Origin of the sequence: Flavobacterium sp. CAU 1735 (assembly GCF_039888695.1) — a bacterium.
In the GTDB taxonomy this organism is placed as follows: Bacteria; Bacteroidota; Bacteroidia; order Flavobacteriales; family Flavobacteriaceae; genus Flavobacterium.
This window is the reverse complement of the sequence record NZ_JBDQQQ010000008.1, coordinates 115,344-173,014: the sequence shown is the minus strand read 5'-3', so window position 1 is coordinate 173,014 and position 57,671 is coordinate 115,344. Positions and strand designations below refer to the sequence as shown.

Below are 57,671 nucleotides of genomic sequence, written 5' to 3'. Positions count from 1 at the left end.
TTGTAATGCCGGGAACGTTGCGATATCTTCACCTGCTTCCAACGCTTCGATAATCGGTTGCGCCAGACTTTTATATTTTTCGGAATTCTTCGCCCAGTGTTCCGGGGCTTCATCCATATATATTCCTAATTTCCACAATTCCGGAAACTCCTGATGTTGTAAATCCACCTGAAAAGAAGCATCCAAAATGGCCTCCGGACCTTCTGAAGCACCAGCTCCGTAGCTCACAGTAACTTCCCACGGCACCGGTACAATTATAATCTCACTTTCTTCGGCAGTAAAGGGTAATCCAAATACACTTGCATCGGCCAATCCCGGTTGTGACGGATCAAAACTTTCTATTTTTTGCTGTTTGTTCATTTTACTTTTTATAATGGTACGTTTACAACTAATGTGTACAAAGATAGTAGCATTAGCAGAATTCAGAAAAAATATTCCCAAAAAAAAAGACCGGAAATTTCCGGTCTTTTTAGATTTTATAACTATTTGCTTTTATTCAAAATTCCTTCGCGTAAAATCTGTCCGAATTCATACATATCTTCAAACGAACAATAGAACGGTACCGGAGCCAAACGGATCACATTAGGTTCCCGCCAGTCGGTAATAACACCATTTTTCATCAGATAATCAAAAAGCGCTCTTCCTTCGCCGTGTAAAAACACCGACAACTGACACGCTCTTTGCGTCGGATCAGAAGGTGTGATTACTTCGAATTCACTATCCACTTCTTTATCCACTTCCTGAAGAACAAACTCCAGATAAGCGGTTAACAAATCTCTTTTTTCGATTAGCTTGTCCATTCCCACTTCGGCAAACATTTCTACAGAAGCCAGATAAGGCGCCAGTGACAACACCGGTAAATTACTGATTTGCCATCCATCGGCACCGCGAACCGGGTCGAATTGCGGTTCCATTTTAAAACGACGCTCTTTATTATGTCCCCACCATCCGGCAAAACGTGGCAAGCTGGTATCGTTATGATGCATTTCGTGGATAAAACAACCGGAAGCATTTCCCGGTCCGGAGTTCATATATTTATAACTACACCAAGCCGCAAAATCGACATTCCAATCGTGTAACTGTAATTTAATATTTCCGGCTGCATGCGCCAGATCCCAACCTACATAAGCGCCATATTTATGACCGGCTTCGGTTATCGTTTTCATATCAAAAACCTGTCCGGTATAATAATTCACTCCGCCAATCAACACTAAAGCCAACTCGTCGCCTACCTCATTGATCTTAGCCAACACATCTTCCAAACGGATATTGTGTTCGCCTTCTCTACGTTTGATTTCTACGATAGTATCTTTCGGATCCAGGCCATGAAAATGCACCTGACTTTGGAACATATATTGATCACTTGGAAACGCTTTTTCTTCACAAATGATTTTATATTTTTTGGCTGTTGGTCGGTAAAACGTAACCATCAGCAAATGTAAATTCACCGTTAGGGTATTCATTACCGTTACCTCACTTGGTTTTGCTCCCACCACCGTACTTAAAGGCGCGGCAAAACGCTCGTGGTAATCCCACCAAGGTTTGTCTGCATAAAAATGACCTTCTACCGCCAGATTTCCCCAATCGTTCATGATTTCATCCACATAGGCTTTGGTTCTTTTGGGTTGTAATCCCAAAGAATTACCGGTAAAATAGATTACCTGTTTTCCATTTACCTTTGGAAAAATAAATTCGCTTCGATACTTTGCCAACACATCTTTTTCATCCAGCTGTCTCGCAAATTCACGTGTATTTTGAAATGTCATTGTTTGTTGTTTTGGTTTTGCGTAAAAATAAGAAAAAATAAATTTTTGCGTTTGTTAATACAATACCGATATTTCATACATTTATAACAATTAAATATTTTTTAGTGATGAAAAACAATGTTAATTCTCTTATCATAGGAGTAGCCGTTGTTCTGGCAGCTTTCCTATTTTCCAACGCCTTTAAAAACAGAAACCAAAGCAACGACACGATTAGTGTAACCGGGCTTGGTAAGAAAGATTTTGTATCGGATCTGATTGTATGGAGCAGTTCTTTTTCCAAAAAGAATATGAACCTAAAAGAGGCTTATGCGGCACTCGACAAAGATCGCGAGATCATTAAATCGTATCTGATTTCGAAAGGAATTCCGGAAAATAATATTGTTTTTTCGGCAGTTAACATCAATAAGGATTTCGAATATACTTATGATGGCAACGGCAATACGCGCCAACAGATTTTTACCGGTTTTTCACTTTCCCAAAATGTACAAATCGAAAGTAAGGAAGTGGATAAGGTAGAGGGAATTTCCCGCGAGGTGACCGAATTGATTAATTCCGGGGTGGAATTGTATTCCAATCCACCGGAATATTATTATACCAAACTGGCGGAACTAAAACTGGAAATGATTGCCGAAGCGACCAAAGACGCCAATGCCCGCGCACAGAAGATTGCCGAAAATGCCGATGCCAAACTGGGCAATCTGAAAAAATCGGATATGGGTGTTTTCCAAATCATCGCGCAAAACTCATCGGAAGAATATTCCTGGGGTGGTTCGTTTAATACGGCTTCCAAAAAGAAAACCGCTAACATCACCATGAAATTGGTATATCAGGTTCGATAGTTCCTATAAAGTCATAAAAAAAGCGTTCCGAGGAACGCTTTTTTTATTGTATCACTTACAGGATTAACATCGCATCACCGTAAGAATAGAATTTGTATTTTTCTTTAACCGCCTCTTCGTAGGCTTTTTTCATTAAATCGTGACCACAGAAAGCTGAGATCATCATCAATAATGTTGATTTTGGCGTATGGAAATTGGTGATCATACAATCGGCTACGCTAAAGTCGTAAGGTGGGAAAATAAATTTATTTGTCCATCCTTCGTACGGGTTTAGTGTTTTGGCAGACGAAACCGAACTTTCCATCGCACGCATAGTCGTTGTTCCGACAGCACATACTTTTCTCTTGTTCTGTTTTGCTTTATTTACAATATCACAAGCTTCTTCGGTAATACGCAATTCTTCCGAATCCATTTTGTGTTTGGATAAATCTTCCACCTCAACCGGGTTAAATGTTCCCAAACCTACGTGTAACGTAATTTCAGCAAAATTGATCCCTTTGATTTCCAAACGCTTCATCAAGTGTTTGGAGAAGTGTAATCCGGCAGTTGGCGCTGCTACGGCACCTTCTTCTTTGGCATAGATGGTTTGATAACGCTCCGCATCTTCCGGCGTTACGGCACGGTTGATGTATTTCGGAATCGGCGTTTCACCCAATTCCAACAATTTTGCTCTGAATTCCTCGTAAGAACCGTCGTAAAGAAAACGAAGTGTTCTTCCTCTGGAAGTTGTATTATCGATAACTTCCGCTACTAACGAATCGTCATCACCGAAATATAATTTATTACCAATACGGATTTTACGAGCCGGATCTACCAATACATCCCACAAACGTTGTTCCGCATTTAATTCTCGTAACAAAAACACCTCAATTCTCGCTCCCGTCTTTTCTTTATTTCCATATAGACGAGCCGGAAAAACCTTGGTATTATTCAGCACCATTACATCACCTTCTTCAAAATAATCCAAGATATCTTTAAAAAGTTTATGTTCGATGGTTTGCGTTTTTCTGTTGACAACCATCAAACGCGCTTCGTCTCTGTTTTCGGCAGGAAACTCTGCAAGCAATTCAGCCGGCAAATTGAAATTAAAATGAGATAACTTCATTGTACAAATTTTAAATTGAGTGCAAATATACTATCGCGAAACAGGGGTTGTCAAGTGTTTTAAGTTTTATTTTTTAAAACCCTTATTTTACAGCACTTGTTCCGCTATCCGGAAACCGATTTTGCGAAGATCGTCCCAAAAACCGGGATAGGATTTGGAAACCACTTCGGCTTCATTAATGATCAATGATGTCTTTATTGCCAGTGGTGCAAAAGCCATAGCCATCCGATGATCCTGATAGGTTTGTATTGCTACATCCGACTTTATTACTTCGGAGGCTTCCAAGGTCAGGCTATCGTCGGTTATCGTTATAATGGCTCCGAGTTTGGTCAATTCGTTTTGCAACGCCACAAGACGGTCGGTTTCTTTTATTTTAAGGGTATGCAATCCGGTAAGATGACAGGCTTTATGTAGTCCGAAACAACTCACCGCTATGGTTTGTGCGATATCCGGAGTATTCTTCAAATCGAACGTGACCTGTTCCTGATTGGTTATTGCTATTTTTCGCAGGGTAACGTTATCCTCTTTAAAAATGGATTCCACACCAAAATGGCGGTAAATTGCCACTAAATCACTATCACCCTGAAAACTGTTTTCTTTATAACTGGATAAAGTAATTTCCGTTCCAACCGGCGCCATCGCTACTATGGAATAATAATAGGATGCCGAACTCCAATCGCTTTCCACTGTAATACTTTTTGATTCCATTACAGATTTTGGCCGAACCGTGATACGATTGCCTTCGAAAGTTGTTTCGACTCCAATTTCCTGCAACAATGATAACGTCATTTGGATATACGGAATGGAGGTTAGTTCTCCTTCGAGAATAAGTTCCAAACCATTTTCAAGACGTGGTGCTATTAAAAGTAAGGCCGAAATATACTGACTGCTTACATTGGCTTGCAAGCTTACTTTCGATTCCGTGAGTTTTTTTCCGGAAATCCGAATCGGCGGATATCCTTCATTTTTTTCATATTCAATCACAGCGCCCAATTGCCGTAATGCATCCACCAAAATGGAAATGGGTCTTTCCTGCATACGCGAGGATCCGGTGAGTACGATTTCACGTCCTTCCTGAGTTGCGAAAAAGGCGGTCAGGAAGCGCATAGCGGTACCAGCATGATGAATATCAATCACTGATTCCTCCGACTGTAGCGCTTTTGTCATCATCAAACTGTCATCTGAATTGGACACATTGTTCAATTTCAGATTCGGATACAGTGCCTGAAGCAATAACAAACGATTTGTTTCGCTTTTGGACCCTGTAATAGCAATTTGGGATTTGAGGTTTACGTCAGATAGTTGGAGTTGTAGATCCATAATTTTATAGCGCGCTATAAGGCGTTGTATTTATTTTAATTTTTCGTTGTTGTGATGGCGGTCGTGATCCCTTTTGGTTTTTAGATCCATTTTCTTATCGAACGCCGCTTGCAAATCCACGCCCGTTTGGTTGGCTAGACATAAAACCACAAAAACCACATCGGCCAGTTCTTCGCCCAGGTCTTTGTTTTTATCGCTTTCCTTTTCGGATTGCTCGCCATAACGACGTGCTATAATTCGTGCCACTTCGCCTACTTCTTCGGTTAACTGTGCCATATTGGTCAGTTCGTTAAAATAGCGAACCCCGTGGTTTTTAATCCAGTTATCTACGTCCAGCTGTGCGTTTTTTAAGTCCATTTTTATGCTTTTTTAAGTATTCTTTTCTCTTTATTCTTTATTCTTCGTATCAATAACAATCGTCACCGGTCCGTCATTAAGCAATCGCACTTTCATATCGGCTCCGAATTGACCGGTTTGAACCGGTTTCCCTAATTCCGTTTCCATTTGTTTTACGAATGTTTCGTATAAGGGTATCGCAATATCCGGTTTGGACGCTTTGATATAAGAAGGACGGTTTCCCTTTTTGGTTTGGGCGTGCAGTGTAAACTGACTTACCACGATCATATCACCATTGGTATCTTTTAGCGAAAGGTTCATCACCTCGTTTTCATCGCCAAATATGCGAAGATTGGCAATTTTGGCGGTTAGCCAGTCAATGTCTTCTTTGGTATCGGCATCTTCGATTCCAATCAGAACCAACAGCCCTTTTTCGATTTCGGCTACTATTATTCCGTCAATGGTAACAGACGCTTCCGTTACCCGTTGTATTACTGCTTTCATTCGGTATCCTGTGCTTTTCCTTCACCGTAGATATCGGTTCGGTAATGTTCGTCATCCCCTTCTAAAATCTGGATATAACTTTTATACCGCGACCAGGCGATTTCATCGTTATCCAATGCTTCCTTAACGGCGCAATGCGGTTCTTCTTTATGAAGACAATTATTAAATTTACACTGGTCTTTCAGGGCGAAAAACTCCGGAAAATAATCCCCGATTTCCTGTTTTTCCATATCGACAATTCCAAAACCGCGGATTCCCGGCGTATCGATAATTCGGGCGCCAAACGAAAGATTAAACATCTCGGCAAACGTCGTGGTATGTTGTCCTTGTTGGTGCTGATCGGATATTGCTTTTGTTTTAAGATTTAACGAAGGTTCCAGCGCATTGACCAAGGTCGATTTCCCAACTCCGGAATGTCCCGAAAACATGGATACCTTGTCTTTCATCATAGCCTTTAACTCCTCGATTCCCTTTCCTTCGGCAGCCGAAACGCGCAGGCATTTATATCCGATATTGGAATAAACATACTGCAGATACAACTGTTCGTCCAGTGTCGCTTCATCGTAGGTATCAATTTTATTAAAAATCAGAACCGCTTCAATACCATAGGCTTCGGCCGTAACCAGGAAACGATCGATAAAACTCGTTGTGGTTGGCGGATTGTTAATCGTAACCAAAAGGAATACGATATCGATATTGGAAGCGATAATATGGGTTTGTTTGGACAAATTCACCGATTTGCGAACAATATAGTTTTTACGGTCGTGGATGTTATGAATAATCCCTGCCACTTCGTCTGTGGATTGATCCAATTCAAAATCGACCACATCACCAACGGCAATAGGATTGGTACTCTTAATGCCTTTCATTCGGAATTTTCCTTTTATACGGCATTCAAAAACCTGATTGTCTTCGGTTTTAACACTGTACCAACTTCCTGTAGATTTATAAACGATTCCTGTCATACCGCAAAGATAACTATCTTATTATTACAAAAAAAGGTTGCTTTTTGAGGGCAACCTTTTCTGATTTTAATTATTGTAAAACCATTCGACCTAATTTGTCTTGCGATTTTCGAGACGCATAGATCAGGAATTCCTTTTCATTTTTTCTGTAAAAAATCCCCGGACGGATTACCAATTCGTTTTTGATGGCTTCTTCCGGATCTTTTCGGGTGATCACGCCGCTATCGCTAAATACAAAGATGGTCGGAACCGCATTATTGTAGTTGCCCAACGCTTTAATTTCTTCGATATCGGTTATTCCTTTATTCTTTTTATTATCGTTAAAAAGGATGCTCAACTGACCGTCTTTATAAATCGGAATGGCGCTTAGGTATTCCGGTCCTTTCCCCATAACTCCTAACGGAAATGACAATCCAAGAGCCACGTTAAAGTTTCCGGAACCTCCCAGTCCCGCAAAAATATTAAGCGACGCCACGGTAACGGTTGCCGCTTGTTCTTTTGCTACAACATTACACCAATCCAACGATCCGTCCGGTTTTAGAGCCATCACGATCATCTCGTTTGTGGTGTAGGTAATTGGTTGTACACCTAACGGGCCAATTCCTTGTCGCTGACCTACATAAATAAAACGGTACTCTGAAATAACAATAAGTCCGCCGTCATTTTTCTCGATAATCGAATGAATCATATACAACGGCTTTAAGTCTTTTCCTTTTTTCGCACGACGTTCACCCAATAATTTTACTTTGGTCGCATAGTCGAACTCATTAAATTTAAGGTTTTCGTTAGTATTGTTATTCAGATTAATCGTAGCATTATAAACTCCTTTAAGCTCTTTATTCGCTTTTCCATTATCTCTTACACTCGAATAAAATCCGACCAATTGCACCGTGTTTTTACTGGTAGAAATCATTTTACAGTTAATAATTTCTTTTCCGGTAAAGTTAATATCCACCACTTCTTTTTTATAACCGTTTTGGTTTTTAAACGCGAATACCTGGAATTTCTCTACTTTTTCCTTTTTCTTTTTATCGCGGTAACTTTCGTTGATCACTAAAAACACATCATCTTTTGTATTGATGTCGAAATCGGAAATTGTAAACTCATAATCTTTTTGATCGTCGTTATAGCTTACCTTTTCAATATTCGAGAAAACCGTTTTTAAATTCGGATCAAACATTTTTAGTTCGTATTTCAAAGCATCTTCCTTTTCGTAAAGTGCCGTGTGCATCGCCAACAACATATGCTCGTCTGGTGATACTTTAAAATAGAACCCTCCTCTGTCGGAACTTCTTGCCACTTCAGCTTCGAACATGGTTGTCATGTTCTTACTTAATTTCCCGTCTTCGGAATATTCAATTCCCACCAAAGTAAAGATTTTATCTTTTCTGTGGTATACGCTTCCAATAACATACAACTTACCGTTTAGGATAACGATTTCTTCAAAATCGATATCCTTGTCTTTTAATTCCGGCAACACAATTGGTTTGTTGGAAAGCAGTTTCATTCCGCTTGCATCGAAAATCTTCAGGAAATAATCGCTTTTTCCTTTTAATCCCAATGCATAAATTTTGTTATTGGTTTCGCCAATAATTTTAATAATCTTCCCTTTCTCTTCGGTAATTTCTTCACCATAGGTAATGGAGACATTTTCCATTTTGTATTGTGAAAAAGCCGAAAAAGTTGTCATTAAGGTTACTACAAATAGTAATAGTTTTTTCATATAAGGCTTGTTAAAAAATTTCGCGATATTACGAAATTTTACTAATTAAGCCGTTAACTATTTATTATTTTCTCCTGATGCGCAATACTCTCCTGGTGGATGGCTTTAAACATTTTTAAAATAAACTCTTCACTTAGGCCGCGTTCTTCACCTTCCAGTACCATTTTTCCAAGAATTTCATTCCAACGTTTGTTTTGCAATACCGCTACGTTCCGTTCTTTTTTTAACGCACCGATGCTGTCGGCAATCTTCATACGCTTGTCAAGAATATTTAAAAGTTTGCTGTCGATTTCGTCAATCTGCGTACGCAATCCTTCCAATCGCTGGTTGTAATCGTCGGCTTCATCCGTTATTTTACGGATTCTTAAATCTTTAAAAATCTGTTTTAAGGCCGATGGCGTTACTTGTTGTGCGGCATCGCTCCACGCATTATCCGGATCGATATGCGTTTCAATGATCAGTCCGTCATAATTCAGATCGAGTGCTTGTTGTGACACTTCCAGTATCATATCGCGTTTTCCGGTGATATGCGACGGGTCACAAATTAGCGGCAAATCCGGAAATTTGCTTTGCAACTCGATTGGCAATTGCCACTCCGGATTGTTTCTGTATTTTGTTTTTTCGTAGGTCGAAAATCCTCTGTGGATTACGCCCAATTTTTTAATATTGGCATTGTACAAACGTTCCACTCCTCCAAGCCATAAGGACAAATCGGGATTTACCGGATTTTTAACCAGTACGATTTTATCGGTATCTTTTAAAGCATCGGCAATTTCCTGAACGGCAAACGGATTTACAGTCGTTCGGGCACCAATCCACAATACGTCCACGTCGTGTTCTAAGGCCAATTGCACATGATTCGCATTGGCAACCTCAACGGCCAGTAACAAACCGGTTTCCGCTTTGGCGCGTTGTAACCATTTTAATCCGATGGCTCCTACTCCTTCGAAACCACCCGGACGGGTACGCGGTTTCCAGATACCCGCTCTGAAAACACTTACATCCGAATCTTTTAATTCGTGTGCTATTTTTAATACTTGTTCTTCTGTTTCGGCACTACATGGCCCGGCGATCACCAACGGATGACTTAAATTGAAAGCGTCCAACCATGTTCTCATTGCAGCATTATTCTCCATAACTCAATTCTTTTTTTAAATGTATTCCTTTTAAGATTTCTTTTATCGCATTTGTTTGTTCCATTTCGGAATAAACCGAATCATAATCGCCGGTTTCCAGCAAGGTTTTAAAATGATTCAGGTTTTCAATATATTCGGATAATGATTTCAGTACCATTTCCCGGTTTTGTTTAAAAATGGGCGTCCACATGGCCGGAGAACTTTTCGCTAACCGTACCGTGCTTTCGAATCCACTTCCTGCCATATCAAAAATATCGCGTTCGTTTTGCTCTTCTGCAATCACCGTTTTCCCCAACATAAAGGAACTGATGTGCGACAGATGCGAAACATAAGCAATGTGTTTATCGTGTGCTTTTGGGTCCATATAGCGGATTCGCATCTTTATTTTTTTAAACAATTGCAGGGCTTTTTCCTGAATTCCAAAAGCGGTTTTCTCAATTTCGCAAATGATATTGGTCTTTCCGGCAAACAGTCCTTCGAAGGCTGCCGACGGTCCCGAAAACTCTGTTCCCGCTATCGGATGCGTCGCTATAAAATTACGCCTTTTCGAATGGTTTTCAACAGCTTTACAGATTTGTTCTTTTGTTGATCCTACATCGAGTACGACCGTATTTTCTTGTATCCGATCCAGTACTTCCGGCAAAACAGCAACTGCCTTGTCAACCGGTATCGCCAACACCACCCAATCGGCCTCCGACAATTGTTCCCAGTCGGCCTGGCGATCGATGATGCCGCGTTCCAGCGCTTCTTTAACATGGCTTTCATTGGTTTCGATCCCAAAGAAAACCGCCCGTTCGTTCTCTTTCCGAAAATCGAGTGCAAAGGAGCCACCAATCAGACCAAGTCCAATTATAAAAACTTTTTCTTCTCCCTTCATTTAGTCAAATCGTTTTAGAATTTCTTTAATTTTTTCTTCCGGAATACATAACGAAAATCGAATGTATCCTTCGCCATTACTTCCGAAAATCGTTCCGGGCGCAATAAACAGGTTTTTATCGTATAACAATTTGTCGACAAAGGCTTCCGCCGATTTTTCTTCCGGTGGTAATTTCGCCCAGACAAACAAGCCGACGCTATTGGTATCGAACGTGCAGTTTAATTTCCGCACCAGTTCAAAAACAAGATTTCGTCTGTTTTGATATATTTCGTTTTGTTTTGCAAACCAGGTCGAATCGCTTTTTAAAGCGGCGATGGCTCCTTTTTGGATACCATAAAACATCCCGCTGTCCATATTACTTTTTACTTTTAGCACCGCCTGAATCAGTTCTCTTTTCCCCATCACCATTCCTACACGCCAACCGGCCATATTAAAGGTTTTACTCAGCGAATTCAGTTCCATCGCCACCTCCATCGCTCCGGGAATACTCAAAATGGATTCCGGATTGTCGTTTAGTATAAAACTATACGGATTGTCATTTACAATCAGTATCCGGTGTTTTTTTGCAAAGGCTATCAGTTTTTCAAACAACGATCGGTTTCCTGTAGCTCCGGTTGGCATATGCGGATAGCTTACCCACATCAGTTTTACCCGTGAAAGGTCTTGTTTTTCCAAAGCTTCAAAATCCGGCTCCCAGTTTCGCTCGGCTGATAAATCATAAAAAATACTTTCAGCACCCACCAGATTGGCAACCGACGCATAGGTTGGGTAACCCGGATTCGGGATCAACACACCATCTCCTTCATTTAGAAAAGCCATAGCAATGTGCAGGATTCCTTCTTTCGATCCCATTAACGGCAATATTTCCGAATCCGGGTTTAGGGCTACTTCAAAATGAGTGGCATAAAAATCGGCCATCGCCTGACGGAGTTCGGGAAGTCCCTGATAACTCTGATATTGGTGTGCGGACGGTTGCGACATGGCTTCGCGTACCGCATCCATAACGGTTGTGGCCGGTGCCAGATCCGGGCTCCCAATTCCCATATTGATAACAGGTTTCCCTTCGGCCTGCAATTCCCGTACTTCCCGCAGTTTTTGCGAAAAGTAGTATTCCTGAACCTGATCTAATCGTTTTGCTGTTGTTATCATACTACTCCTTTTTTATATTCTCCTAAAACCTTAAATTCTTTCGTCATTTCTTCCAGAGTTGCCTTTGCTTTCTCATAATCTTCATACTGTTCAAATGTGATATCGACAAAGAAGGAATATTGCCAGGGCTTTTCGATAATCGGCATTGACTGAATCTTGGTGAGGTTCAATTTGTAATCGTTCATAATATTCAGAATCGTAGCCAGACTTCCCTGCATATCTTCCAACTCAAACTTTAGCGAAACCTTATCAATATCCTGTTTCGGGATAACCGAATTCTGTGCTTTTACGATCACAAAACGAGTTTTATTACTCGTTATCGTATGAATATTTTCGGCCAATACGGGAAGTTCATACATTTCGGAAGCGACCTTACTGGCTACGGCTCCAATTCCGGAGAGCTCTTTTTCTCGGATTCTTCGTGCGGTTTCGGCCGTATCGGCATCTTCTATCAATCGGATATGCGGATAGCGGCTAAAAAACTTTTTACATTGCAATAACGCCATCGGATGGGAATGCACTTCCCGGATATCTTCGATCGTTTGTCCCGGTAAGGCCATCAGATTCATCCGGATATCCAGATAGTGCTCCCCGATGATGTGCAGTTTATTAAAATCAATAAGTGCATAATTCGGTATAATCGACCCGGCGATTGAATTTTCCAAGGCCATAATTCCGAGGTTCCGATCGTCTTCCAGTACACTTTTTACTAATTCATCGAATGACATACATTCGATAAGGGCTTTACTTTCATTGAAGTATTCTTTCGCCACCTGATGATGGAACGACCCTTTGATTCCCTGTATTGCAATTTTCCTTTCCATATGCCAAAAAAAAATCCCGATGGAAAACATCGGGATTGTGTATTATAGTGTTATAATTCTTTCGTATACTTCGATCAAATAACCATATGACAATCCCTTTCTTCTTTCCAGAAAAAATAAAAGAAATTGTTATAATAAAAAGTGTTACTTGAATTCATTGGTTTTTCGCCATTGTATTTGAGTGACAAAATTAGAAAAAAAATATTTCCATCGGTTAATATTTTAAAAAATTTATGATTTTAAAAATAATCAGCATCATTTTCTTCTTATTTTTGCTCCAAATCAGGTATTAGTATGTCTATTGAAGTTTTAAATATATCCAAGAATTACGGGGAGCAAAAAGCGTTGGATTCGGTTACATTTTCGATAAAAAAAGGTGAGATTGTCGGTTTTCTAGGTCCAAATGGTGCCGGAAAATCTACCTTAATGAAAATACTAACCACTTTTCTGGATGCCGATCAGGGTACTGCCAGCGTTAACGGACATGATGTTATAACTTCGGCTAAAGCAGTGCAGCAATCTGTAGGCTACTTACCGGAACATAATCCGCTATACCTTGATTTGTATGTACGCGAATACCTGGCGTTTAATGCCGATGTATACAAAGTCGCCAAATCCCGTATTGACGAAGTAATTGCACTTACCGGCTTAACTCCGGAAAGTCATAAGAAAATCGGAGCGCTTTCCAAAGGATACCGTCAGCGTGTTGGCTTGGCGACGGCTTTATTGCACGATCCGGAAGTATTGATTCTCGACGAACCGACCACAGGACTTGACCCAAACCAGTTGGTTGAGATCCGTGAGTTGATCAAAAATATCGGAAAAAACAAAACCGTATTCCTTTCCACGCATATTATGCAGGAAGTAGAAGCGATTTGTGACCGTGTGATCATCATTAACAATGGTAAAATTGTAACCGATAAAAAACTGGATAGCCTGATGAGCGAAGATAACGAACAGGTTATTGAAGTAGAATTCGACTATCAGATTGAAGCCCAATTAATCGCTAAAATCCCTAACCTGCAATCGCACCGAAATGTTCACGATACGATTTGGGAACTTACTTTTACAACGGAGAAAGACATGCGACCGGTCGTTTTTGATTTTGCTCAGGAAAATGGTTTAAAAACCTTACAGCTAAATCTGAAAAACAAAAATCTGGAAGCCGTATTCCGCGAAATGACGCAGAAAAAATAATTTAATTATAGACCACATGCCCGGTATAATGCTGGGCTATTTCCACTAAAGACGGGTTGTTTTTTAGCACCACATTCCCCGTACTGTAAATATCCCCTTTTATCTCCTGTTGCGGATTTACAATGATATCATTTGTACTTCGCTGAAAAACCCACACCTGTTGCGCCATCAGGTTTTGACCTTCAAAACGTTCGGCTCCGGAATAAAAGGCAATACTCAGATTGGTCACTTTTCCGGAAATACGGTATAACGAAGCCTGATTATCTTCGACAACAAGATTGGTACATTCCAGTTGCAAATCGAATATTCCCGAAGCCGTATCGGAATACATACCCGATCGGATGGCAAAATCCTCAAAATGCAGCACCCCATTTGAGGAGATATTAAATTGGGAAGCCGAATAAATCCCTTTTAAATCCGGTACGGTGACATATACTTTTGTGATGTTTTTATCGCGAAACCAACTGCATCCGTTACCGTTCCGCAAAAACAATTTATCATCCGAAACCGAAACCGAAATACCCTGTAAAAGATTCGCACCGGTTTCTACAAGTATTTTTGTTTCACTTCCTTGTTTTACAATCATTTCAATGCCTTCTCCTACGTCGATCCAGCTAAAATCAGGAGTCGTAATTTCATTGGTAACAATACTCCCGGAAGCCATAAAACAGTCCGGTGCTTTTTCGGAATTACAGGAGAACAACACAAAAAGGATGATCAATAAACAAGAATAATATTTTGTCATTTGTTTCATTTTTACAATCGGATTCCAAGACTACATTCGAGCGCTTCGGCTTTCGCGGCATGTGTTTTTAAACTTATTCCGCCGAAAACGTTACGGGTCACATAAAATTTGAGTCCTAAGCGCTGGTAAAAGGACGCACTTATTTTTGCGGGATCATATACATAATAGCCCAGTTGTGTTTCGAAAGTAAAGCGGTTAACAAAAAGTTCATGACCGATAAAAATTCCGGCTCTTTTATAATCGACATTTGGATCGCTGTTTTTTTCGTAATAAGCAATGGCCATATAGCGGATGTATTCTTTCAGATATAGTGACCAGAAGAAATCGCCTCCGAACTGAATCGCACTTTTTTTACTGATCCGTTTATCGACATATCCTGAAAGCACATAAAACGGATACTGTCCGCTTCCGATAACATCACTTTCATTAACACCACTACGGAAAGCAACAGTATAACGAAGTGGTTCGGCATAACGGGTTGTATCTTTTTCGAAAGTATATTCCGGTTCCTTTTCGCTAAAATTATAATTAAGTCCAACAGTAAAAGCCATCGTATTGGTACTGGTATTTGGCGCTTTGATATTGGCATTCGAATGATGTACCAACAGCAATCCGGTTTGTACTCCAAGGCCTTTCCAGATACGTTGCTTATTATAATTGATCATAAAATATGTAGACGGCATCAGTCGGGTACTATAGGCAAAATTTCTGAAATTACTTTCTTTATCGTATGGATTCGTACTATAAGCAACTCCCTGTCCTACCCTAAACTGAAGGTTACGTTTTAGAAAATAAAAATTATAATGTCCGTATAAACCATATAGGTCGCCTAATGTTTCATTTTTATTTCCCTGGTATTGAAACGACAATCCGTAGTCCGGGAAATTATATTCCGATTGCCAGGCTTCATCGCCATAGGTTTTACGGTTCACACTTAAAAGTATTCCTTCCGGATGTGTGGTAATAAGATGCTTAATCGTATTATTATGTGGCAGGATATTGCCGTAAAAATAATTAGCGTCTACAAAATACTCTTTTCCCTTGCTCTTTTGGGAAAATGCATAACAGGAAAAAAATAGTACTACTAAAAAAAAACAATGTCTCATTTCGTCTTTGGCAAACAGACAAATATAGACAAATATGAATATACTTATCGTCTACCTTAAACTATTCTTATTTTTGTCAGGAAACACCGTTGCAAACCTCTCCTACAAACCACAAAAACACATCCAACCTTACCCGTTATGATCTTATATCCAAATAAGATGATGCTTTGTATTAATTAAAAATTTTGGAAGATGAAAAATTTTTTACTCTGTTTCTTTATTAGTTATTGTTCTTATGCCCAACAACATATTGATATCCATTACTCTCCCACTCGAACATTCATAAGTACATTTGCCGGTCCAATCGAAAGTGGTACGACAGTAACAATAAATTATTACGATTTCCCACCACAGGATTCTTCTTGGTTTTGGTTCGTTGTTTTACCCTATGATAAAAGCAACATCTATAATCCCCGGGCAGGATATGGTCGTCTGGATTATTCCGGTTACATTTATAAAAATGGCAGTTGGTCGACAACTTTTAACAGTGAAGGAAAATATGTGATCCTTATAGTAAAGAATCCATTTAATATTGAATTATTTGCAAAAATTACACTTACGGTAACTAAAAAAAAATTAGCATTGGCTGACATTTCAGAAGTAAAAGAAGCAATCACAATTTTCCCAAATCCAACTAATGGTGTTTTCAAAACAGAAACAGTAGAAACCATTTCCGAAATACAAATTCACGATCAGACGGGAAGATGTATTCTAAAAACCGCTTCCCATTCCGTTGATATTACCGCACAACCCAACGGAATTTATTTTGCAACGATTCAGGATAGCAATGGTGCTGTTTGGAAACGAAAAATCATTAAAAAGTAAAAACACCTGACAGGTTTTGGAAACCTGTAAGGTGTGTTATAAACTATTAAAATACCATTTCGGCAATTTTCCGGATGTTTTCGGAACGTCCCATCGAATAATAGTGTAGTACTGGAATTCCGGCTTGTATTAATTCGCGGCTTTGCGCAATACACCATTCGATTCCGATTTCTTTTACGACATCATTATCGGCTGCTTTAACGATTTCTTTCACCAGTTCGTCAGGTAAATCCACTTTAAAACGATGCGGAATCTGATTGAGCTGTTTTTTCGTAGAAATCGGTTTTAATCCCGGAATAATCGGAACTTCAATTCCTTCTTTTCTGCATTTGGCTACAAAATCGAAAAACTTTTGATTGTCAAAAAACATCTGCGTGATAATATAATCGGCTCCGTTTTTGATTTTTTGTTTCAGAAAATGAATATCGCTATCCAGGCTCGGTGCTTCCATATGCTTTTCCGGATAACCGGCTACACCGATACAAAAGTTGGTTTTATTTGTATTTTGCAAATCCGCATCCAGATAAATTCCATTATTCAGATTGCTGATTTGTGTTACGAGTTCGCTTGCATAATGATTACCTTCTTTTTCCGGTTTAAAGTAGATTTCGCTTTTTACCGCGTCACCGCGTAATGCCACAACGTTATCAATTCCGAGAAAATCCATATCGATCAGGAAATTTTCGGTATCTTCTTTGGTAAAACCGCCGCATAAAATATGCGGAATAGCATCTACCAGATATTTATTCTGGATTGCCGAGCAGATTCCAACCGTACCCGGTCTTTTTTTAACGATCTTTTTTTCGAGCAATCCGTTAGGCAACTCTTTATATTCGTACTCTTCCCGGTGATAGGTTACATCGATAAACGGAGGTTTAAATTCCATCAGCGGTTCGATATTGTCAAATATGCATTGGATATTCTGTCCTTTCAGCGGTGGTAATATTTCGAAAGAGAACAGCGATTTCCCTTTTGCATCAGCTATATGTTGTGTTACTTTCATTTGGATACTATAATTTCGTTTTGTTAATCGGCTATATTCGGATTCAGCCATTTTTCGGCGTATTCATACGGTACCTTACGACGTTGGGCATAATTTCGAACCTGGTCTTCTTTTATTTTTCCCAATCCAAAATATTTACTTTCCGGATTTCCGAAATAATAACCCGATACTGAAGATGCCGGCCACATGGCCAGACTTTCCGTCAGTTTTACTCCGATTTTGTTTTCTACATCGAGTAATGTCCAGATTGTATTTTTTTCGAGATGATCCGGGCAAGCCGGATAACCCGGTGCCGGGCGGATTCCTTTGTACTTTTCGGAAATCAGTTCATCATTGCTCAGAATCTCATCAGAAGCATATCCCCAAATTTCTTTTCGTACTTTTTCGTGTAGGTATTCAGCAAACGCTTCTGCAAATCGATCGCCCAATGCCTTGATCATTATAGCGTTATAATCGTCGTGAGCCGCTTCAAATTCAGCCGCTTTTTCATCCACTCCAAAACCGGTTGTCACACAAAAAGCGCCTATATAATCCTGTTTCTCACTTTCTTTTGGCGCTATAAAATCGGACAAAGCAATATTAGGCGCTCCTTTTGTTTTTTGTGATTGTTGTCGCAGCGTTAAAAACGTCTCCAATACGTTCCCCTTTTCATCATATACTTCGATATCGTCGTCGTTTACCTGATTTGCCGGGAAAACGCCATAAATTCCTTTGGCTTCCAACCAGTTTTCGGTTATCAGCTGGTGCAACATTTTTTGCGCATCCTGAAACAATAGTACCGCCTGTTCTCCTACCACTTCATCTTCTAAAATGTTTGGGTATTTCCCATGTAAGTCCCAGGTTCTGAAAAATGGGGTCCAATCGATATAATCGACCAGCTCTTCCAATCGAACTGTAATTGTATGTACTCCTGTTTTACGCGGCTTTTGAGGTGTAAACTGACCCCAGTCGAGCGTCAGTTTATTGGCGCGTGCTTCGGCTAATGTCAGGAAGTTTTTATCGCGCGAACGGTTTAAAAAACCTTCCCGTAATTCGTCGTATTCCGAACGAATGGCTTTGGCATAATCACTTTTTACATTTTGATTGATCAGATTTCCTGCGACGGTAACCGCACGGGAAGCATCATTCACATGTACTACGGTTTCGGAATATTCCGGTGCGATCTTTACGGCCGTATGCGCACGGGAAGTTGTCGCTCCACCAATCATTAGCGGAATTTTTATATTGAGTTTATCCATCTCTTTGGCCAAATACACCATTTCGTCCAGCGATGGTGTGATCAATCCACTCAGACCGATAATATCTACCTGTTCTTTAATTGCGATTTCGATAATTTTTTCCGGTGGAACCATCACCCCTAAATCGATGATTTCAAAATTATTACACCCCAAAACTACCGAGACAATATTTTTACCGATATCGTGTACATCGCCTTTTACGGTTGCCATCAGTATTTTCCCAGCCGAACGGGACGCTCCGTCTTTGCCCGCTTCGATAAACGGCAACAAATAGGCCACCGCTTTTTTCATCACTCGTGCCGATTTGACCACCTGCGGCAGGAACATTTTTCCACTTCCAAACAAATCACCTACAACGTTCATTCCGGCCATCAGGTTTATTTCGATCACTTCAATCGGTTTCTGTGCCAATTGGCGTGCTTCTTCCACATCGAGTTCTACAAACTCATCGATCCCTTTTACCAATGCATGCGTGAGTCGTTCCTGTACGGTTCCGTTACGCCATTCCTGGTTTTGTTTTTCGATCGTTTTTGCATCACCTTTTACATTTTCGGCAAATGCCAACAGTCGCTCTGTTGCGTCATCCCTACGATCCAGCAATACGTCTTCTACATGTTCCAGTAAATCTTTTGGAATTTCATCGTATACTTCCAGCATTTCCGGATTAACAATTCCCATCGACATTCCGTGCTGAATGGCATGATACAGGAAAGCCGAATGCATCGCTTCGCGCACCCGGTCGTTTCCTCGGAAGGAAAATGACACATTACTCACACCACCACTCACATTAGCATAGGGCAGGTTTTCCCGAATCCATTTTGTAGCGTGGAAAAAGTCAAGTGCATTGCGACGGTGTTCTTCCATTCCGGTTGCTACGGGAAAGATATTGGGGTCAAAAATGATGTCTTCCGCCGGGAATCCCACCTGATCAACCAAAATATCGTAGGAACGCTTACAGATTTCAATCCGGCGTTCGTATGTATCTGCTTGTCCCGCTTCATCAAAAGCCATCACAATCACAGCCGCACCATATCGTTTTATCAGTTTGGCATGATGGATAAATGTCGCTTCGCCTTCTTTTAAACTGATGGAATTCACGACACATTTTCCCTGAACCACTTTTAAACCGGCCTCGATAATTTCCCATTTGGAACTATCAATCATAACCGGCACACGGGAGATATCGGGTTCGGAAGCGACAAGATTCAGGAATCGGGTCATTGCGGCTACACCATCGAGCATTCCTTCATCCATGTTAATATCCACGATTTGCGCGCCACCTTCTACCTGAGCGCGGGCAATATCGAGTGCTTCTTCATATTTTTCTTCTTTTATCAGGCGCAAAAATTTCCGTGATCCGGTCACGTTGGTGCGCTCTCCTACATTCACGAAAATACTTTCCGGAGTGATAATCAACGGTTCTAATCCTGATAATCGCAAGTATTTTTTACAATCTGCTTCAGCCATGCTATCTATTCTAAAATTCTGGGTTGGTATGCTTTCGCCACTTCGGCAATCAGGCGGATATGCTCCGGAGTGGTTCCGCAACAGCCGCCAATAATATTGATCAAATTATCATCGAGATATTCTTTTATCAAGACCTGCATTTCTTCCGGTGTCTGATCGTATTGTCCGAAAGCATTAGGCAATCCGGCATTTGGATGTGCCGATATATTAAAAGAAGTATTGTGTGCCAATCGTTTTAAATATGGTTTTAGCTGATCGGCTCCCAAAGCGCAGTTAAATCCGACACTTAGCAACGGAATATGTGAAATCGAAATCAAAAAAGCCTCAACAGTTTGTCCGGACAATGTCCTACCGGAAGCATCCGTAATTGTACCACTTACCATTACCGGGATATCGAGATTGCGCTCTTCTTTTACCTCATCGATGGCAAACAAAGCGGCTTTGGCATTCAGTGTATCAAAAATGGTTTCCACCAGTAATATATCGCTTCCACCATCAATAAGTGCTTCGACCTGTTGTTTATAGGCGATGCGCAAATCATCGAAAGTAACGGCGCGATACCCGGGATCGTTCACATCGGGTGACATACTGGCCGTACGGTTGGTTGGTCCTATCGAACCGGCGACAAACCTTGGTTTTTCGGGATTTTGAGCCGTAAATGTATCGGCTACTTCCCGGGCAATTTTAGCCGATTCGTAATTGAGTTCGTATACCAGATCTTCCAGGTGATAATCGGCCATACCGATAGTCGTTCCCGAAAACGTATTGGTTTCGACGATATCGGCACCCGCGTCAAAATACTGCGCGTGGATTTCGCGAATCGCCTGTGGTTGTGTAATGGAAAGGAGATCGTTGTTTCCTTTTAGCGGATGCGGAAAATCTTTAAATCGTTCTCCTCTAAAGTCTTCTTCCGAAAAGTTGTATCGCTGTAACATCGTTCCCATTGCTCCGTCGAGAATCAGGATTCTGTTTTGCAGCGCTTCATTAATCTTTGACATTTTTTAGTTTTTTTTAGTTTTGGCCAAAGTCAATACGAAAACAGCGCAGATAGCACTATACCCCTATTGCCTTAGCTTTTTGCCGTTCTGAAAATCAGCGTAAAAAATGTCATCCGTAAAGAGAGAAGGAATACCAGAAAAGTATTCTTTGTTATCTATCCTGAAAACCAATTTGCATTGTTTTCGGGTAGAATGTAGCACCTTCTTTAAAGTGTAAAGGGTTGCTAAGGCTTCATCGGGTCTATTCCCTCTGCCTTTCGTGATAACATTTCAGTCTGTATAAGAACAGTGCAAAATAACGCAATTGTTTTATACCAACCAAATTTCCGTGCTTAAATTGCTATATGAGTGCTTGTTCGAGATCGGCAATGATGTCGTTTACACTTTCCAAACCGGCCGAAATCCGTACTAATCCATCGGTAATACTCACCGCGAGGCGTTCCTGTTCCGTGAGTTTACTATGTGTGGTAGAAGCCGGATGCGTAACGATCGTACGGGTATCGCCTAAATTTGCCGACAACGAACACAGTTTGATTTTGTCCAGAAACTGTCGTCCGGCAGCAATCCCTCCTTTGATTTCGAAGGCAACGATGTTTCCGCCCAATCGCATTTGTTTTTTTGCGATCTCATATTGCGGATGTGACTTTAAAAAAGGATATTTTACGGTTTGTACATTGGGATGCTTCTCTAAAAAGTGAGCGATTTTCCCGGCATTTTCACAATGTTTTTCCACCCGAACCGGTAGTGTTTCCAAACTTTTTGACAAAATCCAGGCGTTAAATGGTGACAATGCCGGCCCGGTATTTCGCGAAAACAGATAAATCTCCCGGATCAGTTCTTCTTTTCCAACCGTCACGCCGCCCAAAACCCGACCTTGTCCGTCGATTAATTTGGTTGCCGAATGGATCACCAAATCGGCTCCAAAGGCAATTGGATTCTGAAGATACGGTGTCGCAAAACAGTTATCTACAATCAGAATCAGGTTGTATTTTTTAGCAATTTTTCCCAGATATTCCAGATCGAGAATGTCCACAGCGGGATTGGTTGGCGATTCGGCAAACAGAATACGAGTGTTCGGTTGGATATAACTTTCGATCGTTTCCGGTTCGGTAATGTTAAAGTAGCTGGTTGTAATATTCCATTTTGGAAAATACTTTGTAAAAAGCGTATGGGTCGATCCGAATACACTACTGGCCGACACGATATGATCACCGGCATTTAACAGCGCCGCAAAGGTCGAATACACTGCCGCCATTCCGGTAGCAAAGGCATAACCCGACTCGGCACCTTCCATTTTGCAGATTTTTTCAACAAATTCACTGGTGTTTGGGTTGGAAAACCGACTGTAAATATTCCGGTCTTTTTCTTCGGCAAAAGAAGCCCGCATGTCTTCGGCATCTTCAAAAATAAAACTGGACGTAAGGTACAACGGTACCGAATGTTCCAAATACTGACTGCGTTCTGTCTGGGTTCGAATGGCCTGCGTTTCGAATCCCAATGCTGAGTTGTTCATGGTTTTGTTTGTTTTAGGATAATTATTTCTTTTCCGATAATCTTAAAATGTCTCCAAAGACACCTCTTGCGGTTACCGAAGCACCGGCACCGGCACCTTGAATTATGATTGGCTGATCACCGTACGAATCGGTATAGATTTCAAAAATCGAATCGGAACCTTTTAATTGTCCCAACGCGGAATTCCCCGGAACGGAGACTAATTTCACATCGAGATTACCTTTATCCTGTTGTAAGTCGCCCGACAATTCGCCGATATAGCGCAATACATATCCCGGTTGCTGCTTTTCTTTTACCGACTGATAAAGTGTGTCCAGTTCGGAAATCCGGTTTAAAAACTCCGAAGCGCTACCTTGCTGTAATTTTTCAGGGATCAGGTTTTCTATTTTAATTTCTTCAAATTCATTTTGCAGGTCGAGTTCCCGAGCGAGGATCAATAATTTACGCGCCACATCGTTTCCACTTAGATCTTCACGCGGATCGGGTTCGGTAAAACCTTTATCAACCGCTTCCTGTAACACCTGACTAAACGGTCTGTTTTCGACTGAAAAATGATTAAATAAATAACTTAATGTCCCGGAAAACACCCCTTTTATTTTGGTGATATTTTCTCCGGAAAGGTGTAATAATTTAATCGTATCAATAAGCGGCAAACCCGCGCCTACGTTGGTTTCGTATAAATAATTTTTCTGATTATCGGCCAGCGTTTTACGGAGTTTTTGATAGAACGCATATCCCACGGTATTGGCTATTTTATTGGACGAAATCAGATCAAAACTTTTTTCGGCCAGCGGAATATAATTTTCGATAAAATCGGCACTGGCGGTATTATCAATGGCAATCAGGTTTTCCAGATGGTGTTCCTCGGCATAATCGATCACGTCATCCACACTGTATAATTTTCCGTTTTGCTGAATTTCTTCCCGCCAATCGGCTGTAATTCCGCCTTTATTTAATAGCACTTTTCTGGAATTTCCAATGGCAAAAATGTTGAGTTTGATTCCCTTTACCTTTTCAATATTCTCTGCGGAAGCCAAAACCTGATCAATTAGCGTTCCGCCAACCAATCCATGTCCGAAAACAGCTATATTGATTTTTTTGGCCACTCCAAAGATCTCTCCGTGAATCACATTCAGCGCCTTATGGGTTTGCGCTTTTTGAACAACCAAACTCACATTTTTACCGGTTACGGTATTATTAAACAATACCGGTACAATTTTATTTCGGATTAAAGCCGTATAGGGTTTGTGGAACGTACTCAGATCCTGACCAATAATTGAAATCACTGCCACATCATCGTTCGCCGTAATTTTACTTACATCCTTATTATAAAAATCATTTTCAAACTCACGTTCCAAACCTACGATTGCTTTGGTCACTTTATCGGCCGCCACTATAATTCCGATTCCCCTTTCGGATGATCCCTGTGAAATAATACTCACACTAATCTCATTATCGGCCATTACACGGAAAATACGGGCATCGATTCCGGTTTTTCCCAAAAGGCCTCTCCCTTCCAGGTTGATCAATGCTACATTGTCCATTACCGAAAGTGTTTTAATTCCTTCGTTATCGGATATAGCCGTGATCAGTGTTCCTTTATTAAGATGATTAAAAGTATTCAGTACCCGTAGCGGGATATTTTTTTCGATAAGCGGGACGATGGTTTTTGCGTGTAGTATTGTCGCTCCGAAGTTGGCCAGCTCGTTGGCTTCGTTAAACGAAAGCCGATCTATTTTTTTAGCGTCTTTTACCAGATCGGGATTGGCGGTATAGATGCCATCCACATGGGTATAATTTTGTAGTTCTTCTGCTTCGAGATAATTGGCAATTAAAGAGGCGGTATAATTGCTACCGTTACGGCCCAAGGTGGTGGTTTCGTCATTGACATTCGATCCGATAAACCCGGTGATGACATTGATCGTGGTGCCGTTATGTTGTTTGAAGTGATTGAGGATGTTCTTTCGTGAAGTCTGTTCCAGCGGTTGTGCATTTCCGAATTTGGTATCGGTCTTGATCAATAAACGCGTATCGGAAAAATGGGCATTCAATCCTTTTTGTTGTAAGGCATCGGTGACTACCTTTGCCGCGATGACTTCGCCCTGAGCCAGTACGTTATCTTTAATTTTCAGACTATAATCACCTAAAAGTGCCACGCCCTCGAACAACTTATCCAGAAGGGAAAACTCATCGGAAAGATCGACGGCCGAGTTCCCTTGTTGCTCCTTTTTAAACGTTTCCAATTGTTCGATATAGGATTTGTTTTTCGAAGCGGCTTCCAGTATTTGTTCCAGTTCGTTGGTCGCATTTCCAATAGCCGAAACCACTACTGCAATCTTTTCCTTATTTTCTACTTTTTCCTGAATAATGCGGAGTACCTTATCAAAGCCGCCATTATAGGCCAGTGACTTCCCTCCAAATTTTAATATCTTCATTGTGCTTTTTGTTTTGTTTTTATAAATATGTTGCGGAGTATTGTATTTAATTGTTCGAACTCAATCAGGAAGGCATCGTGCCCGTGTATGGATTGTATTTCGTGATAGTAAACGTTGGTATTGACTCGTTTCAGAATTTCATAGGTTTCCCGGTTTTGATCGGCTGTAAAGAAATAATCGCTATCAACAGCCACTAAGTGAATGTTGGCATTTGTTTCTTTTCCAAACTGTAAAAAATTGCCGCAATGGGTATCTTCGCCTATGGTTTTTAGTAAGTGATTCATCAGTTTATAGGATGCCAGTTGAAACCTGCTTTTTAATTTTTCACCGTGGTGTAATAACCAGCTTTCCACCTGATACTGTTGTCTTATTCCCTGTTGTTCCCGGTTAAATTTTTTGTTTAACGACAGAGGCGTACGGTACAATAACATGGCATGCAGTCGGGCATCGTGAATCGGGTTTTCGGAATTATTCAGAATTTTATCCTGAACCATTACGTTGGCAATTAGCCAATCGGTCGCCTTCCAATCGGTCGCAACGGGTATCAGGTTTTCGATCTGCTGTGGTTTTAGGAAGGCCATTTCCCATGCAATTCCGCCACCAAGACTTCCACCGATTACCGCAAACAATTTTTGAATTCCGAGGTATTCCAACCCTTCCCAAAAAATTCGGGCAATATCCTTAGTTGTAAAGTCCGTGTAGCTATGAATCAGATTTTCCGTATTTCCGTCATATCCATTACCGGGTATGTTAAAGGCTATTACGGTATAATAATCCGTATCGATAACCGCATCGGGACCAATAAGGCTTTGCCACCATCCGTTTTCTCCGGTTACCTGCGAGTTGCCGGTTAAGGCATGGTTCACCAAAACCACCGGAGCCGTTCCTACGGGTTGTCCGAAATACTGATAATACAATGGAATCCACCTTTTGACAACGCCATTCTCCAATGCAAAATCAAACAGATCTATTTTATATACGCTATTCATTTTCTACTTTTTTTGAAACTGCCTCTAACTTTTGCAGACGTGTTAGAGGCAGTAAAAACAAACAAAACAACTTAATTTTCTTTCCGGTTTCGGGATCGTTATTTAGATTACTTCCGACTGGTTGTATTCTTTTACCAGTGTTAGCAATACTGCAGATGTATTTAACAGACTGTCTCTTAACGGGCATCTTTCTTTTACGATGTCAATCCATTGTTTCAGTACTACCAGGGAAGCATCGGTAGTTGGTTTTACCACTACTTCTATGCATTTCAGTCCTGGTCTGCTATTGGTTTCGATCCCTGCTATTTTACTGGTTTCCAGTTCTCCTGATATTTCTACCTGAAGGGCTTTGAGCTCCAGTTTAAGCTCTCTGGCAACAATGTGTCCTACGGCGTTTATACTTCCGGCTAGTCCTGCCAGTAAAAATTCAACCGGGCTGGGACCATTCTGGTCACCCAGAACTACATTATTACTTATTCTTACTTTGAAATTCTGTGTTTTAACAACAAACTGGTCGCTGTTTTCAACAAATCCTAATACGTTTACTATTTTGTTACTCATGACGTTACTTCTCTTTTTAATTTAACTTTTTCAAATGCTTGTTTTAAGTCGGCTTTCAGGTCTTCCAAATCTTCCAGACCTACCGACAAGCGGACCAAATCTCTGGTCACTCCGGTCGTCAGCTGTTGCGCTTCTGTCAATTGCTGATGGGTTGTACTTGTTGGATGAATAATCAGTGATTTGGAATCTCCGATATTGGCCAACAGTGAAAACAATTCGGTTGCATCGGCCACTTGCCGCGCGGCATCAAATCCGCCTTTTAATCCGAAGGTTACTACTCCGTTTTGTCCTTTTGGCAGGTATTGCTGTGCCAGTTCGTAATAACGACTGGAGGATAATCCCGGATAGTTTACCCAGGCTACCTCATCCTGTTGTTCCAGCCATTGTGCCAATGCCAATGCATTCTCACTGTGTTTTTTCACCCGAATATCCAGTGTTTCCAATCCCTGAATAATCTGAAAAGCATTAAACGGACTTAAAGCAGCACCAAAATCCCGTAGCCCTTCGATTCTCACTTTGGCGATAAAGGCCGCATTTCCTAAAGCTTCGTGGTAAACCAATCCGTGGTAACCTGCAGATGGCTCGGTAAATTCCGGGAATTTCCCGTTGCTCCAGTCAAAAGTTCCGGCATCGATAATCGCTCCTCCTAAAGACGTTCCGTTTCCGGAAATATATTTTGTCAGGGAATGAATTACGATATTGGCACCGTGCTCAATCGGGTTAAGTAAATACGGTGTGGCTACGGTATTGTCTACAATAAACGGCACCTTAAATTGTTGAGCCTGCTTGGAAATAGCCTTGAGATCCAGTACATCCAGTTTTGGATTTCCGAGGCTTTCCGCAAAAAAGGCCCGCGTATTTTCCTGAGCCGCTTTTGTAAAATTCTCCGGATCCGAAGGATCTACAAATGTGGTTGTGATTCCCAATCGCGCTAAGGTTACATTCAATAAGTTATACGTTCCGCCATACAGGCTGTTGGACGCTACAATATGATCTCCCGATCGCAGCAAGACTAGCAAAGTCGTAGCGATAGCTGCTGTTCCCGATGCTGTTACCACCGCTCCGATACCACCTTCCAAAGCCGCCAGGCGTTGTTCCAGTATATCATTCGTCGGGTTATTTAATCGGGTATAGATATATCCTGCTTCGGTTAATCCGAATAGATTAGCAGCGTGTTCGGCATTATTAAAAACATAGGATGTTGTCTGATAAATCGGTACGGCACGTGTTCCTGCGTTATTTTTTACGTTATGTCCAGCGTGCAATGCGTTTGTTGAAAATTTCTGAGTGCTCATGTTTTTATTGATTTTAAAGTTAGATTTTGATTAAAAAAAAAAGTCCTTTTGGCGCTTTACCAAAAGGACTTTACAGTTTGAACTATATAAACTAGACTAAGTCATTCGCTTTTGGCAATAGCAATGGGTTGCGTACATACAAATACACATCATTCGTTTCATCATCATTTTAATTGCTGTTACCTTCATTTTGTTTGGATTCTTATTGTTTAATTTTTAATTGCGATCTATACTTGGATTGTTGTTAAATAAAAAAAGCCCCTGCGTTTTGCAGAGGCTTTGATGCTATATTTTTAAAATGAGACTTTCAAAATTAAGCAAGAGTATCCTCTGCGGAACGTTTCCACATCATAATACACATATATCGCTTAATTGATTTCATTTTGTTATTTCTATTTGATGGAGCAAAATTGAAAACTATTTTTGGAATAACCAAATAAAAAATGCTTTTTTTTAATTTATTTTTTAGGATTATATATTTAAATACTACGTATTTAATTTTTTCCAAAAGGCATTATTTTTTAGCCTAAATCATTTTTCAAACATTTTGCCGGTATCATTTTTAGTTTTTAATAAACTTTGAGGTTCCTTTTCCTTGGCTGGTTTCCACAGCAATAAAATATACACCAGAAGGTAATCCGACCAAATTAACCGCTACTTCTGCTTCCCTTTGCACTAACAATTGTTTTACTACGCTTCCGCTTACATCGGTGAGTTCAATTTTTTTAATTTCGATATTATTTTTAGTGGAAATATTCAGCACATCTTTAGCCGGATTTGGAAAAACGGAAAAGTTATTGGCGAAAAAATCTGCTGTCGATAATGTACTGGTAGTTACTTCAAAATCGTCCATCATAAACAAGTGCATATCTGATGCTACAAAATGAATCCCGATTCGCACGGTTTGATCAGCATAGGCATCCAGATTATAGTGCTTTTGTTCCCATTTCTCGGAAACTGTTAACGGTGTTTCTCCGGAAATAATTGTAAAATCTGCCAGATCAATTGGTTTTTTGGCCTCGATATAAACCCCAACTTTATACGCTTTTACACCTGTAGCTTTACCCAGAGATTTTACCCAAAAATGTAGTTCGTTGGCAGAAACTCCCAAATGTATTGGCGGACTTATCAGCCAGTCGTTATTAGGTCCTTCTCCTCCTTCTTCCGGCAAAAGAGCTGCAAATGCCCCTATAAATTTATTACCGGTTTTAGCATTAAGATCGGCATTTAAAATCCCTATGCTTATGGGATTGAATACAATAAATGCCTGTGGCTCCAATCTATTTTTCCATACGGCACCAAGTCCGACTGTTCTTGATTTGTCCAAATCCAACGTAATCCAGTCTCCAATATCTTTAATACTAAAATCTTCATACGTTTCAAAACTATCCTCAAAAAGCATTTTGGTATTCGTCGTTTGCGCCTGTATCGTTATCGAAAAAAGTAAACCAAAAAGTAATTTCTTCATAATACCTTAATTTGAATTCACTCCAATCTCTATATTTCTTTTAACAGATCACTATTTTTAGCTTTTTTATATCAATAAATGAATGATTTTTCCATAAAAAGACCTGTTCTCAATAAGAACAGGTCTTTTACAATGCAAACTTATTATTTTTTAGTTTTTCAAAAACTTAGAAGTAGCGGTACCTTCGTTTGTTCGTACGGAAACAAAATAAACTCCTGTAGTCAGATCAGCGATATTGATTTGTGTTGCTGTTTGTGCCGGAGCAGTTGCCGTTTTTACGATTCTTCCGTTCAAATCTGTAATTTGAACAACCTTAATTTCCATTCCGTTTTTAGCCGCAATGTTTAACACATCCTGAGCCGGGTTCGGGAAAACGGAAAAGTTTTGAGCAAAGAAATCCTGTGTTCCCAAAGTAGCTGTGGTTACTTTAAAATCGTCTATCATAAAAAAGTACTTATTTTTCGAAACATTATGAATCCCGATTCGTACTTTCTGATTGGCAAAAGCATCCAGATTAAACGTTTTCTGCTCCCAATCTGGGGTCGTACTTAATGGTAAGGTATCAGCATCGCTAATGTTAGCAATTAAAGTAAAATCATCTGAACTGGTAGGCGTTGCAGAGCCCGTATAGATCCCTACGGTGTAGTTTTCCAATACACTTCCCGCTTCGATTTTCAATCGATTCTTTAAAGATTTTACCCAAAAACTCACTTCATTTGCCGAAGCGCCCAACTGTATTTGCGGGCTGATCAACCAATCATCATTTCGATTTTTTTCACCTTCTTTCGGTATGATTGCCCCCCATGATCCCATATATTTAGTTCCTTCCTTTGCTGAATAAAAATCTGACACTTTGGTTGCACTAATTGTATTATTAGGATTAAAAACAATAAACGCGTGCGGTTGATATCTATTATTCCAATAAAATTCAGAATCACCCATAGTAGGCGACTCATCAAGGTCAAGTGTTATCCAGCTACCGATATCGGTAATGCTAAAATCAGTATAGGATTCGAAACTATCTTCAAAAAGTGTTGTAGTTCCTTTTTGCGTTTGCGCATTTACCATGATCATCGATAGTAACGCCATAAAAAGTAATTGTATTCTCATTATAATATAAATTTTAGATATTCGAATTTCGAATTTCCTTCAAAATCGGATATGATCATCAACATATGACCTATATTTACATGATAATGAATTATTTAACTTGATTTTACATTACAAACACTATTCCAATTAAGCTTTTATATTTCAGCTATTTACGTTATGATCATTTTACAACCAAGCAAAATTATTTTTCTATCCCTCCTTATTTATCGTAAACATCCGCTGCTATCTGGTATTATTTGTAGTATTGATCAAGACATGTCAGCCTTAAACCGATAATCTTCCAAAACAAAAAAGGCCCACCCGAGTCGGGTAGGCTTGATAAAATAATTATAGCGTATTTATTTAGTTTTTCAAAAACTTAGAAGTAGCGGTACCTTCGTTAGTCTGTACAGAAACGAAATACATTCCAGCTGATAAATCCGCAATGTTGATTTGTGCGTCTGGTTGTGTTTGAACCGCAACCGATTTTACAATTCTTCCATTTAAATCTGTAACCTGAATTCCTTTGATCTCCATTCCGTTTTTAGCAACAATGTTTAATACGTCCTGAGCCGGGTTCGGGAAAACAGAAAAGTTTTTAGCAAAGAAATCTGTTGTTGACAAGGTACCGGTAGTCACTTTAAAGTCGTCGATCATTAAACGGTAATGGGTCTCCGTATGATGAATTCCGATTCGTATGGTTTCTCCGGCATAAGCATCTAGATTAAATATCCTTTCCAACCAGTTACCTTTTAACTCGTCCAGTAAACCTACCATTACAACATTTCCTTCTATTGTTTCAAAATCGGATGAAGCTGTCGGACTTCCAGTCCCTTTATAGACCACAACTTCATACGTTTCTTTTCCTCCTAAAATAGAACGATCCCTCACCCAAAAACGGAGTTCATTTGACAATGCTCCCAGTGTAATTGGCGGGCTAATTAACCAATCATCTTTTGTTCTCAGGCTTTTGATTTTATTACTAAAACTGACAGCACATTTATGGCCTGTTCTTGCCCTTAACAGATCTGTTTTCTCACCGGATAAATCGTAGTGAATATTACCTTTTACTGCGACATCACGATTAAAGACAATAAATGCCTGAGGTTTATCATGGTTTTTCCACCTATTAAAAGACATCGGAATATTCCCATCCAAATCCAACATAGTCCAGCCTCCGACATGATCAATAGCAAAATCCGGATAGGTTTCAAAGCTATCTTCGAAGAGGGTTCTTTGCGCATTTACCGTACCCGATACTAATAAAATAAATAAAAACAATTTCATTTTTATAGTTGTTTAATTTTGACATGGAGGCAATATCCATAATAAGTCCACAGACAATTATAAGAATGAATTATTTCTACTTTAAAAAGAATTAAAATTCCATAATAAATAAAAAAACTACCCCGAGTCAGGTTGGCTTGATAAAATAATTATAGCGTATTTATTTAATTTTTCAAAAACTTAAAAGTAGCGGTACCTTCGTTAGTCTGTACAAAAACGAAATACATTCCAGCTGATAAATCAGCAATGTTGATTTGTGCGTCTGGTTGTGTTTGAACCGCAACCGATTTTACAATTCTTCCATTTAAATCTGTAAACTGAATTCCTTTGATCTCCATTCCGTTTTTAGCAACAATGTTTAATACGTCCTGAGCCGGGTTCGGGAAAACAGAAAAGTTTTTAGCAAAGAAATCTGTTGTTGACAAGGCACCGGTGGTCACTAAAAAATCATCGACTATTAGACAATGCGCGGCAATTGAACTTGAACGATAATGGATTCCGATTCTTATTGTTTCCCCGGCATAGGCATCCAGATTAAATATTCTTTCTTTCCATTTCCCCATAAAATTCTCCGTTCCCAGAGGATTTCCTTCTATTATTTCAAAATCGGAAATGGCTGTTGGATTTCCGACACCCCGATAGATACCAACTTCAGAGTTTTTATAGTCTTCCAACATAAGTGACTTTATCCAAAAACGGAGCTGATTAGAGGAAGCTCCCAATAGCACTGGAGGACTGATCATCCAATCGTTATTTGCTTTATTTTTATTTCTCCAACTGATCGCACATTTATTCCCTGTTCTTGGTCTATAGGTACTCCCTAGCAGAATATATGCATTACCTGCTGCGGCAACAGAGTAGTTAAAAATAGTGAAAGCCTGCGGGTTAGTACTATTCATCAAGTTGCCAGCTGTTGTCTTAGGTATTCCGCCATCCAAATCCAACATAGTCCAGCCTCCAACATGATCAATAGCAAAATCCGGATAGGTTTCAAAGCTATCTTCGAAGAGGGTTCTTTACGCATTTATCGTACCCGATACTAATAAAATAAATAAAAACAATTTCATTTTTATAGTTGTTTAATTTTGACATGGAGGCAATATCCATATAAGTCCATAGACAATTATAAGAATGAATCATTTTTACTTTAAAAAGAAGTAAAACGCCATAATAAATAAAAAACCTATCCAAAAGGGATAGGTTTTGCACTAACTTAATACTATTATTGTTTAGTTTTTCAAAAACTTAGAAGTAGCGATACCTTCGTTTGTTTGTACCGAAATAAAATAAGCTCCGACAGTTAAATCTGAAACATTGATCTGAGCCTCAGCCTGTCTTTGCACTGCTACCGATTTTACAATTCTTCCGTTTAAATCTGTAACCTGAATTCCTTTGATTTCCATTCCGTTTTTAGCTGTAATGTTTAACACATCCTGAGCCGGGTTCGGAAAAACGGAAAAGTTTTTAGCAAAGAAATCTGTTGTTGACAAGGTAGCGGTAGTCACTAAAAAATCATCGACCATTAGACAATGTGCGATTATTGAACTTGAACGATAATGGATCCCGATTCTTATTGTTTCTCCGGCATAGGTATCCAAATTAAATATTCTTTCTCTCCATCCCACCTTCCCCGCTCCAGGAGAATTTCCTTCTATTATTTCAAAATCGGAAGTGGCTGTTGGATTTCCGACACCCCGATAGACTCCAACTTCATAGTCTTCCGTGGCAAATGAATTGATCCAAAAACGGAGCTGATTAGATGAAGCCCCCAATAGCACTGGAGGACTGATCATCCAATCGTTATTAACTGCTTGATTTTTCCAACTGATCGCACATTTATCCCCTGTTCTTGCCCTATAATTATACATTGACAGCATATCATATAAATTAGCTGCTCCGAGAGTGGAGTGGTTAAAAATAATGAAAGCCTGTGGGTTAGTCTTATTCTCCCAGATGCCAGCTGTTACCTTAGGTATTCCGCCATCCAAATCCAGCATGGTCCAGTTTCCAACATGATCAATAGAAAAATCCGAATAGGTTTCAAAGCTATCTTCGAAGAGGGTTCTCTGCGCATTTATCGTACCCGATGCTAATAAAATAAATAAAAACAATTTCATTTTTTATAGTTGTTAAATTTTAGACATGGAGGCAATATCTATATAATTCCAAAGACAATTATATGAATGAATTATTTTTACTTTAAAAAGAATTAAAATTCAATACTAAATAAAAAAACCTACCCGAAGGGGTAGGTTTTGCACTAACTTAATAGCGAGTATTGTTTAGTTTTTCAAGAACTTCGATGTAGCAGTTCCTTCATTCGATTGAACCGAAACAAAATAAGCTCCGGCAGTTAAATCAGAAACATTGATCTGAGCTTCAGCCTGTCCTTGTACTGCTACCGATTTTACAATTCTTCCGTTTAAATCTGTAACCTGAATTCCTTTGATTTCCATTCCGTTTTTAGCAGCAATGTTTAACACATCATTAGCTGGGTTCGGGAATACAGAGAAGTTTTTCGCGAAGAAATCCTGAGTTCCCAATGGTCTGTCAACAGAGAACGTGTCAATTCCGATGATATCAGAGTTTGATCCGTTAGGACCACCATTTGTTACAAAATATCTGAAACCGATTTTTACAGCAGTTGGCCCAGTTAATCCAGTTACTGTATACGAATACTGTGTCCAGTTTGTTGGGAAAGACGTTAAGTTCTGAGTAGGGTTGATTTCTACTAATAAATTGGTAAAATCTCCTACTCCAGTTGGTCCTGTAGATGGGTTTACAGTAGCCGCACCGTTTGTACTCATACGTACCTGTAAATTATCCGCATAAGAAGCTGCATTGGTAGCTGAATATTTCCCTAAACGTGTGTAAAATGAAATCACGTCACCGTTTTGTACCGTAACAACCGGAGAAATTAACCAGTTACTAATGGTCGCACCAGACGTCAAAGTACTTGATGTACTGGTAAAGTTTACCAAAGCAAATGTATTAGGCGTTCCGTCCTGTCCGTTGGGAATTGGACAAGTTTGTCCAGTCGTATAGGCCTGAGTCTGGAATGGAGTTGCCTGTACTGTTGCACTTACTACAACCGGAGTATAGCTCGCTACAGTCCATAATGTTGTAGAAGCAGAAGTACTCTGATTGGTTCTTACCCAACCCGCAGTTGTTAAATCAGCCGTTGTACCAGCAAAACCATAATTGTAAAGATTTTGTGCCTGTCCGAAAAGAGGAAGACAGAATAGTAAAGAAAGTAATTTTTTCTTCATGTGAAAGTTTTTTAAGAGTTATAATGCGACGAATGTAATAATTTAATTACATAGCTTAACAATTTGATAATTGTTAAAATCGTAGTTTTCACATTTTAGATGATTTTCGTTATTTTTTTTTGTTATTTTTCTTTATTTAGAACGAAGTCTTTTATAAATTTGCAAACAAAAAATTTCAAGAGGAAAAATTTGAACTGATTGCAACCTCTTACCGATAGTACTATCGGTATTAAAAAAATGCTAAAGCAGTAGTCACTTCTTTATGCATTTCCTGCAATAATTTTTCCTCGCTTAATCATAAAAATTGAACTTATGGCTTATTTGTTTACGTCAGAATCAGTAAGTGAAGGACATCCGGATAAAATTGCTGATCAGATTTCTGATGCATTAATTGATAACTTTTTAGCTTTCGATCCAGAATCGAAAGTAGCATGTGAAACCCTTGTTACAACCGGACAGGTAATTCTTGCCGGTGAGGTAAAATCGAAAATCTATCTGGATGTGCAACAAATTGCACGTGAGGTGATCAAAAAAATCGGTTATACCAAAAGTGAATATATGTTTGAAGCCAACTCTTGTGGCGTACTTTCGGCTATTCACGAACAATCACAAGACATCAACCAGGGTGTAGACCGTTCCAATAAAGAAGATCAGGGAGCTGGTGACCAGGGAATGATGTTTGGTTATGCAACCAACGAAACCGCAGATTATATGCCATTGGCACTAAATCTTTCTCATAAGTTATTACAGGAGCTTTCCGAATTACGAAGAGAAAATAACGAAATTACGTACTTACGTCCGGATGCTAAATCGCAGGTAACCCTGGAATACGATAACAACAACAAACCGGTACGTATCGACGCTATTGTAATTTCGACGCAACACGATGATTTTGCCGATGAAGCAACCATGCTGGCTAAGATCAAAAAAGATATTATCGAGATTTTAATTCCGCGTATCATTGCGAAAAACCCGCAATATGCACACTTATTTAACGATAAAATCCAGTACCACATTAACCCTACCGGTAAATTCGTTATCGGTGGACCACATGGTGATACCGGATTAACAGGACGAAAAATTATTGTAGATACCTACGGTGGTAAAGGGGCACACGGTGGTGGTGCTTTCTCCGGAAAAGATCCGAGTAAAGTAGACCGAAGTGCGGCGTATGCAACCCGTCATATCGCGAAAAACCTTGTTGCTGCCGGTATTGCCGACGAGATCCTGGTTCAGGTATCGTATGCTATCGGTGTTGCAAAACCAATGGGTATTTATATCAATACCTATGGAACATCGAAAGTAAATCTTACCGATGGTGAAATCGCGAAAAAAGTAGAAAGCATTTTCGATATGCGTCCGTACTTTATCGAACAACGTTTAAAACTAAGAAACCCGATTTACAGTGAAACGGCTGCATACGGTCATATGGGAAGAACTCCGGAAACCGTAACCAAAACGTTTATCGCTCCGGGCGGAAAAGAGAAAACCGTTACCGTAGAATTGTTCACATGGGAAAAATTAGACTATGTAGACGCGGTTAAAGAAGCGTTTGGTTTATAGTTGATCATCATATACAAAAAAAGGGCTGTCTAAAAAATAGACAGCCCTTTTTTATTACTTATAACCGGTTTTCACCGTAATAAAAGCCCTTATAAATTGTATTTTAGGCTAAAGATTATATAACGCGGCTGTACCAGATATTGCGAAAAACTACTCGATCCGCCCAACTGATTAAAACTACTATCGTTTAGTGAGGTCGTATTTAATAAATTCGTTGCCGCCAGTTTGTATTCCCACTTACTATCTTTTTTCTGATACGACAAACTCGCATTCAGGAAATCGTATTCGTTATCGATTGTATTGGCTTTATTGCGGTTGTGATAAAAGGTATAATCCGATGTAAGCGAAAAAGCATCCAGGAAGAAATACTCCAACGTTACCGAAGGACTATCCACAAAGAACGTGTCACTATAGAAATCATTTTTTGTAAATCCGTAGCCCAATTCCAGATTCGGAAGCTTTTTAAAATTCGTGGAAAACTTCACATTATAATTCTGAGTATATGAATCGGTTGTCTGAATTTCCTCTACGCCATTCTGAAACACCCGGATATTGTTGTTTTTACTCCAGTTAAAATTTCCACCGATCGATGCTTTATAATAACGTAGGAACGAACGACCGTAATTCGCATTGGCTGTAAAACTTTCGTCCGCAAAAGCCGATTGCATATTCACCGAAGACGATACCTGATTTACGCCGTCGAAAAGGGCTTTCGATTTTACGCCATCCGTTTGTTTGGTATAGGTAATGTTCGCAAAAATATTTTCGAAATTAAACATGTTGTATTTAAAATAGCGCAGACTGTGTACCTGAGACAACGAATTTTCTAAGGTTCTGTTTCCGCTAAACAAACTGTTATAGTTTGAAAACACATAACCTTCGGCCAGTTTGTTGATATCGGTAAAATTATTCGTCAGGGAAAAATTGTACGTCAGCGTTTCCGATTTTTTGATCTGGTATAGGGCGTAAAAATCCGGTAATACGCGAACAAAATTGTTTTTAAATTCCGATTGTAACTGTTCGTTATTCATCGTATAGCTATGCAAGCTAAAGCCCGGATTAAACGTAAACTTCCCGGTAATAAATTTATAATGTAACCCTAAGAAGACATCGTTAAACGTATAGTCCACGTCATTGTTATTCTGCGGATCGTTTAGATCGTTGGTATTTCCATTGTCCAGAATCTGGAAGATATGTGAGTTAAAATGCTGGTTTGAAAAGGTATTTCCGACTGTCACATTGATATTGCTTTTCGGCGTCAGCATATAGTAATAATCGAACTTCGCATCCAGCTTATTGGTTTTTACCAAACGATTTTGCGTTAGATCGTTCCGATTTTGTCCCACCACATAACCCGGTAACTGGAACGGTTGCAATTGCAGATTGGCATTATAAAACGGATCTTCTTCCTGATACAAATGTTGCATTTCGAACGCAAATACGTTTTTCGCATTGAGCGTATAATAGTAATTCAGGTTCTGACTAATTGAAAATGGTTTTTGTTTTTTATTGGTATAGATATCGTCCAGCAAGCTCGAGTAAACACTGTTTGTTTCTTTTTGATCCGAAACCTTGATAAACGCGTCATAATCAAAATGCACTTTGTCCGACGGTACATAACTGGAACTCAATTTAAACAAGCCCAGATTGGTTTTTTGTCGGGTAAGATCCTGACGATCTTCGGTAACTGTAGCGGTAGTTCCATCCGGCAGATTATCGGTTCGCACCGTTCTCGAATTGGTTTCAAGATCGGTTTTACTGGCTGAAAAAATACCAAATCCGCTTAACGTCCAGGCTTTCGTCGGATTATAGCTAAAATTGGCTGCACCAAATTGTGTATCGATTTCTTTTGCCCGGTTGTTTCGTAGTCCTAAGATCGACAAATCGTTTGACGTCACGTTAAATGAAGTTCCGCCTTTTCGCATCATGTTTTTAAAACCACCCGAAAATTTAAAATAATCCTGCATCGTTAGTGGCAATTCCCCGATATTATTCAGGTTCCCGATCACATTGATACTGTATTTTGGATTGTAATAAAACAATTTCGGATTTACGATATGTCGGTCTTCTTTATGTCCTACACCAATTCCGGCCAACATTTCCCCAAACCAGAAATTTTTCTTTCCTTCTTTCAGTTTGATATTCAACGCTACGTTTTCTTCATTATTTTCCAGTCCTTTCAGATTGGACACTTCGTTATAATTCCGCAATACCTGAATTTTATCCAAAGCATCCGCCGGGATATTTTTGGTCGCGATTTTCGTATCGCCGTCAAAAAAATCTTTCCCTTCCACCATTACCTTTTGCACTTTTTTCCCTTCCACCTCGATCTCACCATCGGCATTCACCTCAACACCCGGAAGTTTTTTCAGGACATCGCCCAGTTTTTTTTCGGTACCGTTTTTAAACGAATCGGCATTATATACAATCGTATCACCTTTGATCGTTACTGGCATTTCTTTTACAATTTGTACGCCCTGCAAATCGATTCCTTCGTGAAGATTTATCGTTTTACTGATATTGGTCGTTCCGGTTTTCAGTTCGGCTTCATAGGCTGAATATCCGATATAACTGGCTTTAATGGTATAGTTGGCATTCGCTTTAAGCGACATTTGAAACTTTCCCGCATCGTTAGTGATCGCATAGGCATCCATGGCTTTGGTATCTTTGTTGATCGCCATAATGTTTGCCATTTCCAACGGTGCGCCCAACGTATCTTTGATCACGCCTTCGTAACGGATATTCTGGGAAAAAGCTGTTAGCGACAGCAGGCAAAATAATAGGTGTAGATATTTCTTCATTACAAGGGTTTTATTTTCTTTTGGAGCATTACATTTCAATAAGACTCCGAAAATTGAATTTGGTTCAATCTTTATAGACGTTTTTTTTTATTTTTTGTTACGAAAATGGTACACTATTTCATTTTCCGATTAACCGCCGATACGGATTACGGTTCGTCCTTTTTCATTTTTATTCATTTCCATATTCTCTTCTGCCTTTTTGCGAAGAGTTTCATCGTATTCTTTTTGCGTCACCACTTTGCCTTTGGTCGGTTCTTTGATCACTGTTTTCTCTTTCGGGTTTAAAACAATTTTAGAGCACAATATCGTGGTGTCGCCATCATTCACTTCCAGAATCAATCCCGGCAATCCCCAATAATTATCCGGCCCCTGACTTACCGGGATATCCGGCGTATACCAGGCCGTAATACGGATTTCTTTTGGTGCGCTTTCGTCGATATTCAACACTGATTTTTTATCTTTTGAAGTCGGCTCCAACGTTCTTTTCCGAATGGCTGTCGCTTTATAACAGGTATAATCGCCAATCATTTTCGTCTCCGATCCCATTTCCCATTTCCAGTCTGGCAATGTATCTTTAATCAGGAATTCTTTTCCGAAGATATCATTTTCTTCCACATAGCGTTTCTCTTTTACGCTCTTATATAAAAGTCCGCCGCTACTCGAAATTCGCACGCGAACACCCGGACCGGATGCCGTCAGCGGATTATCCAGTTTTTGTTCTTCTTTGTACAGCGATGTGGTTTTATCGAAATCCAGCACAAAGGTTTTCTCCATGCTTTTTTTGAATTGCGCCATCAGGTTTTGTTGCATTTCGGGTGTCATGGCATTTCCTTCCACTTTGATTTTCGACATATCCCGTTTTGATTCATACGTTGCTTTCCCGCTAAAGCTTTGTTGGGCGATACTTTCTCCTTTACAAAACAAAAGGAAGAATACCATTACGGCGGTAATACTGTTTTTCATACTGTTATTTTTAGTAATTTCCTGTTACAAATGTATTTTGACGAATCTTAATCGGATTGTAATGAGTGTTAACGAGTGTTAACGCTAAAAAAGCAAACCGAACAGTTACTACTTTTGACAGATGAAATCATTTTTCCGGAACCATATTATCTATTGGGTCACCTTTACGGTACTGATTACCGTTGGGATACAGATCTATTGGAACATCACCAACTACCGGACCAACAAACAACGTTTGATCAATACGATTCAGATCGCCTTCGATAATGGAGTTGACAGCTATTACAGTGACAAAGCCAAATCGAACATCACCTCTCGCGATACAATAAACTTCGCTTCTCCTGCGGATATGCCTACTTCAGATCCCAAAAAAGAGGTACAGGTATACCGGACCGAAATCAAACGCTATACGTCCAAAGACAAAAAAAACAGGCGGTTTATGTTTAAATACACCTCCGACGAAACCAATCCTTCCGTTTCCGAAATTAAAAACATACAGGTACTTGCCCAGAAAATCATCATTGCCGTACGTCAAGATAGTATTGATCTTCCCAAAATGGCGACGTATATCGATCGGGAATTTGCGCGAAAACAACTCGACTTTAAATACGGGCTTTTATACACACGGAACCATCGCACGGTATCCGAATACCAAAACCCGGGTGACAAACAGTATCGTTTTACCACGACATCCAAATCGTCTTACCTGCCACAAGACGGTAAGTTGGAATTATTTTTTCCGGATATCTTTTTTAAAACCTTAAAAGAAGGTCTTGCCGGTATTCTATTGTCGTTGATTTTATCGTTGTGTATCATCTTCTCCCTTTTTTATTTGTTATACATCATCCGCAAACAAAAACAACTGGCCGTCATCAAAAATGATTTTATCAGTAATGTTTCCCACGAACTCAAAACACCGATTGCCGTCGTTACCAGTGCGCTGGAAGGGATCGAAAAATTCAATACGGACAACGAGCCGGAAAAGACCAAAAAATACCTGGCCATTTCCAATCAGCATTTGGCCAAACTGCATCAGATTGTAGAAAAAATACTGGAGACTTCCATTTTGGAAAGTGATCAGTTACAACTGCAAAAAGAAGCTACCGATCTTACGGAACTGATACGCCATAGTATCGAAAAAATACAAATCAACACCGAAAAAACGATAGTGTTTAACCCGCCACAGTCGACGATCATGGCCGCTGTTGACGTATTTCATTTTGAAAATGTGATCAACAATCTAATTGACAACGCGATTAAATATGGCGGTGATCGGATTACAATCGACCTGAATACAACCGATGGAAAAATAATCCTCACCGTTAGTGATACTGGTTCCGGAATTGAAAAATCGCAGCGTCAGAAGATTTTTGATAAATTTTACCGCGTTCCGAATCATAACCGCCATGACGAAAAAGGTTTCGGAATCGGTTTGTATTATGCCCGGACTATTATTATAAAACACGGCGGTACACTGGAACTGATTCCCGATATACAAACCACTTTTAAAATCACCATGCCCTATGAATCCTAAGATCACGATATTATTAGCGGAAGACGAAGCGACACTTGGTTTGATCATCAAAGAAAGTCTGGAAACCCGTGATTTTATAGTCACCCATTGTTTAAACGGAGAGGATGCTTATCAAGCCTTTATAACTGAAAAACCGGATGCGGTGGTATTGGATATTATGATGCCCAAAAAAGATGGTTTTACGTTGGCGCAGGAGATTCGGAAAACCGATAAAACCACGCCACTATTGTTTTTAAGTGCCAAATCGCAGGTACAGGATGTGGTCGACGGGTTTCATTATGGTGGAAACGATTATATCAAAAAGCCGTTTAGCATGGAAGAACTCATCGTACGAATTCATGCTTTACTGGGACGGATTTCCCGTCAGAATGCCGGCGACGAAAATCGTATTGGTGCCTACGATTTTAATTACAACAAGCAAATGTTATCCTACGAAGAGCAGGCTCATTTCCTTACCCATCGGGAAGCATTGGTTTTAAAACTGCTGTTGGAAAACAAAAATGAAATCCTCGACAAATCGGCTGCTTTACTGCGAATCTGGGGAAAAGACGACTTTTTTAACGGTCGGAGTATGGATGTATTTATTTCAAAACTGCGCAAAAAATTAGCCTCCGACCCTTCCATTCAAATCATCAATGTAAGAGGCAGAGGCTATAAACTTATTTGTTAGCAGGAATTAACGTCCGAATCGCATTTGCTGTCCACGACCAGGACCTTGACCGCCATTCATTTCGCGCATTTCTTCCATTTTTTTCACTACGATATCGTCGTATTCTTTTTGTTTTACGACTTTCCCGTTTTTAGGTTCTTTAATTTCCACTTTCTCTTTGGCATTCATCACCACTTTTGAACAGACAATCACCGTACGACCATCGTTCACTTCCAGAATCAGTCCGGGTAAACCCCAATAACTTTCCGGTCCCTGATTTACCGGGATATCCGGCGTATACCAGGCGGTTATCGTGATCTCTTTCGGCATTTCGAAATCGTCCATAAAGTTGGTTGTTTTTTCTTTTTTAGGCTCTTCTTTTTTATCACCTTCTTTTTTTCGTCTGAAATTACGGAAATCCGACTGACTTACCGGTTTTACGGCCGTTGCTTTAAAACAGTTATAATCGCCAATTTTTCGGGTTTCCCCTTCCAGTTTCCAGTTTAATTTTGGCAGCGAGTCATTGATCAAAAACTCTTTTCCCATAAACTCTTTGTCTACGGTATAAGTTTTATCTTTAATGTTTTTATAATAGGTTCCACCGGCGCCCATCATCGAATTCATCATTCGTCCGCCAGGTCCCTGTTGTCCCGGAGCATCAAGCTTTTCTTCTTCTTTATAAATCGAAGCTGATTTGTCGAAATTCATCACAAAGGTTTTTTCCAGCATTTTTTTCATACGCTCCTGAATCATTTTCTGCATCTCCGGCGTAATACCATTCCCTTCCATTTTAAATTCCGGAGCCGTTGTTTTTGACTCATAAACGGCCATACCCTGGAAATTTTGGGCCATAGCCGAGACAGCAAAACCTAAAAATGCTATCCCTGTCAGTATTGTTTTTTTCATCTTGTTGTTTTTGTTTGGCTTTTGAATAAGACTTTTAAAGTCCCGTTTTGTTACAAGTTGTGCTTAATTTTATATAAGACACTTTATATTATAAAAGGTTTATTTGTAATTTGCGGCACGATGCAGAAAATTGTCTTTTTCCTGATTCTTATTACCGGTCTTCAGACTCGTGCTCAAACAAAGGATATCCGTCCGGTATTGCTTTCGTCTGCACCAACGGAAAGTGCCCTTTTTATTGGTAACGATCCGTTTGGAAATACCTATACCATCAAAGACAATGAATTTCGAAAAACCAACCGAAACCAGCAATTTCAGTACCGAAATCTTTCGTTTGGCACTCTCAAACAAGTCGATCTTCAAAACCCATTGCAACTGGTGTTGTATTACAAGACTTTTAATGCTGCGGTTTTACTCGACAACCAGTTAAACGAAATACAAAAGATCAATTTTTCCGAAACCAATCCGGAACTCTTTCCGCAAGCCGTGAGTCTGGCTTCGCAAAATCGTTTGTGGTTATTTGACCTGAATTCGCAAAAACTGGGACTATACGATATTTTTAAAAACACGTTTACTCCGATTTCAACGCCAATTAAAGATGCGATACAACAATACCAATCGGATTACAACTATTTTTACTGGGTTGACATCCGAAATAATTGCTACGCGTCTACCATTTTCGGAAAAATTAGTTTCCTCGGACAGGTTCCGGCATTTGATCAACTGCAATTTATTTCACCAAAGCAGATTCTCTTTCAAAAAGACAACCGCTTGTTTCTTTATGACTTAGAAAATGCGGCTACTATAAATATAGTAATACCCGAAAAAAGCCTTGAAAGTTTTTATTATAAAGAGCAAATTTTAGCTACTTTTACCAATAACGAAATCAGAAATTATAAAATTACTTTACCATAATGCATATAGCTGTAGCAGGAAACATTGGTGCTGGAAAAACGACATTAACCCGACTTTTGGCCAAACATTTCAAATGGGAACCGCATTTTGAAGACGTGGTTGACAATCCCTATCTGGACGATTTTTACCATCAGATGGACCGTTGGTCTTTTAACCTTCAGATTTACTTCCTGAATAGCCGTTTCCGACAAATATTACAGATTCGCGAAAGCGGAAAAAAGATTATTCAGGACAGAACGATTTATGAGGATGCTCATATTTTTGCGCCCAATTTGCATGCAATGGGATTGATGACCAACCGTGACTTTAGTAATTATACGTCGCTTTTCGAGTTGATGGAAGGTTTGGTCGCACCACCGGACTTGTTGATCTATCTGCGTAGCTCGATCCCTAATCTGGTTTCTCAGATTCACAAAAGAGGCCGGGAATATGAAAACACGATTTCCATTGATTATTTAAGTCGACTTAACGAACGTTATGAAGCCTGGATTCAGACGTATACCAAAGGAAAATTACTGATCATCGATGTAGACAATATCAACTTTGTGGACAACCCGGAAGATTTAGGAAATATCATTAACCGTATTGATGCTGAGATCAACGGATTATTTTAAAATAGATAAGGCTACCAAATGGTAGCCTTTATTTTTTATACGGTTCACAGACCTGACAGGTTTTATAGTTTTAGACCTGACAGGTTTTGGAAACCTGTCAGGTCTGATTCTCAAAACAGTAAATTCTTTTTTAAAGCTTTTACCTCATCGATAGCGGCGATTCCACTAGCATCGGTTATCGCTGACGAATGGTAAAATCCGGCATTGGTTCGCGTCGCAATTCTGAAAATATTCGTCGATCGCAATCCGCCTCCGGGCATAATGGCAATGCGTTTTCCGGCATAGGCAACCAATTCCATCAATGTTCGTTCCCCTTCGTCCACATTAGGCTGTCCGCCGGACGTAAGAATAGTCGAAAAACCACAGAACACCAAATCGTCTATTGCCTGTTCCAAATCCGGAATTTCGTCAAACGCGCGGTGAAACGTACATGGCAGCGGACTTGCCAGTTGTACCAGTTCCGTATTATCTTTAATCGCAACGGCATTCTCCTGATCCAACACACCAAAAACAAACCCTTTTACCGGGAGTGTTTTTATCCGTAGGATATCGGCTTTCATCTGTTCCAATTCCTCCGGAGTATACTGAAAATCTCCCCCTCTTGGACGAATCATCACATATATATCGATCTTTATCCGATTACAGGCTTCGCGAAGCATTTCGAAACCAGGTGTCGTACCTCCCAAAAGTTGGTTTTCACATAATTCAATACGATCGGCGCCACCCTGTTCGGCAATTACCGCCGATTCCAGATTAAAGCAGGCTATTTCCAGTTGTTTCATCTTATTTTAAAAAGTAATTGGCATCGAGTAAGTTGTTTCCGGTTTCATCGTATTTCGCATAGTTAAATCCCTTTTGAATACAATAGGCACCGTGTTCGCCTTTTTTATTGAGAGCAATAAATCCCACCTGAATATCGTTTAGATTTTTATTCCGGTATTTTGTGAGTTTGATGATCCGATTTACGGCTTCCTCACAAGCTTTTTGCGGCGATTTCCCCTGTCGCATTAACTCTACCACCAAATGGCAACCCGCAATACGGATAACCTCTTCACCATGACCGGTGGCCGTTGCTGCGCCGATTTCATTATCGACATACAAACCCGCGCCGATTATAGGCGAATCGCCTACTCTACCGTGCATTTTATAGGCCATTCCGCTGGTTGTACAGGCACCGGAGAGATTGCCATTGGCATCCATCGCGATCATCCCGATCGTATCGTGGTTTTCGATATTTACAAGCGGTTTATAATTACTGCTTTCCAGCCATTCCCGCCATTCTTTTTCGGACGTTTCCGTTAGCAGGTTTTCTTTCTCATGTCCTTGTAAAAGTGCAAACTGAAACGCTCCTTCACCAACCAACATCACATGTGGTGTCTTTTCCATTACCGCCCGTGCCACCGAAATCGGATGTTTGATATGCTCCAGACAGGCTACAGATCCGATATTAGAATATTCATCCATAATACAAGCATCGAGCGTTACGCGTCCATCGCGATCCGGTCGACCGCCATAACCGACACTTCGTTCATTAGGATCGCCTTCGGGAACGCGAACACCGGCTTCGACAGCATCGAGTGCGCGACCTTTATTTTTCAGAATTTCCCAGGCGGCTTCATTAGCCGGAATTCCAAAACGCCAGGTCGAAAGTACGATTGGTTTGCGAATCGTCCCTTTGGGAACCAATGTCGTTTCCGTATCCTCTTTTTTTCCGAATGCATTTAACGCCACAGCCACCGAAGCGATCGCTGTTGTTTTGATAAAGTTTCTTCTGTTTGCCATATTTACGATACCGGTTATCTTTAAACAACAAAACACAAACCTGTGTTTCGTTTGTGTTTATAATGCTGTTAAAGTTACTTAAAATCCATAAAAAAAGCCTCATGATACATGAGGCTTTTGATATTATAATTTAATCGAATAGCTGTCTTTTTTTGCCTGATCCAATTCCTGGAAACGTTTTGCACATTCTTCGATCATGGCTTGTGCTTCTTTCACATCGCCCCATCCCTGTACATCAACCTGTTTGTTTTCAAGATCTTTGTACACTTGGAAGAAATGCTCGATTTCTTTGATTGTATGAATATTGATATCGGAGATATCGTTTAATTTATTCATAATCGGATCGGATACCGGTACACAAACGATTTTCTCATCCGGACCTTTATCATCTGCCATTTTAAAAACAGCAATTGGTTTTACCTCAACCAAACATCCCGGAACAGAAGGCTCCGTAAACAATACCAAAACATCAAGCGGATCACCGTCCAAAGCTAAAGTTTCAGGAATAAATCCGTAATCAGCCGGGTAAAACATGGCCGAATATAACATTCTGTCAAAACGGATTCTCTTTTGTTCAAAATCGTATTCGTATTTATTTCTGCTTCCTCTTGGGATTTCGATAAACGCATCGAATGATTCAATAGTAAGTGTACTCATTTTTATACTTTTTGTTCTAAATTAAGCGACTGCAAAGGTATAATAAAATTGATTTTTCACAAGTTTAATTCCATTTAATGCATTGCTTTTGATATGCTTTAGCTTAAATTCTTACAATTCTGCTAGAATTCCGGGATAAAGCCGAAACGCACTCCGAAGCCCGGCGATTGTTTTCCGTTAACGGCAGTAAAATCGTTTCTCCAGATAAAGTCCACCCGGAATGGTCGGAAGTTTCCGTAACCGATATTTTCAAATCCGAATCCATATTCGCTATACACTTTATCCGAAGGCGCCTGATAGGCAATAAACGAACGGTTCATATCGATATTTTTCTGAGAGATACTACCGTAAGCAAATCGGTAAAAAATCAAACTTCTCCATTTTAGTTTTTTGAGCAACGGAATACGGTTCATGATAAGCCCGTTGAAATGATGTTCAAAATGAGCGGCCAGATAGGTATCGGTCACAAAATCATAGTAGTTTAGCAAGGAGAACGAATTCGGCACTACGGAAAACGTCTGGTCGGCAGTAATCGGGTTTAGCAACGGTAACGGAACCGCATCGAACACTTTTCCGAATTCGATATTCGTTTTCAGGGTTCCGAAATTACTTAGGAAGATCGGTTTGTTCACCGACATCTGAATTTTGTTATAGTCAAAATCACCTCCAAAAACACCTTTATTACCGCGGATGTATTTTAAGATGATCGTAGGATATAAGGTTGTTCCCAATTTCTGATCCACACCAAAACCGTATACATATCGGCCCGGCGTATAGATTAGGGATATATTACTAGTATAATCCGTTAGTCCGGTTTGTGTTAATCCGGTTTGCGGATCGGCATAATCAATGGAAAAATGTTCCGGATCGGCTGCTTTGATTTGTTGGCGAACGGAAGAAACATTCATGTGCAAATTATTACTAAATGCAAAATCAAAATTAACCGAAGTTCGTTTTACCCGTGACAGGAAGTAATTTTCCCCACGTCCGATGATCACATTTGTATTCAGGTTTTTCGGCAATAATTCATCCGTTTCGATCAATTTACCCCCCAATTGCAGGTTATCATCCAAATGAGAAGCTCCCACCACGATACGCGGTTTAAAGCTCAACAAATACTTGGCTTCTGCTCCGTATTTAAACTTTTTATCTTTGGTTCCATAGGCACCATAAACCATCGCACGGAAGCGATCGTTATCGGTTTTATAGGTTCGAAAACCGGCTCTGATTCGCAGTCCTTCCACATTATTATTGGTAAAAAGCTGCCATAAATATCCGATCTGAACTCCATCAAACAAGCCCATATAGCCCGAAGACAATACCGTGATAATATCGGTCACACTCCGCACTTTTTTATTCGATTTTAAATCCTGGATTACCTTACGTGTTTCTTCTGTTTTGAGCTCAGATGCCCGTAGCGATTTCCAGTATTGATCTTCTTTATCAAACTGATTGCCTCGGGTCTGGATAATCTTACCGTCGTAGAATGCATCCTCTTTTGGCTGATTGAGGACATAATCACTATAAACGAGATTCTTTTTTACATAGAATCCTTTTTCATCGTCGCTTTTTGTGAACAACGTAAAATCGCCTTCATAATAATCCCGGGTTGGCAAATACATCGTATCGTTAACCGTTTCGAAGTACTTTTCGAAATACAGATTTCGCACCAGACTCAGGTTGATATTTTTATTCGTTCGCATTGAAATTTCGGTCAATGCAAAGTTTTTATCGGTTACTTTAAAACTTCCTTCAAAAACCAGGTCGGCCGATTCTCTTGGAAAGAAATAAATATGGTATGTTTTTTTTCCGCCTTCGACAATACTATCTTTTAACAGGTATTCGTAAACGCCATATCCACGGGTAGAAATCGGACTCACAAACGCTTTGTTCAGAATCACAATATCGTCTTCATATACATCAATCGTCGTAAAAGTATTACTGATCCGATCGAAGATAAATCCGCGCTGATTTAGCCCGGTATTTCGTTCGGCTTCCATATCGATTCGCTCCTTATTGAGTAGGTTGTTACCGTATACATGTTCGTTGGTTTCTTTCATGTATACCGGTACGATAAATTTATTCTGACGACGTTCTTCTTTTACGATTGCCGCCACGGAATCATAGCCGCTTCCTACAATTTTTCGCAGAAAAACACTGTCAAGATTACTTAATCCAAGGCTTACCGAAGAATAACGTTCATAATCATAGGCTTTTGCCAGTTTTACACCATTTTTCTTTTTATTCGCCCAAATCCCCTGTAAGATACGATAGGCCGGATTTTCCTTTTTGGACAAGTGCTTTTTAGGTTTGTTCACAATGAGTACTTCCTGCAACTCCTGTCCTATCGTCAGTTTGACTTTTAAGTTTTCGGTTACGTCATTTTTCAGGACAACCTCCTGATTCGTATACCCTACAAAAGAGGCTACCAATACTTTTTGGGTGGTATCCGATGACAAGGTAAACTTCCCGTTTTCGTTGGTTGTAACACCAATTGTAGTTCCTTTAAAATAGACACTCGCAAACGGCATCGGTTCGTTCATTTCGTCGTAAACCGTACCGGTCACCTTGGTCTGTGCCTGTAATCCAATGGAAAAGATAAAAATTAAATATAGTGCGTAAGATAATTTCCTCATAAGCAAAAAAAAAGCTTCATCTGTTTTACAGATGAAGCTTCAAATATAAATTATATTTTCTTATTTATAGGTAACTTTCTTCACTGCTTTTACAACATCAGCTGCATTAGGCAACCATTCTTTTAAAAGCACAGGAGAATACGGTGCCGGTGTATCGGCTGTAGTAATTCTCTGAATAGGAGCATCCAAATAATCGAATGCTTTTTCCTGAACCATATAGGTAATTTCCGAAGCCACACTACCAAACGGCCATGCTTCTTCCAACACTACCAAACGGTTGGTTTTTTTAACCGATTTCAGGATCGATTCGTAATCCATCGGACGAACGGTTCTTAAATCGATAATCTCACAAGAGATACCTTCTTTAGCCAATTCGTCAGCAGCGATATACGCTTCTTTGATAATTTTACCAAATGAAACAATCGTCACGTCGGTTCCTTCGCGTTTAATTTCAGCCACTCCCAATGGGATAGTATATTCTCCTTCCGGCACTTCACCTTTATCACCGTACATTTGTTCGGATTCCATAAAGATTACCGGATCGTTATCACGGATTGCCGATTTTAATAATCCTTTTGCATCGTATGGATTGGAAGGTACCACTACTTTTAATCCCGGAGTATTGGCAAACCAGTTTTCGAAAGCCTGTGAGTGCGTTGCCGCCAATTGACCGGCAGAAGCTGTAGGACCACGGAATACGATAGGCATTGAGAATTGTCCGGCAGACATCTGACGCATTTTTGCAGCGTTGTTGATGATCTGGTCAATTCCCACCAATGAAAAGTTAAACGTCATGAATTCCACAATCGGGCGGTTACCATTCATCGCAGAACCCACCGCGATTCCGGCAAAACCTAGTTCGGCGATAGGCGTATCGATAACTCGTTTCGGACCAAACTCATCCAACATTCCTTTGGAAGCTTTATAGGCTCCGTTATATTCGGCTACCTCTTCACCCATTAAATATATCGATTCGTCGCGACGCATTTCTTCGCTCATCGCTTCACAAATCGCTTCTCTAAACTGTATCGTTCTCATTTATTTTGTTTTTCCTTGTTTATTCAATTGGCAAAAGTAAAAATTTTAAATCACTTAGCCGCGTTTCACGAACAATTATAACATTCTCTTGTTATAAAGACAAAAAAGTTTTGATTTCGCAAAAAAGCTTTTCTTTTCAGAACCTTTTTAAAATTATTAGGAATTTATCCTTTAGATCGTTGAAAAAAAGGTATTTATTATGCATGCATAGCATTTTATTGAAATAAAATCACTACTTTCGTTGCTCAAAAATTAATCAACTTTAACTTTAATTAAAATGAAAATATTAGTTTGCATCAGTCATGTGCCTGATACTACTTCAAAAATTAACTTTGTTAATGGCGATTCAGAATTTGACACAAACGGTGTACAATTCGTAATTAATCCGAATGATGAGTTTGGTTTAACCAGAGCCATTTGGTTTAAAGAGCAACAAGGAGCAAATGTAACGGTGGTGAATGTTGGCGGACCTGATGCAGAAGCGACCTTACGTAAAGCATTGGCAATTGGTGCCGATGAAGCTATTCGTGTGAACGCTGTTCCTACCGATGGTTTCTTCGTAGCAAAACAATTGGCCGAAGTGGTTAAAAACGGAAACTACGATTTAGTAATTGCCGGAAAAGAATCATTAGACTACAACGGTGGAATGGTACCTGGAATGTTGGCTGCCTTAACCGGATCGGATTTTATCAACTCTTGTATCGGTATTGAAGTAAACGGAACCAGCGTAAAAGCGGTACGTGAAATCGACGGAGGAAAAGAAACCCTTAGCGCCAGCCTACCTTTAGTAGTAGGAGGACAAAAAGGTATCGTTGAAGAGAAAGACCTACGTATTCCGAACATGAGAGGAATTATGACGGCTCGTACAAAAGCGTTGACTATTTTAGAACCTGTTGCAGCAGACAATAATACAAAAGCTGTAAAATTCGAAAAACCAGCTCCGAAAACAGCTGTAAAATTAGTAAGTCCTGATAATCTGGACGAACTGATCAACCTTTTACATAACGAAGCAAAAGTTATCTAATTTTTCATCCTTTAATTTTAAACAAAGAAAATCATGTCAATTTTAATATATGCTGAATCAGCAGAAGGAAAATTTAAAAAAGTAGCTTTCGAGTTGGCTTCTTATGCTAAGAAAGTTGCTGAGAAAATGGGAACGACTGTTACCGCTGTAACGGTAAACACAAGCGATGTTAGCGCTCTTTCCAAATACGGAGTAGACAAAGTATTAAAAGTAAACAACGATAAATTGGCTGCGTTTAACGCAAAGGCTTATGCTGATGTGATCAAACAAGCTGCACAAAAAGAAGGAACGAAAGTAGTTGTTTTATCATCGACTACCGACAGTTTGTATTTAGCGCCATTGGTAGCGGTAGGTTTAAATGCCGGATACGCTTCCAACGTAGTAGCATTACCGGAAAGCACTTCTCCTTTCACTGTAAAAAGAAATGCCTTTTCAAACAAAGCTTTCAACATTACAGAAGTGGCTACCGATGTAAAAGTAATCGGATTAGCGAAAAACTCATTCGGTTTGGTAGAATCGGCTTCCTCTGCGACTGAAGAAGATTTCGCACCATCATTAAACGATGCGGATTTCTCAATCAAAGTTGAAAACGTAGAAAAAGTAACCGGAAAAGTAACCATTGCCGATGCGGAGATTGTAGTTTCTGCAGGACGTGGATTAAAAGGACCTGAAAACTGGGGAATGATCGAAGATCTTGCTACAGTTTTAGGAGCGGCAACGGCTTGTTCGAAACCGGTATCCGATTTAGGATGGAGACCTCATAGCGAACACGTAGGACAAACCGGAAAACCGGTAGCAGCCAACCTGTATATCGCGATTGGTATCTCGGGAGCGATCCAGCACATTGCCGGAATCAACTCATCAAAAGTAAAAGTAGTAATCAACCCGGATGCAGACGCACCATTCTTTAAAGTTGCCGATTACGGAGTAGTTGGTGACGCATTCGATGTTGTACCAAAATTAGTGGAGAAATTAAAAGAATTTAAAGCACACAATTCTTAATTTTCAAACAACCATACCAAACGGGCTTTCTAATCTAAAGATTTAGTATCTTTGTTAGTAAGCCCGTTTTTTTTTATTTTTAAAAGCGAAAATTTTAGGTTTACTTTGCAAACCTTTTTACGACACCCGGAGACCTTTTAAAATCCGTAGCTTCGTAAAAAGACGGCAAAGCCAAAGTACTGCCGTTCAAAAAGAATAATGTAGCAACCTCCAGATGAGCTTAGTAAAATTAACGATAAAAGGAATTTCATACAGTCAGACGCAAAACGGCGCATACGCTTTAATTTTGAACGAGGTAGACGGCGAGCGAAAATTACCGATCGTCATCGGTGCTTTTGAAGCCCAGTCGATCGCCATCGCTTTAGAAAAAGAAATCAAACCACCTCGCCCGTTAACCCATGATTTATTCAAAAATTTTGCCGACCGTTTTGACATTGTCGTAAAACAGGTGATCATCCACAAGCTGGTAGACGGTGTATTCTTTTCGAGTATTATCTGCGAAAGAGACCGCATTGAAGAAATTATCGATGCCCGTACTTCCGATGCAATTGCTCTAGCACTTCGTTTTAACGCTCCTATTTTCACCTATAAAAACATACTCGACAAAGCCGGTATTTATTTAAAAGTCAGCCCGATTGATGAAAACAGTAAAAAAGAAGAAGGCGACGATCCGTTGAGCAGTCCAGAGACATTCGGATTAACCGACGACGAAACTGTTTCCGGAGAAACCTACTCCCAATACAGTCTGGCCGAATTATACGATTTACTGGAAACTGCCGTTCAGAATGAAGATTATGAAAAGGCCGCCAAAATACGCGACGAAATTTCCAAAAAAGAATCCTAATCCCAAGCAATAGCCTACCCATCATGAGACAATATTTAGATTTAGTACAACACGTTTTAGACAACGGAAGTCAGAAAGGCGACCGAACCGGAACCGGAACCAAAAGTGTTTTTGGTTATCAGATGCGTTTTGATCTAAGCGAAGGTTTCCCGTTGGTAACCACCAAAAAAGTACACTTAAAATCTATTATTCACGAATTGCTTTGGTTTTTAAAAGGCGAAACCAATATTGCTTATCTAAAAGAAAACGGCGTTAAAATCTGGGACGAATGGGCCGATGAAAATGGCGATTTAGGTCCGATTTACGGCCATCAGTGGCGTAACTGGAATGACGAAGAAATTGATCAAATAACCGAGCTAATCGATACGCTTAAAAACAATCCGAATAGCCGACGTATGTTGATTTCGGCCTGGAATCCGAGTGTCCTACCCGATACTTCCAAATCGTTTGCCGAAAATGTAGCCAACCACAAAGCGGCTTTACCACCTTGTCATGCTTTTTTCCAGTTTTACGTATCCGACGGTAAATTATCCTGTCAGTTATACCAGCGTAGTGCCGACGTATTCTTAGGCGTACCGTTTAATATTGCTTCCTATGCCTTGTTCACAATGATGATTGCACAGGTATGTGATTTAGCACCGGGTGATTTTATTCACACTTTCGGAGACGTACACATCTACAACAACCATATCGAACAAGTTCAATTACAATTGACGCGCGAGCCGCATGCCTTACCAAAAATGATTCTGAATCCGGCCATTAAAAATATTTTCGATTTTACCTTTGAAGACTTTACTTTAACCGATTACGATCCGCATCCGGCCATTAAAGGAGCTGTTTCTATTTAATTTTTAAAAGAAATTACTTATCTTTATTTCCATAAAACAATTCTATATGGAAATAAACCAACACGAGCTGTATGAATATGCCAGACAACGCTTAAAACAAAAAAAGCGTCTCTATTTTCATTTTGTCCTGTTTTTCCTGGGAAGCATATTCTGTATTATAGCCAATAAGCTATTGAATGTTAAACCGGAAATGGACTGGTACTTATGGGTGATCACCATATGGTTTTTTATTTTTGTACTGCATTTTATCCGTGTGTTTATTACCGATAGTTTTATGAATAAAAAATGGGAACGGGCTCAGATTGACAAACTCATGTTACAACAGGAGCGCAAAATAGAACAACTTCAGAAAGACATCGACAAAAAGAACAACACGCCACAATAAACAACATGATTACGATTATCGCTGCTGCGGCAGAAAACAATGCATTGGGTAAAGACAACCAGATGATCTGGCATTTACCGGATGATTTTAAACGTTTCCGGGCATTAACAACCGGACATTATATCATTATGGGACGCAAGACTTTCGAAAGTCTACCGAAGCTACTTCCCAACCGGACACATGTGATCATTACCCGGCAACAGGATTATCCGGTTCCCGAAGGTTGTATCCGCGTTAATTCCCTGGAAGACGCGATCAAAGCTTGTCCGCAAAACGAAACTATTTTTATTATCGGTGGCGGCGAAATTTACAGACAATCGCTATCCCTTTCCGATACTATCGAACTAACCCGTGTTTTCACCAATCCGGAAGCCGATGCTTATTTCCCGGAAATCCATCCAAGCGAATGGCAACTGGTTTCGGAAGAATTCCATCCAAAAGACGAAAAACACGCTTTTGATTTTAGTTTTCAGACCTTTACAAAAATAAAATAGCACCATTGCTATAACCAAAAAAAATCGCCTACACTTTTAGAGCGATTACAAAATGCGTGAAATTGCGAGATTATTCGATAAGCTCGCAATTTTTATTTTCATAGGTAAACCGCATAAAAAAACATCCTGATGTTACCATCGGGATGTTTTATAAATAAACTAGCTGTATCAAAAGTTATTCGGTTTTATTCGAGTGAAAGTACCTGATAACATAAAATAAAGATTGCCACCGTTAGCAATAATCCGGAGATAAAAATGATAACATTAGCAAACCGTTGAGAATACATCTCAAAAAAGCCTTTAATACCAAATACCACAAAAGTACTAAAGACAAAAAAAACTAAAATTTCCAAAAACAAATTTAACCCAAAGAACGTTTGCGGTACCCCATATTCAGCGGGGTTAAAGTTAAACCCACTGTTGATACTCTCCACCAGAATCAATGTGACGACCAGTACCAATAGCATCCATTTCAATTCCGAAAAAAATAATTTTGATAGCATAGTTCATTACTTTTATACACTGTAAATTTCCCAATAATAACAACACCAGACAATCGCCAAATCTTTGTATTTTTCACCTCACTAAATTTAGTGAACCCTGTCTAACCAAATATTGCCAATAACAAGGCTATTCTTTTCAAATACGGCACTTTTCTATTATCTTTGCTCCAAATTTCTCATAGAATGTCAAAAAATATCACGCCTTATAAAGATTCCGAACTCGGAAAAAAAGAACAAGTAACCCAAATGTTTGATACGATTTCCGGGAAGTACGACAATTTAAATCGTGTTATTTCTTTTGGTATCGATATTAAATGGCGCAATAAGGTTTTAAAAATTGTTTCCGACAAAAAGCCGCAAACCGTTTTGGATATTGCCACCGGAACCGGCGATTTAGCTATTTTGATGACCAAAACCAGTGCGACTAAAATTATCGGATTGGATATTTCGTCCGGAATGCTTGAAGTTGGGAAACAAAAAATTGAACACCTCAACCTTACCGACAAAATCGAAATGGTTTTAGGTGATTCTGAAAACATTCCTTACGGCGACAATTATTTTGATGCGATCACCGTAGCATTTGGTGTACGAAATTTTGAAACATTGGAAAAAGGATTATCCGAGATTTTAAGGGTATTAAAACCGGGCGGTGTTTTTGTGATTTTGGAGACTTCGGTACCTACCCGTTTCCCTTTTAAACAGGGCTATCACTTTTACACCAAAAACATTTTACCGTTAATCGGCAAACTGTTTTCCAAAGACAAAGTAGCCTATTCTTACCTATCCGAATCGGCTTCCGTTTTTCCACATGGCGAAGCGTTAAACAATATTTTGCGAAAAGTTGGGTTTATAGATGTGAAACATGCTCCTCAGACATTCGGAGCGGCAACGATATATTCAGCGTCAAAAAAATAACATGAGAAAATTCATCCTTATTTCCTTATTACTTCTGTCACTAAACAGCTTTTCACAGTCGATGTTTAGTAAAAATCCGGTTATTAACCTGGAAAACTTTGACAAGCAACGCGTACACTGGGGCTATTTTTTAGGATTCAGCAGCTACGATTTTAAGTTTGACTATATCAAACCCGGCGTCGACATTGAAGTAAAAGGAACCACCGGATTTAACGTAGGTCTGGTTGGAAACTTAAGGATAATGGAACACCTCGATCTTCGTTTCGAACCCGGATTGTATTATACGCAACGGGATCTTACTTTCCACGATCCGAGTCTAACCCGACCGGTAGAACAATTACGTGAAGTAAAATCGACCTATATTCATTTCCCGTTATTGCTTAAATTCTCCTCACAGCGCTTTGGAAACGTACGACCGTATGTAGTTGGCGGATTCTCCAAGTCCTTGAATCTGGGCAGTAACCATGACGCAACAGACGATAACTACGCCTACCGTTTTCGTATGACCCGTTGGTCCACCAATTATGAATTGGGATTGGGTGTTGATTTCTATCTGGAATACTTTAAGTT

53 protein-coding genes and 1 riboswitch (2 of these 54 cut by a window edge) are annotated in these 57,671 nt (G+C 39.8%); of the genes, 16 read left to right on the top strand and 37 right to left on the bottom strand.

Features of this window, described 5'->3' with window-relative positions; all coding sequences use genetic code 11:
• Positions 1–360: the 5' end (the start) of an agmatinase family protein gene (locus AAFN64_RS16050; RefSeq protein WP_347761284.1), read on the bottom strand. It extends 723 nt beyond the left edge of the window; only the first 360 of its 1,083 coding nucleotides appear in the window; its start codon is at positions 358–360; its stop codon lies beyond the left edge, outside the window.
• 122 nt (positions 361–482) lie between these two features.
• Positions 483–1,766 carry a kynureninase gene (kynU, locus tag AAFN64_RS16045; protein WP_347761283.1) on the bottom strand — a complete coding sequence of 428 codons (1,284 nt, stop codon included), beginning with the start codon at positions 1,764–1,766 and terminating at the stop codon, positions 483–485.
• 107 nt (positions 1,767–1,873) lie between these two features.
• Between kynU and AAFN64_RS16040 the strand changes: the two genes are divergently transcribed.
• Positions 1,874–2,605, top strand: a complete 732-nt coding sequence (locus tag AAFN64_RS16040; protein ID WP_300484713.1) for an SIMPL domain-containing protein — start codon at positions 1,874–1,876, stop codon at positions 2,603–2,605.
• Positions 2,606–2,660: 55 nt separating this feature from the next.
• On the opposite strand, the gene queA is transcribed toward AAFN64_RS16040, so the two are convergent.
• The 10 genes from queA to AAFN64_RS15990 form a co-directional block, all read right to left on the bottom strand.
• On the bottom strand, positions 2,661–3,710 hold the full coding sequence (gene queA, locus AAFN64_RS16035; protein ID WP_300484711.1) for a tRNA preQ1(34) S-adenosylmethionine ribosyltransferase-isomerase QueA: 1,050 nt from the start codon (positions 3,708–3,710) through the stop codon (positions 2,661–2,663).
• Positions 3,711–3,797: 87 nt separating this feature from the next.
• Complete coding sequence (locus AAFN64_RS16030) at positions 3,798–5,030, bottom strand: 3-phosphoshikimate 1-carboxyvinyltransferase (RefSeq protein ID WP_347761280.1); 1,233 nt, start codon at positions 5,028–5,030, stop codon at positions 3,798–3,800.
• A 30-nt stretch (positions 5,031–5,060) separates the two neighbouring features.
• Positions 5,061–5,387 (bottom strand): nucleotide pyrophosphohydrolase, encoded by a 327-nt coding sequence (locus tag AAFN64_RS16025; protein WP_256552489.1) that lies wholly within the window; start codon positions 5,385–5,387, stop codon positions 5,061–5,063.
• Between the two features lie 30 nt (positions 5,388–5,417).
• The gene (gene dtd, locus AAFN64_RS16020) at positions 5,418–5,870 is read right to left on the bottom strand and encodes a D-aminoacyl-tRNA deacylase (RefSeq protein WP_347761278.1); all 453 of its coding nucleotides are present in this window, start codon (positions 5,868–5,870) and stop codon (positions 5,418–5,420) included.
• Positions 5,867–6,835, bottom strand: a complete 969-nt coding sequence (gene rsgA / locus AAFN64_RS16015; RefSeq protein WP_347761276.1) for a ribosome small subunit-dependent GTPase A — start codon at positions 6,833–6,835, stop codon at positions 5,867–5,869. Before rsgA ends, dtd begins: the two co-directional genes overlap by 4 nt.
• Before the next feature lie 70 nt (positions 6,836–6,905).
• Positions 6,906–8,558, bottom strand: a complete 1,653-nt coding sequence (locus AAFN64_RS16010; protein ID WP_347761274.1) for a hypothetical protein — start codon at positions 8,556–8,558, stop codon at positions 6,906–6,908.
• A gap of 53 nt (positions 8,559–8,611) precedes the next feature.
• Complete coding sequence (locus AAFN64_RS16005; RefSeq protein WP_300491184.1) at positions 8,612–9,694, bottom strand: bifunctional 3-deoxy-7-phosphoheptulonate synthase/chorismate mutase type II; 1,083 nt, start codon at positions 9,692–9,694, stop codon at positions 8,612–8,614.
• Positions 9,684–10,571 (bottom strand): prephenate dehydrogenase, encoded by an 888-nt coding sequence (locus AAFN64_RS16000; protein ID WP_347761272.1) that lies wholly within the window; start codon positions 10,569–10,571, stop codon positions 9,684–9,686. The genes AAFN64_RS16005 and AAFN64_RS16000 overlap by 11 nt, the downstream gene beginning before the upstream one ends.
• Positions 10,572–11,720: an aminotransferase class I/II-fold pyridoxal phosphate-dependent enzyme gene (locus tag AAFN64_RS15995; RefSeq protein ID WP_347761270.1), complete on the bottom strand. Its 1,149-nt coding sequence runs from the start codon at positions 11,718–11,720 to the stop codon at positions 10,572–10,574. It abuts the gene before it with no gap.
• On the bottom strand, positions 11,717–12,544 hold the full coding sequence (locus AAFN64_RS15990; protein WP_300491175.1) for a prephenate dehydratase: 828 nt from the start codon (positions 12,542–12,544) through the stop codon (positions 11,717–11,719). The genes AAFN64_RS15995 and AAFN64_RS15990 overlap by 4 nt, the downstream gene beginning before the upstream one ends.
• A gap of 294 nt (positions 12,545–12,838) precedes the next feature.
• Here AAFN64_RS15990 and gldA point away from each other — a divergent pair, with 294 nt between their 5' ends.
• A complete protein-coding gene (gene gldA, locus AAFN64_RS15985) occupies positions 12,839–13,741 on the top strand; it encodes a gliding motility-associated ABC transporter ATP-binding subunit GldA (protein WP_300491172.1) in 903 nt (300 codons plus the stop codon).
• Position 13,742: 1 nt separating this feature from the next.
• Here the strand turns inward: gldA and AAFN64_RS15980 are convergent, their stop codons facing one another.
• Positions 13,743–14,486 (bottom strand): head GIN domain-containing protein, encoded by a 744-nt coding sequence (locus tag AAFN64_RS15980; protein ID WP_347761267.1) that lies wholly within the window; start codon positions 14,484–14,486, stop codon positions 13,743–13,745.
• 11 nt (positions 14,487–14,497) lie between these two features.
• Positions 14,498–15,592 (bottom strand): acyloxyacyl hydrolase, encoded by a 1,095-nt coding sequence (locus tag AAFN64_RS15975; RefSeq protein ID WP_347761266.1) that lies wholly within the window; start codon positions 15,590–15,592, stop codon positions 14,498–14,500.
• A gap of 192 nt (positions 15,593–15,784) precedes the next feature.
• Here AAFN64_RS15975 and AAFN64_RS15970 point away from each other — a divergent pair, with 192 nt between their 5' ends.
• The gene (locus AAFN64_RS15970; RefSeq protein ID WP_347761264.1) at positions 15,785–16,417 is read left to right on the top strand and encodes a T9SS type A sorting domain-containing protein; all 633 of its coding nucleotides are present in this window, start codon (positions 15,785–15,787) and stop codon (positions 16,415–16,417) included.
• A gap of 46 nt (positions 16,418–16,463) precedes the next feature.
• Here AAFN64_RS15970 and metF read toward each other — a convergent pair whose 3' ends face one another.
• The 14 genes from metF to AAFN64_RS15900 all read right to left on the bottom strand — a co-directional run bounded on the left by metF (position 16,464) and on the right by AAFN64_RS15900 (position 35,031).
• On the bottom strand, positions 16,464–17,420 hold the full coding sequence (metF, locus tag AAFN64_RS15965) for a methylenetetrahydrofolate reductase [NAD(P)H] (protein ID WP_347761263.1): 957 nt from the start codon (positions 17,418–17,420) through the stop codon (positions 16,464–16,466).
• Positions 17,421–17,443: 23 nt separating this feature from the next.
• Positions 17,444–20,125, bottom strand: coding sequence for a methionine synthase (gene metH / locus AAFN64_RS15960; protein WP_347761261.1), 2,682 nt, complete (start codon positions 20,123–20,125; stop codon positions 17,444–17,446).
• Between the two features lie 5 nt (positions 20,126–20,130).
• Positions 20,131–21,123 (bottom strand): homocysteine S-methyltransferase family protein, encoded by a 993-nt coding sequence (locus tag AAFN64_RS15955; RefSeq protein WP_300491154.1) that lies wholly within the window; start codon positions 21,121–21,123, stop codon positions 20,131–20,133.
• 148 nt (positions 21,124–21,271) lie between these two features.
• A riboswitch (SAM riboswitch) is annotated at positions 21,272–21,392 on the bottom strand.
• A 71-nt stretch (positions 21,393–21,463) separates the two neighbouring features.
• The gene (locus tag AAFN64_RS15950) at positions 21,464–22,636 is read right to left on the bottom strand and encodes an aminotransferase class I/II-fold pyridoxal phosphate-dependent enzyme (protein WP_347761259.1); all 1,173 of its coding nucleotides are present in this window, start codon (positions 22,634–22,636) and stop codon (positions 21,464–21,466) included.
• Between the two features lie 22 nt (positions 22,637–22,658).
• Positions 22,659–25,070 (bottom strand): bifunctional aspartate kinase/homoserine dehydrogenase I, encoded by a 2,412-nt coding sequence (gene thrA / locus AAFN64_RS15945; RefSeq protein WP_347761257.1) that lies wholly within the window; start codon positions 25,068–25,070, stop codon positions 22,659–22,661.
• Positions 25,067–26,059, bottom strand: coding sequence for an alpha/beta fold hydrolase (locus AAFN64_RS15940; protein WP_347761256.1), 993 nt, complete (start codon positions 26,057–26,059; stop codon positions 25,067–25,069). The genes thrA and AAFN64_RS15940 overlap by 4 nt, the downstream gene beginning before the upstream one ends.
• Positions 26,060–26,161: 102 nt before the next feature.
• Entirely contained in the window at positions 26,162–26,620 is a 459-nt protein-coding gene (locus tag AAFN64_RS15935; RefSeq protein WP_300491142.1) for an OsmC family protein, read from the bottom strand.
• Positions 26,617–27,915 (bottom strand): O-acetylhomoserine aminocarboxypropyltransferase/cysteine synthase family protein, encoded by a 1,299-nt coding sequence (locus tag AAFN64_RS15930; RefSeq protein ID WP_347761254.1) that lies wholly within the window; start codon positions 27,913–27,915, stop codon positions 26,617–26,619. Before AAFN64_RS15930 ends, AAFN64_RS15935 begins: the two co-directional genes overlap by 4 nt.
• 562 nt (positions 27,916–28,477) lie before the next feature.
• A complete protein-coding gene (locus AAFN64_RS15925) occupies positions 28,478–29,383 on the bottom strand; it encodes a choice-of-anchor J domain-containing protein (protein WP_347761252.1) in 906 nt (301 codons plus the stop codon).
• Between the two features lie 150 nt (positions 29,384–29,533).
• Positions 29,534–30,493 carry a T9SS type A sorting domain-containing protein gene (locus AAFN64_RS15920; RefSeq protein WP_347761250.1) on the bottom strand — a complete coding sequence of 320 codons (960 nt, stop codon included), beginning with the start codon at positions 30,491–30,493 and terminating at the stop codon, positions 29,534–29,536.
• 345 nt (positions 30,494–30,838) lie between these two features.
• The gene (locus AAFN64_RS15915) at positions 30,839–31,762 is read right to left on the bottom strand and encodes a choice-of-anchor J domain-containing protein (RefSeq protein WP_347761248.1); all 924 of its coding nucleotides are present in this window, start codon (positions 31,760–31,762) and stop codon (positions 30,839–30,841) included.
• Between the two features lie 164 nt (positions 31,763–31,926).
• Entirely contained in the window at positions 31,927–32,661 is a 735-nt protein-coding gene (locus AAFN64_RS15910) for a T9SS type A sorting domain-containing protein (RefSeq protein WP_347761246.1), read from the bottom strand.
• A 330-nt stretch (positions 32,662–32,991) separates the two neighbouring features.
• Positions 32,992–33,879, bottom strand: coding sequence for a T9SS type A sorting domain-containing protein (locus AAFN64_RS15905; RefSeq protein WP_347761244.1), 888 nt, complete (start codon positions 33,877–33,879; stop codon positions 32,992–32,994).
• Positions 33,880–34,044: 165 nt separating this feature from the next.
• Entirely contained in the window at positions 34,045–35,031 is a 987-nt protein-coding gene (locus AAFN64_RS15900; protein ID WP_347761242.1) for a choice-of-anchor J domain-containing protein, read from the bottom strand.
• A gap of 312 nt (positions 35,032–35,343) precedes the next feature.
• Here AAFN64_RS15900 and metK point away from each other — a divergent pair, with 312 nt between their 5' ends.
• On the top strand, positions 35,344–36,594 hold the full coding sequence (gene metK, locus AAFN64_RS15895; protein WP_347761241.1) for a methionine adenosyltransferase: 1,251 nt from the start codon (positions 35,344–35,346) through the stop codon (positions 36,592–36,594).
• Positions 36,595–36,683: 89 nt separating this feature from the next.
• Here the strand turns inward: metK and AAFN64_RS15890 are convergent, their stop codons facing one another.
• Together AAFN64_RS15890 and AAFN64_RS15885 are read right to left on the bottom strand one after the other, a co-directional pair.
• Positions 36,684–39,395, bottom strand: coding sequence for a TonB-dependent receptor (locus tag AAFN64_RS15890; protein ID WP_347761240.1), 2,712 nt, complete (start codon positions 39,393–39,395; stop codon positions 36,684–36,686).
• Positions 39,396–39,524: 129 nt separating this feature from the next.
• Positions 39,525–40,358, bottom strand: a complete 834-nt coding sequence (locus AAFN64_RS15885; protein WP_347761238.1) for a GLPGLI family protein — start codon at positions 40,356–40,358, stop codon at positions 39,525–39,527.
• A 121-nt stretch (positions 40,359–40,479) separates the two neighbouring features.
• Here AAFN64_RS15885 and AAFN64_RS15880 point away from each other — a divergent pair, with 121 nt between their 5' ends.
• Complete coding sequence (locus AAFN64_RS15880; RefSeq protein ID WP_347761236.1) at positions 40,480–41,892, top strand: HAMP domain-containing sensor histidine kinase; 1,413 nt, start codon at positions 40,480–40,482, stop codon at positions 41,890–41,892.
• Positions 41,882–42,562, top strand: a complete 681-nt coding sequence (locus AAFN64_RS15875) for a response regulator transcription factor (protein WP_347761234.1) — start codon at positions 41,882–41,884, stop codon at positions 42,560–42,562. Before AAFN64_RS15880 ends, AAFN64_RS15875 begins: the two co-directional genes overlap by 11 nt.
• Positions 42,563–42,568: 6 nt before the next feature.
• Here AAFN64_RS15875 and AAFN64_RS15870 read toward each other — a convergent pair whose 3' ends face one another.
• On the bottom strand, positions 42,569–43,447 hold the full coding sequence (locus AAFN64_RS15870) for a GLPGLI family protein (RefSeq protein WP_347761233.1): 879 nt from the start codon (positions 43,445–43,447) through the stop codon (positions 42,569–42,571).
• Between the two features lie 120 nt (positions 43,448–43,567).
• Between AAFN64_RS15870 and AAFN64_RS15865 the strand changes: the two genes are divergently transcribed.
• Both AAFN64_RS15865 and AAFN64_RS15860 read left to right on the top strand, forming a co-directional pair.
• Entirely contained in the window at positions 43,568–44,359 is a 792-nt protein-coding gene (locus AAFN64_RS15865; protein WP_347761231.1) for a hypothetical protein, read from the top strand.
• Complete coding sequence (locus tag AAFN64_RS15860) at positions 44,359–44,973, top strand: deoxynucleoside kinase (RefSeq protein WP_136403641.1); 615 nt, start codon at positions 44,359–44,361, stop codon at positions 44,971–44,973. The genes AAFN64_RS15865 and AAFN64_RS15860 overlap by 1 nt, the downstream gene beginning before the upstream one ends.
• Before the next feature lie 110 nt (positions 44,974–45,083).
• Here AAFN64_RS15860 and AAFN64_RS15855 read toward each other — a convergent pair whose 3' ends face one another.
• The 5 genes from AAFN64_RS15855 to AAFN64_RS15835 form a co-directional block, all read right to left on the bottom strand.
• The gene (locus AAFN64_RS15855; protein WP_347761229.1) at positions 45,084–45,755 is read right to left on the bottom strand and encodes a copper homeostasis protein CutC; all 672 of its coding nucleotides are present in this window, start codon (positions 45,753–45,755) and stop codon (positions 45,084–45,086) included.
• Position 45,756: 1 nt separating this feature from the next.
• Positions 45,757–46,755 carry a N(4)-(beta-N-acetylglucosaminyl)-L-asparaginase gene (locus AAFN64_RS15850; RefSeq protein WP_347761227.1) on the bottom strand — a complete coding sequence of 333 codons (999 nt, stop codon included), beginning with the start codon at positions 46,753–46,755 and terminating at the stop codon, positions 45,757–45,759.
• A 123-nt stretch (positions 46,756–46,878) separates the two neighbouring features.
• Positions 46,879–47,412 carry an inorganic diphosphatase gene (locus AAFN64_RS15845; protein WP_136403644.1) on the bottom strand — a complete coding sequence of 178 codons (534 nt, stop codon included), beginning with the start codon at positions 47,410–47,412 and terminating at the stop codon, positions 46,879–46,881.
• Positions 47,413–47,534: 122 nt separating this feature from the next.
• Positions 47,535–50,048, bottom strand: a complete 2,514-nt coding sequence (locus tag AAFN64_RS15840) for a DUF5686 family protein (RefSeq protein WP_347761225.1) — start codon at positions 50,046–50,048, stop codon at positions 47,535–47,537.
• 60 nt (positions 50,049–50,108) lie between these two features.
• A complete protein-coding gene (locus tag AAFN64_RS15835) occupies positions 50,109–51,086 on the bottom strand; it encodes a pyruvate dehydrogenase complex E1 component subunit beta (protein ID WP_136403646.1) in 978 nt (325 codons plus the stop codon).
• Positions 51,087–51,363: 277 nt separating this feature from the next.
• On the opposite strand from AAFN64_RS15835, the gene AAFN64_RS15830 reads away from it, so the two are divergent.
• The 6 genes from AAFN64_RS15830 (at position 51,364) to AAFN64_RS15805 (ending at position 55,683) form a co-directional block, all read left to right on the top strand.
• Positions 51,364–52,110, top strand: a complete 747-nt coding sequence (locus AAFN64_RS15830) for an electron transfer flavoprotein subunit beta/FixA family protein (RefSeq protein ID WP_347761224.1) — start codon at positions 51,364–51,366, stop codon at positions 52,108–52,110.
• 33 nt (positions 52,111–52,143) lie between these two features.
• Positions 52,144–53,112, top strand: a complete 969-nt coding sequence (locus AAFN64_RS15825) for an electron transfer flavoprotein subunit alpha/FixB family protein (RefSeq protein ID WP_347761222.1) — start codon at positions 52,144–52,146, stop codon at positions 53,110–53,112.
• A gap of 214 nt (positions 53,113–53,326) precedes the next feature.
• Positions 53,327–53,956, top strand: a complete 630-nt coding sequence (locus tag AAFN64_RS15820) for a bifunctional nuclease family protein (protein ID WP_300484810.1) — start codon at positions 53,327–53,329, stop codon at positions 53,954–53,956.
• A gap of 23 nt (positions 53,957–53,979) precedes the next feature.
• On the top strand, positions 53,980–54,804 hold the full coding sequence (locus AAFN64_RS15815) for a thymidylate synthase (protein ID WP_347761220.1): 825 nt from the start codon (positions 53,980–53,982) through the stop codon (positions 54,802–54,804).
• Positions 54,805–54,850: 46 nt separating this feature from the next.
• Positions 54,851–55,189, top strand: coding sequence for a 2TM domain-containing protein (locus AAFN64_RS15810; RefSeq protein ID WP_300484806.1), 339 nt, complete (start codon positions 54,851–54,853; stop codon positions 55,187–55,189).
• A gap of 5 nt (positions 55,190–55,194) precedes the next feature.
• Positions 55,195–55,683 carry a dihydrofolate reductase gene (locus AAFN64_RS15805; protein WP_347761219.1) on the top strand — a complete coding sequence of 163 codons (489 nt, stop codon included), beginning with the start codon at positions 55,195–55,197 and terminating at the stop codon, positions 55,681–55,683.
• A 185-nt stretch (positions 55,684–55,868) separates the two neighbouring features.
• On the opposite strand, the gene AAFN64_RS15800 is transcribed toward AAFN64_RS15805, so the two are convergent.
• Positions 55,869–56,186 (bottom strand): hypothetical protein, encoded by a 318-nt coding sequence (locus AAFN64_RS15800; RefSeq protein ID WP_347761217.1) that lies wholly within the window; start codon positions 56,184–56,186, stop codon positions 55,869–55,871.
• Positions 56,187–56,369: 183 nt separating this feature from the next.
• Here AAFN64_RS15800 and ubiE point away from each other — a divergent pair, with 183 nt between their 5' ends.
• On the top strand, positions 56,370–57,101 hold the full coding sequence (ubiE, locus tag AAFN64_RS15795) for a bifunctional demethylmenaquinone methyltransferase/2-methoxy-6-polyprenyl-1,4-benzoquinol methylase UbiE (protein ID WP_300484802.1): 732 nt from the start codon (positions 56,370–56,372) through the stop codon (positions 57,099–57,101).
• Between the two features lies 1 nt (position 57,102).
• Positions 57,103–57,671 carry the 5' portion of a porin family protein gene (locus AAFN64_RS15790; RefSeq protein WP_300484800.1) on the top strand. It continues 133 nt past the right edge of the window, so the window shows 569 of its 702 coding nt (coding positions 1–569); its start codon is at positions 57,103–57,105; the stop codon falls past the right edge of the window.

Bases quoted from the DNA above. Each gene is read 5' to 3' on its own strand.
- AAFN64_RS15800 (WP_347761217.1), bottom strand. From the start codon at position 56,186: ATGCTATCAAAATTATTTTTTTCGGAATTGAAATGGATGCTATTGGTA.
- AAFN64_RS16000 (WP_347761272.1), bottom strand. From the start codon at position 10,571: ATGAAGGGAGAAGAAAAAGTTTTTATAATTGGACTTGGTCTGATTGGT.
- AAFN64_RS15845 (WP_136403644.1), bottom strand. From the start codon at position 47,412: ATGAGTACACTTACTATTGAATCATTCGATGCGTTTATCGAAATCCCA.
- AAFN64_RS15885 (WP_347761238.1), bottom strand. From the start codon at position 40,358: ATGAAAAACAGTATTACCGCCGTAATGGTATTCTTCCTTTTGTTTTGT.
- AAFN64_RS15970 (WP_347761264.1), top strand. From the start codon at position 15,785: ATGAAAAATTTTTTACTCTGTTTCTTTATTAGTTATTGTTCTTATGCC.
- AAFN64_RS15805 (WP_347761219.1), top strand. From the start codon at position 55,195: ATGATTACGATTATCGCTGCTGCGGCAGAAAACAATGCATTGGGTAAA.
- AAFN64_RS15900 (WP_347761242.1), bottom strand. From the start codon at position 35,031: ATGAAGAAAAAATTACTTTCTTTACTATTCTGTCTTCCTCTTTTCGGA.
- AAFN64_RS15860 (WP_136403641.1), top strand. From the start codon at position 44,359: ATGCATATAGCTGTAGCAGGAAACATTGGTGCTGGAAAAACGACATTA.
- AAFN64_RS15930 (WP_347761254.1), bottom strand. From the start codon at position 27,915: ATGAGCACTCAGAAATTTTCAACAAACGCATTGCACGCTGGACATAAC.
- AAFN64_RS15865 (WP_347761231.1), top strand. From the start codon at position 43,568: ATGCAGAAAATTGTCTTTTTCCTGATTCTTATTACCGGTCTTCAGACT.
- AAFN64_RS15940 (WP_347761256.1), bottom strand. From the start codon at position 26,059: ATGAATAGCGTATATAAAATAGATCTGTTTGATTTTGCATTGGAGAAT.
- AAFN64_RS15875 (WP_347761234.1), top strand. From the start codon at position 41,882: ATGAATCCTAAGATCACGATATTATTAGCGGAAGACGAAGCGACACTT.
- metK (WP_347761241.1), top strand. From the start codon at position 35,344: ATGGCTTATTTGTTTACGTCAGAATCAGTAAGTGAAGGACATCCGGAT.
- metF (WP_347761263.1), bottom strand. From the start codon at position 17,420: ATGAAAGTAACACAACATATAGCTGATGCAAAAGGGAAATCGCTGTTC.
- AAFN64_RS15990 (WP_300491175.1), bottom strand. From the start codon at position 12,544: ATGGAAAGGAAAATTGCAATACAGGGAATCAAAGGGTCGTTCCATCAT.
- AAFN64_RS15815 (WP_347761220.1), top strand. From the start codon at position 53,980: ATGAGACAATATTTAGATTTAGTACAACACGTTTTAGACAACGGAAGT.
- AAFN64_RS16005 (WP_300491184.1), bottom strand. From the start codon at position 9,694: ATGGAGAATAATGCTGCAATGAGAACATGGTTGGACGCTTTCAATTTA.
- AAFN64_RS15855 (WP_347761229.1), bottom strand. From the start codon at position 45,755: ATGAAACAACTGGAAATAGCCTGCTTTAATCTGGAATCGGCGGTAATT.
- AAFN64_RS15925 (WP_347761252.1), bottom strand. From the start codon at position 29,383: ATGAAGAAATTACTTTTTGGTTTACTTTTTTCGATAACGATACAGGCG.
- AAFN64_RS15920 (WP_347761250.1), bottom strand. From the start codon at position 30,493: ATGAGAATACAATTACTTTTTATGGCGTTACTATCGATGATCATGGTA.
- AAFN64_RS15880 (WP_347761236.1), top strand. From the start codon at position 40,480: ATGAAATCATTTTTCCGGAACCATATTATCTATTGGGTCACCTTTACG.
- AAFN64_RS15810 (WP_300484806.1), top strand. From the start codon at position 54,851: ATGGAAATAAACCAACACGAGCTGTATGAATATGCCAGACAACGCTTA.
- AAFN64_RS15820 (WP_300484810.1), top strand. From the start codon at position 53,327: ATGAGCTTAGTAAAATTAACGATAAAAGGAATTTCATACAGTCAGACG.
- ubiE (WP_300484802.1), top strand. From the start codon at position 56,370: ATGTCAAAAAATATCACGCCTTATAAAGATTCCGAACTCGGAAAAAAA.
- AAFN64_RS15830 (WP_347761224.1), top strand. From the start codon at position 51,364: ATGAAAATATTAGTTTGCATCAGTCATGTGCCTGATACTACTTCAAAA.
- AAFN64_RS15870 (WP_347761233.1), bottom strand. From the start codon at position 43,447: ATGAAAAAAACAATACTGACAGGGATAGCATTTTTAGGTTTTGCTGTC.
- AAFN64_RS15850 (WP_347761227.1), bottom strand. From the start codon at position 46,755: ATGGCAAACAGAAGAAACTTTATCAAAACAACAGCGATCGCTTCGGTG.
- AAFN64_RS15955 (WP_300491154.1), bottom strand. From the start codon at position 21,123: ATGTCAAAGATTAATGAAGCGCTGCAAAACAGAATCCTGATTCTCGAC.
- AAFN64_RS15915 (WP_347761248.1), bottom strand. From the start codon at position 31,762: ATGAAATTGTTTTTATTTATTTTATTAGTATCGGGTACGGTAAATGCG.
- AAFN64_RS15980 (WP_347761267.1), bottom strand. From the start codon at position 14,486: ATGACAAAATATTATTCTTGTTTATTGATCATCCTTTTTGTGTTGTTC.
- AAFN64_RS15935 (WP_300491142.1), bottom strand. From the start codon at position 26,620: ATGAGTAACAAAATAGTAAACGTATTAGGATTTGTTGAAAACAGCGAC.
- AAFN64_RS15835 (WP_136403646.1), bottom strand. From the start codon at position 51,086: ATGAGAACGATACAGTTTAGAGAAGCGATTTGTGAAGCGATGAGCGAA.
- AAFN64_RS16025 (WP_256552489.1), bottom strand. From the start codon at position 5,387: ATGGACTTAAAAAACGCACAGCTGGACGTAGATAACTGGATTAAAAAC.
- AAFN64_RS15910 (WP_347761246.1), bottom strand. From the start codon at position 32,661: ATGAATAGTACTAACCCGCAGGCTTTCACTATTTTTAACTACTCTGTT.
- AAFN64_RS16030 (WP_347761280.1), bottom strand. From the start codon at position 5,030: ATGGATCTACAACTCCAACTATCTGACGTAAACCTCAAATCCCAAATT.
- rsgA (WP_347761276.1), bottom strand. From the start codon at position 6,835: ATGACAGGAATCGTTTATAAATCTACAGGAAGTTGGTACAGTGTTAAA.
- AAFN64_RS15840 (WP_347761225.1), bottom strand. From the start codon at position 50,048: ATGAGGAAATTATCTTACGCACTATATTTAATTTTTATCTTTTCCATT.
- AAFN64_RS15890 (WP_347761240.1), bottom strand. From the start codon at position 39,395: ATGAAGAAATATCTACACCTATTATTTTGCCTGCTGTCGCTAACAGCT.
- AAFN64_RS15905 (WP_347761244.1), bottom strand. From the start codon at position 33,879: ATGAAATTGTTTTTATTTATTTTATTAGCATCGGGTACGATAAATGCG.
- gldA (WP_300491172.1), top strand. From the start codon at position 12,839: ATGTCTATTGAAGTTTTAAATATATCCAAGAATTACGGGGAGCAAAAA.
- AAFN64_RS15950 (WP_347761259.1), bottom strand. From the start codon at position 22,636: ATGAACAACTCAGCATTGGGATTCGAAACGCAGGCCATTCGAACCCAG.
- AAFN64_RS15975 (WP_347761266.1), bottom strand. From the start codon at position 15,592: ATGAGACATTGTTTTTTTTTAGTAGTACTATTTTTTTCCTGTTATGCA.
- AAFN64_RS15995 (WP_347761270.1), bottom strand. From the start codon at position 11,720: ATGATAACAACAGCAAAACGATTAGATCAGGTTCAGGAATACTACTTT.
- AAFN64_RS16010 (WP_347761274.1), bottom strand. From the start codon at position 8,558: ATGAAAAAACTATTACTATTTGTAGTAACCTTAATGACAACTTTTTCG.
- metH (WP_347761261.1), bottom strand. From the start codon at position 20,125: ATGGCTGAAGCAGATTGTAAAAAATACTTGCGATTATCAGGATTAGAA.
- queA (WP_300484711.1), bottom strand. From the start codon at position 3,710: ATGAAGTTATCTCATTTTAATTTCAATTTGCCGGCTGAATTGCTTGCA.
- thrA (WP_347761257.1), bottom strand. From the start codon at position 25,070: ATGAAGATATTAAAATTTGGAGGGAAGTCACTGGCCTATAATGGCGGC.
- AAFN64_RS15825 (WP_347761222.1), top strand. From the start codon at position 52,144: ATGTCAATTTTAATATATGCTGAATCAGCAGAAGGAAAATTTAAAAAA.
- kynU (WP_347761283.1), bottom strand. From the start codon at position 1,766: ATGACATTTCAAAATACACGTGAATTTGCGAGACAGCTGGATGAAAAA.
- AAFN64_RS16040 (WP_300484713.1), top strand. From the start codon at position 1,874: ATGAAAAACAATGTTAATTCTCTTATCATAGGAGTAGCCGTTGTTCTG.
- dtd (WP_347761278.1), bottom strand. From the start codon at position 5,870: ATGAAAGCAGTAATACAACGGGTAACGGAAGCGTCTGTTACCATTGAC.